The 57,671-nt window shown below is 66.1% G+C and carries 45 protein-coding genes (2 of these 45 cut by a window edge); 17 read left to right on the top strand and 28 right to left on the bottom strand.

Annotated features, from left to right (window positions below):
• From sucC to Mschef_RS14145, 6 genes are all read left to right on the top strand, one after another.
• A protein-coding gene (gene sucC / locus Mschef_RS14170) for an ADP-forming succinate--CoA ligase subunit beta (protein WP_081129662.1) crosses the window boundary here: on the top strand, positions 1-738 show its 3' portion. 423 nt of this gene lie to the left of the window's left edge; only the last 738 of its 1,161 coding nucleotides appear in the window; its start codon lies beyond the left edge, outside the window; the stop codon is at positions 736-738.
• Between the two features lie 11 nt (positions 739-749).
• On the top strand, positions 750-1,625 hold the full coding sequence (sucD, locus tag Mschef_RS14165; protein ID WP_081129659.1) for a succinate--CoA ligase subunit alpha: 876 nt from the start codon (positions 750-752) through the stop codon (positions 1,623-1,625).
• A 492-nt stretch (positions 1,626-2,117) separates the two neighbouring features.
• The gene (locus Mschef_RS14160; protein WP_081129657.1) at positions 2,118-4,331 is read left to right on the top strand and encodes a toll/interleukin-1 receptor domain-containing protein; all 2,214 of its coding nucleotides are present in this window, start codon (positions 2,118-2,120) and stop codon (positions 4,329-4,331) included.
• 84 nt (positions 4,332-4,415) lie between these two features.
• Complete coding sequence (locus tag Mschef_RS14155; protein WP_081129655.1) at positions 4,416-4,814, top strand: hypothetical protein; 399 nt, start codon at positions 4,416-4,418, stop codon at positions 4,812-4,814.
• A 202-nt stretch (positions 4,815-5,016) separates the two neighbouring features.
• On the top strand, positions 5,017-5,187 hold the full coding sequence (locus Mschef_RS17790) for a hypothetical protein (protein ID WP_168708798.1): 171 nt from the start codon (positions 5,017-5,019) through the stop codon (positions 5,185-5,187).
• Positions 5,188-5,322: 135 nt separating this feature from the next.
• Positions 5,323-7,011: a hypothetical protein gene (locus Mschef_RS14145; protein WP_081129649.1), complete on the top strand. Its 1,689-nt coding sequence runs from the start codon at positions 5,323-5,325 to the stop codon at positions 7,009-7,011.
• A 92-nt stretch (positions 7,012-7,103) separates the two neighbouring features.
• Here the strand turns inward: Mschef_RS14145 and Mschef_RS14140 are convergent, their stop codons facing one another.
• From Mschef_RS14140 to kdpF, 7 genes are all read right to left on the bottom strand, one after another.
• The gene (locus Mschef_RS14140; protein WP_081129646.1) at positions 7,104-7,805 is read right to left on the bottom strand and encodes a response regulator; all 702 of its coding nucleotides are present in this window, start codon (positions 7,803-7,805) and stop codon (positions 7,104-7,106) included.
• A complete protein-coding gene (locus Mschef_RS14135) occupies positions 7,798-10,524 on the bottom strand; it encodes a sensor histidine kinase (protein ID WP_081129643.1) in 2,727 nt (908 codons plus the stop codon). Before Mschef_RS14135 ends, Mschef_RS14140 begins: the two co-directional genes overlap by 8 nt.
• Positions 10,525-10,748: 224 nt before the next feature.
• A complete protein-coding gene (kdpC, locus tag Mschef_RS14130) occupies positions 10,749-11,330 on the bottom strand; it encodes a potassium-transporting ATPase subunit KdpC (RefSeq protein ID WP_081129638.1) in 582 nt (193 codons plus the stop codon).
• 12 nt (positions 11,331-11,342) lie between these two features.
• Complete coding sequence (locus Mschef_RS14125; protein ID WP_081129635.1) at positions 11,343-12,200, bottom strand: TorF family putative porin; 858 nt, start codon at positions 12,198-12,200, stop codon at positions 11,343-11,345.
• Between the two features lie 10 nt (positions 12,201-12,210).
• On the bottom strand, positions 12,211-14,277 hold the full coding sequence (gene kdpB / locus Mschef_RS14120; protein WP_081129631.1) for a potassium-transporting ATPase subunit KdpB: 2,067 nt from the start codon (positions 14,275-14,277) through the stop codon (positions 12,211-12,213).
• Position 14,278: 1 nt separating this feature from the next.
• Positions 14,279-16,060 (bottom strand): potassium-transporting ATPase subunit KdpA, encoded by a 1,782-nt coding sequence (kdpA, locus tag Mschef_RS14115; protein WP_081129628.1) that lies wholly within the window; start codon positions 16,058-16,060, stop codon positions 14,279-14,281.
• Positions 16,057-16,149, bottom strand: coding sequence for a K(+)-transporting ATPase subunit F (gene kdpF, locus Mschef_RS17315; protein ID WP_136256202.1), 93 nt, complete (start codon positions 16,147-16,149; stop codon positions 16,057-16,059). The genes kdpA and kdpF overlap by 4 nt, the downstream gene beginning before the upstream one ends.
• A gap of 315 nt (positions 16,150-16,464) precedes the next feature.
• Here kdpF and Mschef_RS14105 point away from each other — a divergent pair, with 315 nt between their 5' ends.
• Positions 16,465-18,108, top strand: a complete 1,644-nt coding sequence (locus tag Mschef_RS14105; protein ID WP_081129623.1) for an NAD+ synthase — start codon at positions 16,465-16,467, stop codon at positions 18,106-18,108.
• Here Mschef_RS14105 and Mschef_RS14100 read toward each other — a convergent pair.
• On the bottom strand, positions 18,086-18,946 hold the full coding sequence (locus Mschef_RS14100; RefSeq protein ID WP_081129621.1) for an outer membrane protein assembly factor BamD: 861 nt from the start codon (positions 18,944-18,946) through the stop codon (positions 18,086-18,088). The two genes, Mschef_RS14105 and Mschef_RS14100, sit on opposite strands and share 23 nt — an antisense overlap.
• A 102-nt stretch (positions 18,947-19,048) precedes the next feature.
• Here Mschef_RS14100 and rluD point away from each other — a divergent pair, with 102 nt between their 5' ends.
• Together rluD and pgeF are read left to right on the top strand one after the other, a co-directional pair.
• Positions 19,049-20,005, top strand: coding sequence for a 23S rRNA pseudouridine(1911/1915/1917) synthase RluD (gene rluD / locus Mschef_RS14095; RefSeq protein ID WP_081129619.1), 957 nt, complete (start codon positions 19,049-19,051; stop codon positions 20,003-20,005).
• 68 nt (positions 20,006-20,073) lie between these two features.
• Positions 20,074-20,859 carry a peptidoglycan editing factor PgeF gene (gene pgeF / locus Mschef_RS14090; RefSeq protein WP_081130056.1) on the top strand — a complete coding sequence of 262 codons (786 nt, stop codon included), beginning with the start codon at positions 20,074-20,076 and terminating at the stop codon, positions 20,857-20,859.
• 52 nt (positions 20,860-20,911) lie between these two features.
• Here the strand turns inward: pgeF and dxs are convergent, their stop codons facing one another.
• The 4 genes from dxs to Mschef_RS14070 all read right to left on the bottom strand — a co-directional run bounded on the left by dxs (position 20,912) and on the right by Mschef_RS14070 (position 25,609).
• Positions 20,912-22,801 (bottom strand): 1-deoxy-D-xylulose-5-phosphate synthase, encoded by a 1,890-nt coding sequence (dxs, locus tag Mschef_RS14085; protein WP_081129616.1) that lies wholly within the window; start codon positions 22,799-22,801, stop codon positions 20,912-20,914.
• Positions 22,802-22,878: 77 nt separating this feature from the next.
• Positions 22,879-24,702, bottom strand: a complete 1,824-nt coding sequence (locus tag Mschef_RS14080) for a chloride channel protein (protein ID WP_242426530.1) — start codon at positions 24,700-24,702, stop codon at positions 22,879-22,881.
• Between the two features lie 101 nt (positions 24,703-24,803).
• A complete protein-coding gene (locus Mschef_RS14075; RefSeq protein ID WP_081129614.1) occupies positions 24,804-25,016 on the bottom strand; it encodes a zf-HC2 domain-containing protein in 213 nt (70 codons plus the stop codon).
• Positions 25,013-25,609: a sigma-70 family RNA polymerase sigma factor gene (locus Mschef_RS14070; RefSeq protein ID WP_197686788.1), complete on the bottom strand. Its 597-nt coding sequence runs from the start codon at positions 25,607-25,609 to the stop codon at positions 25,013-25,015. Before Mschef_RS14070 ends, Mschef_RS14075 begins: the two co-directional genes overlap by 4 nt.
• Positions 25,610-25,926: 317 nt before the next feature.
• Between Mschef_RS14070 and Mschef_RS14065 the strand changes: the two genes are divergently transcribed.
• The 3 genes from Mschef_RS14065 to Mschef_RS14055 all read left to right on the top strand — a co-directional run bounded on the left by Mschef_RS14065 (position 25,927) and on the right by Mschef_RS14055 (position 28,115).
• Positions 25,927-26,319, top strand: a complete 393-nt coding sequence (locus Mschef_RS14065; protein ID WP_081129611.1) for a BufA1 family periplasmic bufferin-type metallophore — start codon at positions 25,927-25,929, stop codon at positions 26,317-26,319.
• Between the two features lie 66 nt (positions 26,320-26,385).
• Positions 26,386-27,300, top strand: coding sequence for an MbnB/TglH/ChrH family RiPP precursor modification enzyme (locus Mschef_RS14060; protein ID WP_081129607.1), 915 nt, complete (start codon positions 26,386-26,388; stop codon positions 27,298-27,300).
• Positions 27,297-28,115, top strand: a complete 819-nt coding sequence (locus Mschef_RS14055) for an HvfC/BufC N-terminal domain-containing protein (RefSeq protein ID WP_168708797.1) — start codon at positions 27,297-27,299, stop codon at positions 28,113-28,115. Before Mschef_RS14060 ends, Mschef_RS14055 begins: the two co-directional genes overlap by 4 nt.
• A 94-nt stretch (positions 28,116-28,209) precedes the next feature.
• Here the strand turns inward: Mschef_RS14055 and Mschef_RS14050 are convergent, their stop codons facing one another.
• Both Mschef_RS14050 and Mschef_RS14045 read right to left on the bottom strand, forming a co-directional pair.
• On the bottom strand, positions 28,210-28,851 hold the full coding sequence (locus Mschef_RS14050; protein WP_081130053.1) for an HNH endonuclease: 642 nt from the start codon (positions 28,849-28,851) through the stop codon (positions 28,210-28,212).
• 133 nt (positions 28,852-28,984) lie between these two features.
• Positions 28,985-29,941, bottom strand: a complete 957-nt coding sequence (locus tag Mschef_RS14045; protein WP_081129600.1) for a hypothetical protein — start codon at positions 29,939-29,941, stop codon at positions 28,985-28,987.
• Between the two features lie 192 nt (positions 29,942-30,133).
• On the opposite strand from Mschef_RS14045, the gene Mschef_RS14040 reads away from it, so the two are divergent.
• Both Mschef_RS14040 and Mschef_RS14035 read left to right on the top strand, forming a co-directional pair.
• Entirely contained in the window at positions 30,134-30,916 is a 783-nt protein-coding gene (locus Mschef_RS14040) for a slipin family protein (protein ID WP_242426529.1), read from the top strand.
• A gap of 107 nt (positions 30,917-31,023) precedes the next feature.
• Positions 31,024-31,272 (top strand): hypothetical protein, encoded by a 249-nt coding sequence (locus Mschef_RS14035; protein ID WP_136256201.1) that lies wholly within the window; start codon positions 31,024-31,026, stop codon positions 31,270-31,272.
• 37 nt (positions 31,273-31,309) lie between these two features.
• Here Mschef_RS14035 and Mschef_RS14030 read toward each other — a convergent pair whose 3' ends face one another.
• Entirely contained in the window at positions 31,310-35,230 is a 3,921-nt protein-coding gene (locus Mschef_RS14030; RefSeq protein WP_081129589.1) for a GH36-type glycosyl hydrolase domain-containing protein, read from the bottom strand.
• Between the two features lie 409 nt (positions 35,231-35,639).
• Here Mschef_RS14030 and Mschef_RS14025 point away from each other — a divergent pair, with 409 nt between their 5' ends.
• Positions 35,640-36,962, top strand: coding sequence for a glucoamylase family protein (locus Mschef_RS14025; RefSeq protein WP_081129584.1), 1,323 nt, complete (start codon positions 35,640-35,642; stop codon positions 36,960-36,962).
• Positions 36,866-38,503, top strand: a complete 1,638-nt coding sequence (locus Mschef_RS14020; protein ID WP_242426528.1) for a mercuric reductase — start codon at positions 36,866-36,868, stop codon at positions 38,501-38,503. Before Mschef_RS14025 ends, Mschef_RS14020 begins: the two co-directional genes overlap by 97 nt.
• A 143-nt stretch (positions 38,504-38,646) precedes the next feature.
• Here Mschef_RS14020 and Mschef_RS14015 read toward each other — a convergent pair whose 3' ends face one another.
• From Mschef_RS14015 to Mschef_RS13975, 8 genes are all read right to left on the bottom strand, one after another.
• Positions 38,647-41,025: a phosphoketolase family protein gene (locus tag Mschef_RS14015; RefSeq protein WP_081129575.1), complete on the bottom strand. Its 2,379-nt coding sequence runs from the start codon at positions 41,023-41,025 to the stop codon at positions 38,647-38,649.
• 224 nt (positions 41,026-41,249) lie between these two features.
• The gene (pgm, locus tag Mschef_RS14010) at positions 41,250-42,899 is read right to left on the bottom strand and encodes a phosphoglucomutase (alpha-D-glucose-1,6-bisphosphate-dependent) (protein WP_081129571.1); all 1,650 of its coding nucleotides are present in this window, start codon (positions 42,897-42,899) and stop codon (positions 41,250-41,252) included.
• A 145-nt stretch (positions 42,900-43,044) separates the two neighbouring features.
• Positions 43,045-43,785, bottom strand: coding sequence for an HAD family hydrolase (locus Mschef_RS14005; RefSeq protein WP_242426527.1), 741 nt, complete (start codon positions 43,783-43,785; stop codon positions 43,045-43,047).
• Complete coding sequence (locus tag Mschef_RS14000) at positions 43,782-43,994, bottom strand: hypothetical protein (RefSeq protein WP_081129567.1); 213 nt, start codon at positions 43,992-43,994, stop codon at positions 43,782-43,784. Before Mschef_RS14000 ends, Mschef_RS14005 begins: the two co-directional genes overlap by 4 nt.
• 128 nt (positions 43,995-44,122) lie before the next feature.
• Complete coding sequence (locus Mschef_RS13995; RefSeq protein ID WP_242426526.1) at positions 44,123-52,738, bottom strand: GH36-type glycosyl hydrolase domain-containing protein; 8,616 nt, start codon at positions 52,736-52,738, stop codon at positions 44,123-44,125.
• A gap of 355 nt (positions 52,739-53,093) precedes the next feature.
• Positions 53,094-53,630 (bottom strand): hypothetical protein, encoded by a 537-nt coding sequence (locus tag Mschef_RS13985; protein WP_136256200.1) that lies wholly within the window; start codon positions 53,628-53,630, stop codon positions 53,094-53,096.
• A 106-nt stretch (positions 53,631-53,736) separates the two neighbouring features.
• A complete protein-coding gene (locus Mschef_RS13980; protein WP_081129555.1) occupies positions 53,737-54,192 on the bottom strand; it encodes a hypothetical protein in 456 nt (151 codons plus the stop codon).
• A 119-nt stretch (positions 54,193-54,311) separates the two neighbouring features.
• Positions 54,312-54,500: a hypothetical protein gene (locus tag Mschef_RS13975; protein WP_081129551.1), complete on the bottom strand. Its 189-nt coding sequence runs from the start codon at positions 54,498-54,500 to the stop codon at positions 54,312-54,314.
• 225 nt (positions 54,501-54,725) lie between these two features.
• Here Mschef_RS13975 and Mschef_RS13970 point away from each other — a divergent pair, with 225 nt between their 5' ends.
• On the top strand, positions 54,726-55,829 hold the full coding sequence (locus Mschef_RS13970; RefSeq protein ID WP_242426525.1) for a Crp/Fnr family transcriptional regulator: 1,104 nt from the start codon (positions 54,726-54,728) through the stop codon (positions 55,827-55,829).
• 78 nt (positions 55,830-55,907) lie between these two features.
• Here the strand turns inward: Mschef_RS13970 and Mschef_RS13965 are convergent, their stop codons facing one another.
• The 5 genes from Mschef_RS13965 to Mschef_RS13945 form a co-directional block, all read right to left on the bottom strand.
• The gene (locus tag Mschef_RS13965; RefSeq protein WP_081129542.1) at positions 55,908-56,063 is read right to left on the bottom strand and encodes a DUF3309 family protein; all 156 of its coding nucleotides are present in this window, start codon (positions 56,061-56,063) and stop codon (positions 55,908-55,910) included.
• Between the two features lie 99 nt (positions 56,064-56,162).
• Positions 56,163-56,315, bottom strand: coding sequence for a DUF3096 domain-containing protein (locus tag Mschef_RS13960; RefSeq protein WP_081129538.1), 153 nt, complete (start codon positions 56,313-56,315; stop codon positions 56,163-56,165).
• 66 nt (positions 56,316-56,381) lie between these two features.
• Positions 56,382-56,591 carry a CsbD family protein gene (locus Mschef_RS13955; protein WP_081129533.1) on the bottom strand — a complete coding sequence of 70 codons (210 nt, stop codon included), beginning with the start codon at positions 56,589-56,591 and terminating at the stop codon, positions 56,382-56,384.
• Positions 56,592-56,699: 108 nt separating this feature from the next.
• The gene (locus Mschef_RS13950) at positions 56,700-56,864 is read right to left on the bottom strand and encodes a DUF1328 domain-containing protein (RefSeq protein ID WP_081129529.1); all 165 of its coding nucleotides are present in this window, start codon (positions 56,862-56,864) and stop codon (positions 56,700-56,702) included.
• Positions 56,865-57,194: 330 nt separating this feature from the next.
• A protein-coding gene (locus Mschef_RS13945) for a GNAT family N-acetyltransferase (protein WP_081129524.1) crosses the window boundary here: on the bottom strand, positions 57,195-57,671 show its 3' portion. 6 nt of this gene lie beyond the right edge of the window; the window shows 477 of its 483 coding nt (coding positions 7-483); its start codon lies beyond the right edge, outside the window — the gene reads right to left on this strand; its stop codon occupies positions 57,195-57,197.

Below are 57,671 nucleotides of genomic sequence, written 5' to 3'. Positions count from 1 at the left end.
GAGGACATCCACGCCATCACGGTTGATTTCATCCAGGGCCTGCAGCCTTACCAGTGCCGCAAGCTGGGTTTTGCCATGGGTCTCAACAGCAAGCAGGTGGGCCAGCTCACCAAGATCATGCTGGGCCTGTACAAGCTGTTCAACGAGCAGGACCTGGCGCTGATCGAGCTCAATCCGCTGGCCATCCTCGCCAATGGCGACCTGATGGCGCTGGACGGCAAGGTCAACTCCGACGACAACGCCGAGTTTCGTCACCCGCGCCTGGCCGCGATGCGCGACAAGACCCAGGAAGACCCGGCCGAGGCCGAGGCCGCCGAGAACAACCTCAACTACGTGACCATGGACGGCAACATCGGCTGCATGGTCAACGGCGCGGGTCTGGCCATGGCCACCATGGACGTGATCAAGCTGGCCGGAGCCGAGCCGGCCAACTTCCTCGACGTCGGCGGCGGCGCCACCAAGGAGCGCGTGACCGAAGCGTTCAAGCTGATCCTGTCCTCGGACAAGGTCAAGGCGATCCTGGTCAACATTTTCGGCGGCATCGTGCGTTGCGACCTGATCGCCGAGGGCATCATCGCCGCGGTGAAGGAGGTCGGCCTGAATATCCCCGTGGTCGTGCGCCTGCAGGGCACCAACGTCGAGAAGGGCCGCGAGCTGCTGGCCCATTCCGGGTTGAAGATCACCTCCGCCGACGACCTCAACGACGCCGCGCGCAAAGCCGTGGCCGCCATCGCCTGAAGGAATCCATCATGTCCGTACTCGTACACAAGAACACCCGGGTGATCTGCCAGGGCTTCACCGGCCAGCAGGGCACCTTCCATTCGCAGCAGGCGCTGGACTACGGCACCAAGCTGGTCGGCGGCATCACCCCCGGCAAGGGCGGCAGCGAGCACCTCGGCCTGCCCGTGTTCAACACCGTGCAGGATGCGGTGGATGCCACGCATGCCGACGCCAGCATGATTTTCGTGCCGCCGCCGTTCGCCGCCGACGCCATTCTCGAAGCCGCCGACGCCGGCATCAAGGTGATCGTGACCATCACCGAGGGCATTCCGGTGCTGGACATGCTGCGCGTGAAGAATGCACTCACCCACAGCTATCCCGGCACCGTGCTGATTGGCCCCAACTGCCCCGGCATCATCACCCCCGGTGAGTGCAAGATCGGCATCATGCCCGGCCACATCCACCAGCCCGGCAAGGTGGGCATCGTGTCGCGTTCCGGCACGCTCACCTACGAAGCCGTGTTCCAGACCACCCAGGTCGGCCTCGGTCAGAGCACCTGCATCGGCATCGGCGGTGATCCGATCAACGGCCTCAACTTCATCGACTGCCTCAGGCTGTTCCAGGACGACGCGCAGACCCAGGGCATCATCATGGTCGGCGAGATCGGCGGCAGCGCCGAAGAAGAAGCCGCCGAGTTCATCAGCGACTACGTGCGCAAGCCGGTGGTGGCGTTCATCGCCGGCGCTTCGGCCCCGGCCGGCAAGCGCATGGGCCATGCCGGCGCCATCATCAGCGGCGGCAAGGGCACCGCCGCCGCCAAGTTCGCCGCACTGGAAAAGGCCGGCGTGACCACGGTGAAATCGCCGGCCGATCTGGGCGTGACGCTGGCCGGACTGATGCGGTAGCCGGCCGTCGCCGGCAGCCCGTGCAACGCAGTAGCGGCGTTGCACGGGCAAACGCAATCCGGCCATGCGCCGGACTGCGCGCGGCAGGTGTCCACACGCTCCGGGCCGGGCGCCGCAAACCATTGCGTTGTAATGCCTGCGTTACAGCCACGTAGACGCGATGCAGCGGCCCGGCGCTCCGATTCGACCATCATTGCCGCCGTGCCGCAGCGCGTGGAGGCGGCGCAAAGTCAATCGCGGCAACGTATCCGTCGCTTGCATTGCCATCACGTGTCGCGCCAAGCGTGGCTGGCCGCGTGCCAGCCTGCGCCAGGCTGGGCATGCACGATGCTTGTTTCGCGAGTAATGTAACGATCATCACGTTTTCATGTCCGTGATTCTCGCAAGGGGGTCGGTCATGGATCATGGTTCACCGGTGCCGGCCCGCCGGCACGATATGTGGAGATGGCCTGGCGAGGACATGCCCGAACGCCTGCTTGGGTGTGGTGAGCCATGACCGCGGACCCCGTCACTGCCGCGCTCCGTTACCGCGCCTTCATCAGCTACAGCCATCGGGACAAGTCCTGGGCGGACTGGCTGCACCGCGCACTGGAAGCCTACGTGGTGCCGCGGCGCCTGGTCGGCCAGAGCACGGCAGCCGGGGTGATCCCGCGGCGCCTCGCACCGATCTTCCGCGATCGCGATGAGCTGGCCAGCGCAACCGATCTCGATCGCAAGGTCAACGAGGCGCTGGCGCAATCGGCTAATCTGATCGTGATCTGCTCACCGCACGCAGCGGCTTCGCGCTGGGTCGATGAAGAGGTGCTTGCCTTCAAACGCCTCGGTCGCGGCGAGCGCATCTTCTGCCTGATCGTCGATGGCGAACCCAATGCGAGTGCGATGCCAGGTCGCGCAGCGGAGGAGTGCTTCGTGCATGCGCTGCGCCATCGACTCGGCGCTGATGGTGCGCTGGGCGAAGAGCGCATCGAGCCGATCGCGGCCGACGCGCGCGCCGGCAAGGACGGCAAGACCAACGCCAAACTCAAGCTGATCGCCGGCATGCTCGACGTCGGCTTCGATGTGTTGAAGCAGCGCGAACTGCAGCGCCGCATGCGGCGCATGACCGCGCTGGCCGCGCTGGCGCTCGTAGTGATGGCGGTGACTACGATCCTCGCGATCACCGCCGTGATCGCGCGCAACGCCGCCGATGTCGCGCGGCAGGCAGCCGAGCGCCGCCAGAAACAAGCCGATGGACTGGTCAATTTCATGCTCGGTGACCTCAACGACAAGCTGGCGCAGGTAGGGCGTCTGGACATCATGCAGGCGGTCGATGACCGCGCCATGAGCTACTTTCAGTCGTTGCCAATCACCGATGTCACCGATGTGGCGCTGGAGCAACGCGCCCGCGCGCTGGAGAAGATCGGCAGCGTACGCATGGACCAGGGCCATCTGCCGCAGGCGATGGCGTCGTATCGGGCGGCTCTGAAGATCGCGGCGAAACTGGCCGACCGCGCGCCCACCGACGTGCCGCGGCAACTGGCCCATGCCCGAATCTGGGCGTTCATCGGCATGACCCACTGGCAACAGGGCAGGCTGGGCGCGGCACAGCAGGATTTTGACTCCGCGCACGCCATCCTGAGGCGCGCGCAGACGCACGCTCCGGATGATCTCAAACTGCTTTTCAATCTGGCGATCATCGGCAACGATCTTGCTCATGTGCTGGAGGCGCGTGGCCAGTTCGACGCCGCCACTGCCCAATATCGCAAGATGCTTGCGCTGTGCGAACGTCTGGTCGCGACCCAGCCCGACAACGCCGAGTGGCTGGAGTATCTGGGTATCGCGCACAACAATCTCGGCAAGCTGGCGCTGCAGCGCGGCGACCTGGCCACCGCTGTCGCGCAGTACGCCGCCGACGACGCAATCGAGACCAGGCTGGCGGCCCGCGATCCCAGGGACAACAACCGACGTCAAAACATGCTGGTTTCACGCGCGATTCTTGGGCGCACACTGGCTTTGACCGGCGCGCTTGATGTGGGCCGGAACGATCTGCAACAGGCGCTCGCGATCGCCGGCCAATTGGTCGAGGTGGATCCACGCAACAGCAGTTTCCAGGACAATGTTGCGCTGTACGGCATGCAGCTGAGTCGTCTGCAGCGCATGGGCGGTGACCTGTCCGCCGCGCATGCACTGATCGAACGGTCATTGCGGATTTTTCATGATCTGACCCGTCAGGATCCGTCCAACAGCGGTTGGCAACGCGCATTCGCCGAGACGCAGGTGGAACAGGCCGAGCAATCGCGCGCTGCAGGCCAGCTCGATGCCGCGCGCGCCCAGGTGCAAGCCGCGTTGCGCATACTCGATCCACTGTTCGTACGGCACCCCGACGACCACGCCACCTTGCTGGCGACCATGGGTGCCCGGCTGTTGCTGGCGGCGGTGACTAGTGATGCGCCTGCTGCGCGGCACCTGCGCGAGGATGCACTGAAGACGCTGCAAGTACAGAAAAATGGCCGCGCCGATCCGCGTCTGCTGGCTTTGCAAGTCGAAGCGCTGCTGGCATTGCAGCGGCAGGCCGAAGCGCAGCCGATCATCCGGCAACTATGGCAGGGCGGTTATCGCGATGCGGCCCTGGTCGACCGGCTGCAGCGTCAACGCATTGCCTATCCAGTCAATGTGGCCTTCCAGCAGAAGCTGCTGGCGGCCGACGGCACCATGCACCTTCGGTAAGGGTCATGCCATGGAACGGGCAAGGTCATGACCGCATCGGCAAGCGCGGCAGCGGATCAATCCTCTCATCCACGGGAGTCCATCATGTCGAACAATCTCCATGTCAACCTCGACCAGAACACCACGCCCTGGTGCGTTGATATCGATCAGAGCGGCAACGCGAACCACGTCAGCCGAAGCCCCGACGCACAGACCATCACCTGGCAGCTGACCGGCAACGCGGCATCGGGATCCTTTGTGGCGCTCACTGATCCCAATCCGGGTTTCGCCTGGGTCGGCGCGGCGCCGCCCTCCGGGATTTTTGGCAGCCCCACGCTGAGCGCGAACGGCAATCAACTGACGCTCGGCGACCTCAACAACAGTGTCGGCACGACGGGAACCTGGACCTACATCCTGCGCATCAACGTCGACGGGGTGGTGTATCAGTCGAAGACGACATCACTGACGGCGACGACCACGAATCCGACGATCAAGAACCAATAAGCGGCCCCCGCAAGCCCATCAACCGGTGTGTCGGGGGAGGTGTGCGATGCAGAGATATGCAAGTGCATTGCGCCGTGGGCAGCAGACCCGACGCAGCAAGTTCGCGAGCAGCAAGCAGCACTGCAGGGATGCCGTCCCTTGGGGACTTCCGTTGGCCGGCATGGCCAATGGCCATTTGTTTCAATCAATCGAGGAGAACGTCATGTCCAGTATCGGCAACGAACGTATAAGCACCACGAGCCCGACCCCGACCCCGCCGCCGCCGGTCGATGCGGAGCAAGGCGGGGACACCAGCGGAGCCCAACCGGAGTCAGATCGGGTTGTCACTCCCGCCACTACCACCAATCCGACGATCAAGAACCAGGTGCGCTGACGCCCATATCGACCCTGCCATCCCCCGGGGCGCATGCATTTCCGTGAGGAGGCGGCCGGCAGCGGCCTCCTCCGGGCCATGCGGTGCGTGGTCATGCCGCACTTATGATGCAACCCTCATCGCCTGGAAACCACCATGATCCCCCTGGTTGTCGGTGTCACCAGTCATCGCAACATCCCCGCTGGCGAGATCGAGTCGATCCGCCGGCGCGTGCGGGAATTCCTTGCGCAGCTCCAGCACGATTTCCCGGCACTGCCACTGGTCGTGCTGTCGGCCCTGGCCGAGGGCGGCGATCAGTTGGTGGCCCAGGAAGCGCTGGCGCTGGGCGCGCGCCTGATCGCGCCATTGCCCCTGCCGCGCGATCTGTATCTCGAGGATTTTGCCGACCCGACCACGCGTGCACGCTTCGAGGCATTGTGTGCGCATGCCGAGGTGTTGCAGTTGCCGCTGCGCGCGGGGCAGACGCGGCACGCGGTGGGACCGCCGGGCACGGCGCGCGACCGCCAGTATGCGCAAGCCGGGGTTTATATCGTCAATCACTGCCATATCCTGCTGGCGATCTGGGATGGCAAGGAATCCACCCGACTCGGCGGCACCGCGCAGGTCGTGCGCTATCACCTCGGTGGCTCGATGCCGGGACTGATCGACCGGCGCCACGATGCGCGCCATGTGCTCGGTGGCGGCGACGAACGTCTGCTATTTCACATCGTGTGTTCGCGCAATGAAGCCGATGGCGCGGTGGCCGTGGGCCTGCAACCGCTGCAGGCGCTGTGGCGCACGGCCGAGACGGCGCAGGCGGCGGAACTTGGCATGCCGCCGGAATTCCGCCAGATGTTCACGCACATGGCCGAGTTCAACGACGAGTGCGACAAGTACGCGGCTGCGATCAGGCTTGCCGTGCAAAGCCATCGTGACGCCAACGCCACGCTGCCGATGGATGATGTTTTTTATGCGGCCGATTGGCTGGCGATCCATTTCCAGAGACGCGTGTTGCTGGCCATGCGCACGACCTACACTCTGGCCGCGCTGATGGGCATCGCTTTCGCGTTGTATGCGCATCTGGCGGAACACAACTATCTGATCTACCTGTTCCTGCTGCTGTTCGCCAGCGGAGCGCTGGTGGTCGGACTGGCGCGTCATCGCGACTGGCACCGCAAGTACCTCGACTACCGCGCGCTGGCGGAATTCCTGCGCGTGCAATCGTACTGGCGGCACGCGGGCATCCCGGCGACCGGAGGACATGAATTCGCGCACGACAACTTCCTGCAGCGGCAGAACACCGAACTTGGCTGGATTCGCAATGTCATGCGTGCCGTTGGCCTGGATGCGCGCGTGGACCCGGCCACGCATGGGCCGGAGGCTTTGACGCGCGTGATCGCGGAATGGGTCGGTGTATCCGGAAAATCGGGGCAGTTGCATTACTACGAACGCAAGACGGTCGAACGTTCGGGGCTGCACCACATCACCGAAATGGTCGGCTCGATCAGTTTGTGGGGCGGTGTCGCGATCAGCATCGTGCTCGTGGTGTTTGCGCACATCTTTGCGCAGGACACCAAGAACACGCTGGTGATGTTCATGGCGACACTGTCGATCATCGCCGCGGTGCGCGAGGCTTACGCTTACCGCAAGGCCGACAAGGAGCTGATCCGGCAGTACCGATTCATGCAGCGGATTTTCACCAGCGCACGCACGGCGCTGGACCGCGCGACCGAGGCCATCGAGCAACGCCAGATCCTGATTTCACTCGGCGAGGCGGCACTGACCGAGCACGCGGAATGGACGCTGATGCAGCGCGAGCGCGAAGTGGAGCAGAGCAAGCTCTGATGGAGTGCCGCGATGCATGATCGGGCAGTGCTCCAACAAGAACCATCCTTGGGCCACGTTCGCGGCCCATCGCATTTCAGCAAGACGCGACGTCAGCCTTCGTCGGCAAAGCGATAGCCGACGCCGATCTCGGTCAGCAGCCAGCGTGGTCGCGCCGGGTCGTCCTCGATCTTGGCGCGCAGCGCGCGCATGTAGATGCGCAGATAGTGCGGCGACTCGACATGCGTCGGTCCCCATACTTCGCGCAGCAATTGGCGGTGCGTCAGCACCTTGCCACGCTGGCTGGCCAGCGCCAGCAACAACTGATATTCGCGTGGGGTCAGGTGGACATCGCTGCCGTTCTTGAACACACGCCGCGCGCCGGCATCGATCAATAGGCCGCCGGCCTCGATGCGCCCGCTGGCATCGCCCGCGTGTTGCCCGGCGAGGTGGCGCAGGGCCACGCGCAGGCGCGCCAGCAGTTCCTCGATGCCAAATGGCTTGCTCAGGTAATCGTCGGCACCGCGATCCAGCGCCGCCACCTTGTCGTGCTCCTGCGTGCGCGCCGACAGCACCAGGATCGGGCGCTGGTACCACTCGCGCAGCCGTTTGATCAGGTCCAGCCCGGACGCGTCGGGCAGGCCGAGATCCAGAATGACCAGATCGGGCTGGCGCATGGTGACCTGACGCAGACCCTCGGCGGCAGTCGCGGCCTCGTGCGGCGCGTAGCCGTGGATTTCCAGCGCCGCCACCAGGAAACGCCGGATCTGCGGGTCGTCCTCGATCAACACGATGCTGGCAAGCGGCTCAGTCATCGCCGGGTTGCTCCGCACGGTGCAATGGCAGGGTGAACGTGAATTCGGCGCCGCCGCCTGCGCGCGGCTGCGCGCTGATCTGGCCGCCATGCGCGAGGACGATGGCGCGGGCGATGCTGAGGCCCAGGCCGAAGCCGGCCTGCGCATCCTCGGCGCGCCCGCGCTGGAATTTCTCGAACAGGCGTTGCGCATCGCCTGCGGGCAGGCCCGGGCCACGGTCGCGCACCGCGACATGCAGCCAATCAGCGTCCGCCTGCGCGGCGATTTCGATGGCGCTGTCAGCGGGCGTGTGCTTGATCGCGTTTTCGATCAGGTTGATCAGCAGTTGCCCGATCAGCGTCTCGTCGCCAGGGAACAGTGGCAGATCCGGCGCCAGATCGACGCGCAGCGGACGCTGGCCGAGCGCGCCGTGCAACTGCGCCAGGGCCGCGCCGATCAGTTCGTCGATGGCCAGCCATTCGCGCTTGAGCCGTGGCCCGCCCGCGTCGAAGCGGCTCAGGTCGAGCAGGTTGCCGCTCAGCCGGTGCAGGCGCTCGGCTTCGGCCAAAAGGCTTTGCAGCAGCGTGCGCCGGTGCGCCTCGTCGATGCCTGCGGGCGTATCCGACAGCAGCGTGGTGGCGGCACCGATGATGGTCGCCAGCGGCGTGCGGAAATCATGCGAGATCGAACTCAGCATGGCATTGCGCAGGCGTTCGGATTCGATCTCGATGCCGGCAGTGCGTGTGGCCACGGCCAGTTCCACGCGCTCGATGGCGATGGCCGCCAGATTGACCATCGCATCCAGCGCGCGCATCTGTTCCGGCACCTGCAATTGGCGCGGTTCGCGCGGGCGCAGGCCGAGCACGCCGATGCAGCGTTGCATCGCTTTCAGTGGCAGGTACAGCGCGTCAGCATTGGCTAGCGTGTCCGTACCGACGCCAGCGCTGCGCTGGTGGTCGTAGGCCCATTGCGCGATGCCCAGATCATTGCCCGGGACCGGAAACCAGGTCTGTCCCGCTGGCGGCGCGTGCCCGCGCGTACAGAAAAAATCCGGGTCCAGAAGGTGACCCTCGCCATCCGCGAACAACACCGCGGTCTGCCCGTTTACCGCGCGGCTGATGTGACGACGCAGCACCTCGACCAGGCGTTCGCGCGAGCGTTCGCGCACCAACTCGCTGCTCAGCGCAAGTAGCGAGCGCATGCGCCGCTCGCGATGCCGCGCCACCGCGGCGCGGCGCCGGCCCAGCGCGGTCAGGTTGCTGATCGTCAGGCCCACCGTGAGCATCACCGCGAAAGTCAGCAGGTACTGCGTATCCGAAACGGCGAACGAGAAATACGGCTGCACGAACAGGAAATCGAACAGCGCGACGCTGGCCACGACGGCCAGTACCGAAGGCCCGCGCCCATAGTGTGTCGCCACCCAGACCACGGCGAGCAGATAGATCATCACCAGATTGGTTGGGCCCAGCACGTCAAACAGCGCCGCGCACAGCGCCGTCGCCAGCGCCACGGCCGCCAGTCCCTTGAGGTAGGCCGGGCGGCGGCTGCGATGTCGCGGCAGGCGTGGCATGGTTGCGATCACGGCGCCCGGTTCGCTGGTCACCACCAGTACGTCGATGTCGCCGCTGCCGCGGATCAGCGCATCGACCAGACTGGAACGCAGACGGTCGCGCCAGCGCGTACGCAGCGGTTTGCCGACGATGATCTTGCTGACATTGCGTTGGCGCGCGAAATCCAGCAGTTCCTCCGCCACGTGCTCGCCGCTGAGGTTGTCGGTCTGCGCGCCCAGGCTCTCGGCCAGCTTGAGCGTGCGCAGCACGCGATCGCGCGCGGACTGCGGCAGGTGCTGCAGTCGTGGCGTTTCGACATAGACCGCCAGCCATTCGACATGCAAGGCATTGGCCAGCCGGCGGGCGCGGCGCACGAGACGTTCCGAGAGCGCATCGGGGCCGATGCACACCAGCACGCGCTCGCCGGCAGCCCAGGTATCGGCGATGGCATGGCGTTCGCGATATTCGCGCATGGCCGCATCGACGCGATCGGCGGTGGCGCGCAGCGCGAGCTGGCGCAGCGCGATCAGGTTGCCTTTGCGGAAGAACGCAGCGGTCGCGTGCCTGGCTTTCTCGGGCAGGTACACCTTGCCTTCGCGCAGGCGCTCGATCAGGTCATCCGGCGGCAGATCGATCAGCTCGACTTCGTCGGCGCTCTCGAACACGCTGTCGGGCACGGTTTCGCGCACGCGCACGCCGGTGATCTGCGCGACCACGTCGTTGAGGCTTTCCACGTGCTGGACGTTGACCGTGGTGTAGACATCGATGCCTGCGTCGAGCAGTTCCACCACGTCCTGCCAGCGCTTGGCATGGCGCGCGCCGGCGTGATTGCTGTGGGCCAGCTCATCGACCAGCAGCAGCGCGGGATGCCGCGCCAGGGCGGCGTCGAGATCGAATTCGCTCAGCGTGATGCCGCGATGCTGCAGCCGTTGTGGTGCCAGGATCTGCAGTCCATCGAGCAGCGCTTCGGTTTCCGCGCGACCGTGCAACTCGACATAGCCGACGACCACATCGATGCTGGCGGCGGCCTGCTTGCGCGCGGCCTCGAGCATGGCGTAGGACTTGCCCACACCCGCCGCGGCGCCAAGAAATATCTTCAGGCGACCGCGCGCGGCGGTTCTGGCTTCGCGTTGCACGCGTTGCAGGAGTGCATCGGGATCGGGGCGCGCGTCGGCGTGCTCGGCGGCCATGAATCAGCTTGTGCAGTTGCGATGGCGCCCATGGTGGACGCGTGCGCGTCGCGGCGCCAGCCAGGCATCACTCAGAGCCTGTGAAAAATTCCGCGTCGTGCGGAATTTTTCATCGGCGCGTCCGGCACAGGTCCGTACGCGCCTGCGCGAATCAGCCACTGGCGTGACCGCTTCGCGTCCGGCCATCCATGGCCGGGCTGAGAGGCTGAAAAATTCACAGCCTCTCAGTGCCGCGACCACAAGCCATCCAGGCGCAGATTCAGTTCCAGCACGTTGACGCGCGGCTCGCCCAGCACACCCCACTGCCGCGCACGCGTGGAGGCCCGGATCATGGCTTGCACGGCCGCCGGCGGAAGATGCCGCGCCTGCGCCACGCGCGCGAGCTGGTACTGCGCCGCTGCCGGGGTGATGTCCGGGTCGAGCCCGCTGGCCGAGGACGTGACTAGATCCACCGGGATCGAGCCGTGCTGGGCCGGATCGGCGGCTTGCAGCGCGGCAATGCGTCGCTCGATCGCGTTGCGCAGGGCCGGATTGGTCGGCCCGAGATTGGAACCCGAGGACGCATCGGCAGCGTACGCATAGGGCGTGGTGGCCGAGGGCCGGCTCCAGAAATAAGCCGGTCCGCTGAAACTCTGGCCGATCAGGCGCGAGCCCAGGACCTGCCCGTCGCGCACGATCAGGCTGCCGTCGGCCTGGCGCGGGAAAATCAGTTGCGCCAGCCCGGTACAGGCCAGTGGATACAGCACGCCGGTGAGCAGGGTCAGCAGCAGCAGCAGGGAAAGCGATTGGCGCAACAGCATACGCATGGGCAACTCCGGTCAGAACGAGCCTTGCAACGTCACGATGCCGCGCGTGCCGCCGACATCAAGCATGTTGCTGGCGTCGAGGTAGCTGGCGGTGGCGCGGTAATAGGCCGCGTTGGTGGCATGGATGAGGCTGGCGCCCAGCGACCAATGGGCATCGAGCTGGCGCAGCACGGTGATGCCGTAATCGCTGTAGCTTGGATTGCGCGCGCCGTCGGACAGGGGCGCGGCCAGCGTGGTGGTGTAGTGCGTGTGGCCGACGTGCAGCGCCAGTGTCCACGCGGGGCCAAGCGCGAAGCGGGCGTCCAGTTGCAGGTAGCTCGTGCCACGGCTGGCGCCCTGGAAGCCGGCGGCGCGGCCGGCACCGAAGTAGTCGGTGAGCGCGCGGTTGTATTGCAGAGTGAACCAGCGCCAGCCCAGCGCGGCGTTGACCTCGGCCGTATCCAGCGATTGCGCAGGCAAGCCGGCATGGTCGAGGTTGGCACCTGGATACAGGTAGCCATACAGGCCGGCACGCCAGTTGAAGCCGTCGCCGAAGTCGCGGCCGTAGCTGGCGTAGAGGTCGAGCTCGTCACCGCCTCCCGGGTAGCTGCGCGCATTGACACTCGAACCCCAGAAACCGGCGTCGAAGCCGTCGGCGTGGATACCGGCGCCACCCTGCAAGGCCGGCTGGCCCCAGGTCTGGGTCAGGCCGCGGAACACGTAGTCGGACACCATCGCGACATTGCCGTTGAGCGCGGCATCAGCGCGGACAGGGTGCGTGGCGAGAAGTCCCACGCAACCGGCCAAGACCAGCAGTAGCGGTCGCAGCGCATGGCGGTGACGGCACGACACGCAGTGCGCTACCGGGAAGTCGGGGCGGGTGAGTGCCATGATTGCTTCCTCAGGCGAAGTGCAGAGCAACCAGCAGCATGTTGATCAGTTTGATGCCGATGAACGGCACCACCAGGCCGCCGAGTCCGTAGATCAGCAGGTTGCGGCGCAGCAGCGCGGCGGCACCCAGCGCGCGCGCGCGCACGCCGCGCAGCGCCAGCGGGATCAACACGATGATGATCAGCGCGTTGAAGATCACCGCGGACAGGATCGCGCTCCGCGGTGTGGCCAGATGCATGATGTTGAGCACGCCCAGCGCAGGGTAGGTCGAGGCGAACGCGGCCGGAATGATGGCGAAGTATTTGGCCACGTCATTGGCGATGGAAAACGTCGTCAAGGCGCCACGCGTGATCAGCATCTGTTTGCCGATCTCGACCACCTCGATCAGTTTGGTCGGGTTGGAATCCAAGTCGACCATGTTGCCGGCTTCCTTGGCCGCCTGGGTGCCGGTGTTCATGGCCACCGCGACGTCGGCTTGCGCCAGCGCGGGGGCGTCGTTGGTGCCGTCGCCGCACATCGCCACCAGACGGCCCTCGGCCTGGATGTCGCGGATCAGCCTGAGCTTGGCCTCGGGCGTGGCTTCGGCGAGGAAATCATCGACCCCGGCCTCGGCGGCGATCGCTGCCGCGGTCAGCGGGTTGTCGCCGGTGATCATGATGGTGCGGATGCCCATGCGGCGAAGTTCGGCGAAGCGCTCGCGGATGCCGCCCTTGACGATGTCCTTGAGCTCGATGATGCCGAGCGCACGTGCGCCATCGGCCACCGCCAGTGGCGTGGCGCCGCGGCGCGCGATGTCCTCGGCCACGCGGCGCACCGCGGCGGGCAGGCTGGCACCGGCTGCGCTCAGGTATTTCTCGATGGCGTCGACCGCGCCCTTGCGGACGCAGCGCGTGCTCGCGTCGACGCCGCTCATGCGCGTTTGCGCGGTGAATGGTACGAAGCGCATGCCGTCGAGTGCGCGCTCACGCAGGCCGTGCGCCTCCTTGGCCAACACCACGATGCTGCGCCCTTCCGGCGTCTCGTCGGCCAGCGAGGCAAGTTGCGCCGCATCCGCCAGTGTCGGCTGATCGACGCCCGGCGCGGCGTGGAAAGCCACGGCCTGGCGGTTGCCCAGGGTGATCGTGCCGGTCTTGTCCAGCAGCAGCACGTCGACATCGCCCGCCGCCTCGACCGCGCGTCCCGAAGTGGCGATCACGTTGGCCTGGATCATGCGGTCCATGCCGGCGATGCCGATCGCGGACAGCAGCCCGCCGATGGTGGTGGGGATCAGGCACACCAGCAGCGCGATCAGCACCGTGAGGGTGATCGGCTCGCCACGCCCGGCCGCGTGCACGCTGTACAGCGAATACGGCAGCAAGGTGGTGCAGGCGAGCAGGAAGATCAGGCTGAACTTGGCCAGCAGGATGGTCAGTGCGATCTCGTTGGGCGTCTTGCGCCGCGAGGCGCCCTCGACCATGGCGATCATGCGGTCCAGAAAACTCTCGCCGGGATTGCTGGCGATGCGCACCACCAGCCAGTCGGACAGCACGCGCGTGCCGCCAGTGACCGAGTTGCGATCGCCGCCGGATTCGCGGATCACCGGTGCGGACTCGCCGGTGATAGCGCTCTCGTCCACGGTCGCTGCGCCCTCGACCACTTCGCCGTCGCCGGGCACCAGATCGCCGGTCTCGACCAGCACCAGATAGCCGGCGCGCAGATCGGCGGCCGGGACGAACTCGACGTTGCCGCGATCGTGCGCGTCGCGCATGCGCTTGGCCAGCACGTCGCGCCGCGCGCTGCGCAGAGCCTGCGCCTGGGCTTTGCCGCGGCCTTCGGCGATGGCCTCGGCGAAATTGGCGAACAACAGCGTGAACCACAACCACGCGGCCACGCCAAAAATGAATCCGGTCGGCGCCTCGCCATGCCCCGCCAGCGCCTGCAGCCACAGTCCCGTGGTCAGAATGCTGCACACGAAGACGACGAACATCACCGGATTGCGAAACTGGGCGCGCGGCGCCAGCTTGCGCAACGAATCCGCCAGCGCGCGTGCGAGGATGGCGCGATCAAAACCGCGCGCGTTGTGGGTAGTGGCGCTCATGTCAGTGTCCCGTAGCCATCAGGGATTCGGCGATCGGGCCCAGGGCCAGCGCCGGCAGAAAGGTCAGCGCGCCGACCACGATCACGGTGACGGCCAGCAGCACCACGAACAGCGGGGTATGCGTGGGCAGCGTGCCGGCCGAGGCCGGCACGTGTTTCTTCGCGGCCAGCGAGCCGGCGATGGCGAGCATGCCGATGGCCAGCGGATAGCGCGCGATGTACATGCAGATGCCGAGCAGGGTGTTGTAGAACGCCGTGTTCGCGGCCAGTCCGGCGAAGGCGCTGCCGTTGTTGTTGGAGGCCGACGACAAGGCGTACAGCACCTCGGTGAAGCCATGCGCGCCGGGGTTGGCCATGCCGGCGAGGCCCGCCGGCGCGAGCACTGCGATCGCGGTGCCGATGGTCACCAGCGCGCACGGGATCAGCACCACCAGGCTGGCCATCTTCATCTCGTAGGCTTCGATCTTCTTGCCGAGATATTCCGGTGTGCGTCCGACCATCAGGCCGGCGATGAACACGGCCACCACGGCGAAGGCGAGCATGCCGTACAGGCCCGAGCCGACGCCGCCGTAAATCACCTCGCCCAGCTGCATCAGCCACAGCGGGATCAGCCCCCCCAGCGGCGTGTAGGAATCGAGCATGGAGTTGACCGATCCGTTCGATGCCGCGGTCGTCGCCGTCGACCAGATCGCCGAGTCGACGATGCCGAAACGCACTTCCTTGCCCTCCATGTTGCCGCCGGCCTGTAGCGCCGATGCGTGCTGATCGACGTGCAATCCATGCAGCGCCGGATTGCCGGCTTGTTCGGCGGCGACGCAGCCGATCATCAACGGCACGAAGATCACCGTCATCACCGCCAACAGCGCCCAGCCCTGGCGGCGATCGCCCACCATTTCGCCGAAGGTGTAGCAGAGCGCGGCGGGAATCAGCAGGATCGCCAGCATCTCCAGAAAGTTGCTCAGCGGCGTCGGGTTCTCGAACGGGTGCGCCGAGTTGACGTTGAAAAATCCGCCGCCGTTGGTGCCCAGTTGCTTGATGGCGATCTGCGAGGCCGCCGGGCCCATCGGCAACAGTTGCGTCGTCACGGGGATCAGCCGGCTGCTGCTGTGGCCATCGGCGCGCTGCGTGGCGACCGTTTGCGTGGTGGCCTGCAGCAGATGCGCGTCGACGTAAGGCCGCAGATTCTGGATCACGCCCTGCGAGCTCAGCGCCAGTGCCAGCAGCAGCGACAGCGGCAGCAGCACGTACAGCGTCGAGCGCGTCAGATCGACCCAGAAATTGCCGACCGTAGCGGCATTGCGCCGGATGAAACCGCGGATCACCGCCAGCAACACCGCGATGCCGGTTGCCGCGGAGAGAAAATTCTGCACCGTCAGGCCGAGCATGTCGGTGAGATAACTCATCGTGGTTTCACCGGCATAACCTTGCCAGTTGGTATTGCTGGCGAAACTGATCGCGGTATTCATGGCCGAGCCTGGCGCCACTGCGCCGAGGTGCTGCGTGTTCAGCGGCAGCCACTGCTGCACGCGCTGCAGCAGATACAGGGCCAGCAAGCCGAGCAGATTGAACAGCAGCATGGCCAGGGCGTAGCGCTTCCAGCTCATTTCCTCGTCGGCACGAATGCCACCGAGGCGGTAGAGCAAGCGTTCGATCGGTGCGCCGAAGCAGGTCACGCGGTTTGGCGTCTCGGCGAACACCAGCGCCATGTAGGCGCCGACGGGCTTGACCAGCGCCAGCAGCACGACCATATACAGCGCCATCTGCAGGTAATCGTTGGTGCTCATTCGAACCACTCCGGTTTCAGCAGCGCCACGATCAGGTACACGGCCAGCGCGATGGCGACCAGCAGCGCGATGCCATAGGTGATGTTCATGGGCGGCGCCCCCGCAGGCGTTCGCACAGAAGCAGAAAACCAAGCGTGGACCCGGCCAGCACCAGCAGCAGGAGGAGGTAGACGATATCCATGGATGAACTCCCGGAGAGACCACCGCACTGTCCCGCGCAGCGCATAAGTACGGGATACAAATCGCCGCCGCTCGCATAAAAAAGCCGTAAGTGCCGGAGGCCGGTGGCGCGGGGCTGCTGCGGTTGCCGGGTGCCGACGCACTACAATGCAGGTCCGGGCGCGCGCCACCACAAGCCGGAGATTGCCGCCGCGGCGCACACCCCCATCACGGATCGGACCTCCATGGCGACATTGCGCTTGGCGCTGGCCCAGCATGATTTTCCCGTCGGCGCCGTCGCGGCCAATGCGGTGCAGGTGCGCGAGCTGATGCGCGAGGCACGCGCAGGTGGCGCCGACCTTCTGGTCTGTCCCGAGCTGACCCTGAGCGGTTATCCACCGGAAGACCTGTTGCTGCGCCCGAGTTTCCTCGCCGCCTGCCAGCAGGAGCTGGACTCCCTGGCGGCCGCGACCGATGGCCTGGCAGTCCTGGTCGGCTTCCCGCACAGCGAGGGCGAGGTGTACAACGCCGCCGCCCTGCTGCGCGAGGGCCATGTCGTGCAGATCGCGCACAAACAGACGCTGCCTAACTACGGTGTGTTCGACGACCGGCGCTATTTCCGTCCGGGCAGTGCCAGCAGCATTGCCGTGATCGGCGGTGTGCGCGTCGCCATGCTGATCTGCGAGGACGTGTGGCAGGCTGAGCCGGCCGCAGCGGCGGCGCGCGCCGGCGCCGAGCTGATCGTGGTGATCAACGCCTCGCCGTGGGACGCGGCCAAGGCGGCCGAGCGCGAGATGATGCTGGTGGCGCGCGCGCGCGAAACCGGTTGCGCCATCGCCTACCTCAACCTGGTCGGCGGGCAGGACGAGGTGGTCTACGACGGCGGTTCGCTGCTGGTGCACGGCGATGGCACGGTGGCTGCGCGTGCGCCGGCCTTCCTCGACGCGTTGCTGTGGGCCGAGTTCGAGTCCGCGACGCGCACCCTGCGGGCACAGGGTTGGCCCGCCGTGGCCGATGTCTCTGCCGAGGCCGTGCTGTATGCAGGTCTGGTGCGTGGCATCCGCGATTACGTGCGCAAGAATGGTTTCTCCGACGTGCTGCTGGGGCTGTCCGGCGGCATCGATTCGGCGCTCACGCTCGTGCTGGCGGTGGACGCGCTGGGCGCCGAGCATGTCCGTGCTTACCGGTTGCCCTCGCGCTTCACCTCCGATCTGTCGGCGCGCGAAGCCGATGCGCAGGCGCGCAAGCTGGGCGTGCGCTGCGCCGAGCTGCCGATCGAGCCCGCCTTCGCGGCGCTGTTGCATACGCTGGCGCCGGAGTTCGCCGGTCGCGCGCCGGATGTGACCGAGGAAAACCTGCAATCGCGCATCCGCGGCGTGCTGCTGATGGCATTGTCCAACAAGTTCGGTGCGCTGCTGCTGTCCACCGGCAACAAGAGCGAGCTGGCGGTGGGTTATGCGACCCTGTATGGCGACATGTGCGGGGCGTACGCGCCGCTCAAGGACGTGTACAAGACCACCGTGTATGCGCTGGCGCGCTGGCGCAACCAGAAGGAACCCGGGACCCGCGACTCGGCAGCGGGCGAAGTGATTCCGCATGCCGTGATCGAGCGCGCGCCATCGGCGGAACTGCGCGCCGGGCAGACCGACCAGGATTTACTGCCGCCGTATGACCTGCTCGATGCGATCCTCGAGCGCTTCGTCGAGGGCGAGCAATCGCAGGCCGAAATCGTCGCCGCCGGTTTCGATGCCGAAACCGTGCGCCGCGTGGCGCGCATGGTGCTGGTCAACGAGTTCAAGCGCCGCCAGGCGGCACCGGGGCCGAAGGTGACCACGCGGGCCTTCGGACGCGAACGGCGCTACCCGATCACTTCTGGCTGGCGGCCGTGACCCCGGAATCAGTCACGCCGAAGCCGCCCTTGAATGGAATCAGCCGCCACAGATCCGAGCTGTAGTGCGGCCAGCTGTTGGGGTGCTTGAAGTACGGGTGATGCGGGTAATTGAGCTTGAGCACGGCCAGCGCCTGATCGGCCAGCTTGGGGTCGTCGAGGTGCTTGTAGCTCTGCACCATCAGCGCCAGCGCATCGCCGGTTTGCGGCGCCTGCTGATAGTGTTCGAGCACGTATTTGGCGCGGTTCAGCGAGGCAATGTAGGCCTGGCGCTCGTAGTAATAGAACGCGATGTTCATCTCGAACTGCGCCAGTCCGTTGCGCAGCCAGATCATGCGCTGACGCGCGTCCTGTGCGTAGGGACTGGTCGGATAGCGTTGCAGCAATTGGCTGAAGTCATCGAACGACTGCACCGCGTAACCCTGATCGCGCTTGCTGCGGTTGACCGGGAAGATGCGCGAAAGCATGCCGCCGGAGCGATTGAAGTTGATCAGTCCGCGCAGGTAATAGGCGTAGGCGATGTCGTTCGCGGCCGGGTAGGTCTTGATGTAACGGTTGGCCGTGGCGTAGGCATCGTCGGGCTGGTCGTTCTTGAATTGCGCGTAGGCGAGGTTGATCTGCGCGCGCTCGGTGTAAGGTCCGTAGGGGAAACGCGCGATCAGCTTGTTGTAAAGCTGCTCGGCACCGCCATAGTTGCTGTTCTTCAGCGCGGTCGTGGCGTGGTCGTACAGCGCCTCGACCGTCATCGTGTCGAGATTGTCGCGCTTGCCGTGAAACAATGAGCACGCCGGCAGAGCCAGCACCAATGCAAGCAGCACAAACAGCCGGATGGAGCGCATGAAGACAATCCGCAAGCGTGGCAAAGCGCCAAGTGTAACGGAAAGCCACCGGGGCCTTGCGTTAAGCGCGCGTGACCCGGGCAACCCGGCAGGTGCGCGCGCATGAGCGCGGTGCTGGTTGCGCACGTGCCCGCGGCGGCGGCGGGGCGGCGCCTCGACCAGACCCTGGCCGAGTTGTTTCCGGATTATTCACGCGCGCGTCTGAGCGGCTGGATACGTACTGGCCGTGTGCGTGTCGATGGCGGCGATTGCAGCCCCAGCCAGCGCTTGCATGGCGGCGAGCGCATCGCGCTCGAACCCGAGCTGGAGCAGGCCGTGCCGGCCGCGCCGGAGGCCATTGCTCTGGAGCTGCTGCATGTCGACGACGATCTGCTGGTGCTGAACAAGCCCGCCGGGCTGGTCGTGCATCCCGGTGCCGGGGTGTCCTCCGGCACGCTGCAGAACGCGCTGCTGCACTTCGACGCCAGCCTCGGCACGTTGCCGCGCGCCGGCATCGTGCACCGGCTGGACAAGGACACCTCGGGGCTGATGCTGGTGGCGCGCTCGCTGCGCGCACACACCGCGCTGACGCAGATGATCGCGGCGCGCGCGGTGCAGCGGCAGTACCTCGCGCTGGTGCGCGGCGAGGTGATCGCCGGCGGCACCGTGGATGCGCCGCTGGGCCGGCATCCGGTGGATCGCCTGCGCCAGGCCGTGCGCGACGATGGACGTCCGGCGCGCACCCATTACCGCGTGCGCGAGCGCCTGCGGGGCCACACCTTGCTGCACTGCACGCTGGAAAGCGGGCGCACCCACCAGATCCGCGTGCATATGGCGCATAGCGGTCATCCGCTGATCGGCGATCCGCTGTACGGCGGCGGCTTGCGCCTGCCACCAGCCGCGACGCCGCAACTCATCGCTGCCCTGCGCGCATTCCAGCGCCAGGCGCTGCATGCCGAGCGGCTGGCGTTCGTGCATCCCTTCAGCGCAGCGGCGCTGGAATTCAGCGCGCCGTTGCCGGCTGATTTCATTGCGCTGCTGGATGTGTTACGTCGCGAATCGGTCATCTCGCGAGTGTGAGCGGCATGACCGATCGACCCGAGGATAGCGAGCATCCGTGCATCGGTGGCAACGTGCGCATACAGGCCATGTGCGCCGACCTGCTCGCCAGCAGCAGCCTGATCCCGGACTGGCCGACGCCGCCCGGCGTGCGTGCGCTGACCACGTTGCGCGGGCCGCTGGGTGGATCGCAGGGCGCCTATGCACGGTTCAACATAGGCACGCGTGCCGGCGACGATCCGGCGATCGTGCATGGCAATCGCTGCGATCTGGCCGCGGGCGCTTGCTTGCGTTCCTGGCCGCATTGGCTGCATCAGGTCCATGGCACGCGCGTATGGCAAGCCGACGCGCTGCTGCCTTGGCCGCAGCGCTGGGACACGCCCCACGCCGAACCCGACGCCGATGCCGCTATCACGCGCACCCCGGGCGTAGTGCTGGCCATCCTCAGTGCCGATTGCCTGCCGGTGCTGATTGCCACGCGTGATGGCAGCGTGGTGGCTGCCGCGCACGCCGGCTGGCGCGGACTCGCCGAAGGCGTTCTCGAGGCCGCGATCGCCGCGCTGCGCGTCGTGCCAGCCGGGTTGCTCGCGTGGATCGGGCCTGGCATCGGCGCTGCGTCCTATGAGGTGGATGCGCGCGTGCGCGCCGCATTCGTCGATGCTGATGCCGACGCCGCACAGGCTTTTCATGCCACGCGCCCGGGCCACTGGCAGTGCGATCTGGCCGCACTGGCGCGACTGCGCCTGCGGCGCTGCGGTGTCGCGGATGTGTACGGCGGCGATTTCGATACGTTCAGCGATGCGCGCTTTTATTCCTACCGCCGCGACGGTGCGGACAGCGGACGCATGGCTACGCTGATCTGGCGCGAAGGGTGAGCCGGCAGCCGGGGGTTTTCTGCGCGGCTCATGGTTTTCATCTGCGTCCCGCTCAGCCCGTCTGCTGCGTGCGTGGACGCTGCAGCAGCGTGGCGTAGCGCCGGCGGATGGCGGCCTCGATGCCGGCGGCATCCAGTCCGGCCTCGGCCAGCAGTTGCTCGCGGCTGGCGTGTTCCTGGAAGTGATCCGGCAGGCCCAGTTGCAGCAGCGGCAGCGTCAGGCCCTGCGTGGCCAGCCATTCACCGACGCCGCTGCCGGCGCCGCCGGCGATCACGTTGTCCTCGATGCTGACGAAACCGGCATGGTCACGTGCCAACTCGGTCAACAGTGCGGTATCCAGCGGTTTGATGAAGCGCATGTTGACCAGGGTCAGGTCCAGCGCTTCGGCCACGCGTGCGGCCGCGGCCAGTGGCGCGCCGAACACCAGCAGTGCCAGCGTGTGGCCATGACGGCGCAGCTCGGCCTTGCCGACTGGTACCGTGGCCAGATCGCTGCCCGCGGCCACGCCCGTGCCGACGCCGCGCGGATAGCGCACCACGGCCGGGCCAGCGTGGTGGAATCCGGTGCTCAGCAGCAGCCGGCATTCGCGCTCGTCGCCGGGCGCCATGATCAGCAGACCCGGCACACAGCGCAGAAAGCTCAAGTCGAGATTGCCGGCGTGCGTGGGCCCATCCGGCCCAACCACGCCGGCGCGGTCCACGGCGAACAGCACCGGCAGCTTTTGCAGCGCCACGTCGTGCACCAGCTGGTCGTAGGCACGCTGCAGAAAGCTGGAATAGATCGCCACCACCGGCTTGGCGCCCGCGCAGGCCATGCCCGCGGCCAGCGTCACCGCGTGCTGCTCGGCGATGCCGACATCGAAGTAACGCTGCGGATAGTCCCTGGAGAAACGCACCAGTCCCGAGCCCTCGCGCATCGCCGGAGTGATGCCGAGCAGGCGCGCATCGGCGGCTGCCATGTCGCACAGCCAGTCGCTGAACACATCGGTGTAGGTGGCCTTGCCCGGCGGCTTGGGCTGCACCCCGCGCGCCGGATCGAACGGGCCGACCGCGTGGTATTCGATCTGCGCGCGTTCCGCAGGGGCGTAGCCCTTGCCTTTGGTGGTGATCACGTGCAGCAGCTGGGGTCCGCGCAGCTCCTTGACCGTGCGCAGCGAGTGCAGCAGTTGCGGCAGGTCGTGGCCGTCGATCGGGCCGGTGTAGTGGAAGCCCAGTTCCTCGAACAGCGTCGAAGGCACGAACATGCCCTTGGCGTGCTCCTCCCAGCGCTTGACGAAGCGCGCCATCAGGCTGCGCCTGGGCATGGCGCGCTTGGCGCGCTCGCGCAGCGCGTTGAGGCGCCGGCTGACCAGCAGCCGCGACAGCATCTTGGTCAGCGCGCCGACGTTCTCGCTGATCGACATGCCGTTGTCATTGAGTACCACCAGCAGGTCGGGCTCGATATCGCCGCCGTGATTGAGCGCCTCGTAGGCCATGCCCGCGGTCAGCGCACCGTCACCGATCACCGCCACCACGCGCCGCGCCTCGCCCTGATGCTGCGCGGCCAACGCCATGCCCAGGGCAGCCGAGATCGAGGTGGACGAGTGGCCCACCCCGAAGGCGTCGTAGGGACTCTCGGCGCGTTTGGGAAACGGCGCCAGTCCATCCTTCTGCTTGATGCTGGTGATGCGTTCGGCGCGGCCGGTGAGGATCTTGTGCGGATAGCCTTGGTGGCCCACGTCCCAGATCAGCCGGTCCTCCGGCGTGGCGTATAGGTAATGCAGCGCCACGGTCAGCTCGACCACGCCGAGGTTGGCGCCGAAATGGCCGCCTGAACTCGCCACCGAGGCGATCAGGAACTGGCGTAGTTCCTCGGCGACGGCTGGCAGTTCGGTTTCGGGGAACTGGCGCAGGTCGGCGGGCGACGCGATGCGCGCCAGACGCGGGTAGGTGGCAGCATCCATAGGGTGGCTATTGTTGTGCCACACGGCGACAGCGGCAAGTGAACGAGCCGGCACTGCATCCGCGGCGGGCTGGCATCTCAGCGCTGCCCGCGTAGATCGATATGGCGTGTCCGCTGCTGCGCGGCGCGAATCTGTCGGGCGTGCGCGGCCAGCACATCGCCGCGCGTGAGCATGCCGAGCACGCGCCGCGGGTCGTCTGCAGCCACCACCACCAGGCGCCCGACATCGGCTACAGCCATGTGGTCGGCGGCCTCGCGCAGGCTGTGATCCTCGCCGACCAGCAGCGGTACGCGGCAGATCAGGGTGTCCAGCGTGGCCCGGTCAGGCACGCGCGCCTCCAGCAGATCGCGGCGCGTGAGCACGCCCAGCAGGCGCGCTTCGGCATCCAGCACGGGATAGCCCTCATGCGCCGCCGCCGCGTCACCCGTTTGCAGCCAGGCACGCACTTCGGCCACGGTCTGCGTGCCGCGCAGGCTGACGACATCGTGGCTGCACACGCTGCCGACGTTGATCTGCTCCAGGACGTCGGCGCGATAGTCGGAAGGCACGCGCAGGCCGCGCCGGGCGAGTTTCTCGGTCATGATCGTGGTGCGCATCAGCAAACCGGAGACCAGGAATGCACTGACGCAGCCGGCCAGCAGCGGCAGCAGCACGTGCGGTTGCTGCGTGGTCTCGAAGGCGAACACCACCGAGGTCAGCAGCGCACGCGAGGAGCCGGCGAACAGTGCGGCCATGCCCACCACCGCGGCCACTCGCGGGTCCAGGTGCAGCCATGGCAACCCGTGCGCGGCGGCCAGCCCGAGCAGCCCGCCCAGCGCGCCGCCGATGGTGAACAGCGGCGCCAGCGTGCCGCCCGAGGTGCCGCTGCCCAGGGCGATCGACCACGAGACGAACTTGAGTACGCACAGGCTCGCCAGGGTGGCCACACCCAGCGAGCCGGCGACGATCGCCGCGATGTTGCCGTAGCCCACGCCCATGGTCAGCGGCGCGTACCAACCAATCACGCCGACAGCGACGCCGCCCAGCGCCGGCCACCACATCCAGTGCAGCGGCAGTTTCTCGAACAGGTCCTCGACCACATACGTGGCGCGGGTCACGCCGATGCTCACCAGCCCCACGATCACGCCCAGCATGGCGCAGGCCGTCAGTGCCGACAGACCCTGCACGGCAATGCCGGGCATGGGAAACATCGCCGCGCTGCCTTCGAGCACGAAGCGCAGGCCGGTGGCGCTGATGCAGGCCAGCACCACCGGGATCAGCGAACGCGCGCGGCGCTCGAACAGCAGCAGCTCGATGGCCATGAACACCGCGGCGAACGGCGCCGCGAACACCGCCGCCATGCCGCCCGCCGCGCCCGCCGCCAGCAGCGTCTTGCGCTCGTCAGCGCTGACGTGCAGCAGTTGTCCGACGAGCGACCCCAGCGCACCGCCGGTGGCGATGATCGGGCCTTCCGCGCCGAACGGTCCGCCGGTGCCGATGGCGATGGCTGAGGACACCGGCTTCAACCAGGTCACCCGTGGCGCGATGCGGCTGTCGTTGATCAGGATCTGCTCCATCGCCTCGGGGATGCCGTGTCCGCGGATCGCGTGCGATCCGTAACGCGCCATCACGCCCACGATCAGCCCGCCGATGACCGGCACGACGATTACCCAAAGCCCGAGGTGATTGCCCGCCGGACTAACGAAACTCGTGTCCACGCGCCCGTAGAAGGCGAGATTGGTGATCAGCCCGATCAGCATGGTCAGCGCGCGTGCGACCACGGCCGCGGCCAGCCCCAGCACGATCGCCAGCGCGCTGATCCACAGCACGCGTGGCGCAAGCGGCGCACTGGGGCGCGGCATTTGCACCGCCAACGAATCGCGTGCGGGCGGGGACGGCGCGGCGCTGGGGTCGCTGCTCATGCGCGCAGGTTCTCGTCAAGAAAGCGCGCGAGGCTACGCGGATGTGGCCCGCGTAGCTGGCTGGAAAATGAACAGGGTTGCGACACTGCACCAGCGTCGCCTCAACGCGGCGGTTCGTGATCGTCGTGATCCTGATGCTCGCGCCAGGCGCGCAGCGCACCGCGCAGGGTCAGTGTCTGTTTCTCGAAGCGCTGGCAGGCGCGGCAGGTAAGGATGTGCACACGCACGGCCAGGCGTTCGCCGAAGGACAGCGAGCGGTCCTCGCGGGCCAGCAGCAAGCCACTGATGTCGCGACAGCTGTTGGGAATTTTCATCGCGGCGGCGCTCCAAACCAGTTGGATTGCAGGCACTCGCGCAGCCGCAGGCGCGCGCGATGCAGCTGGACCCACAGATTGGTCGGTGCGATGCCCAGTTCCTGACAGATCACGCGGCTGTCGATTTCCAGCCACTCGCGCATCAGAAACACGCGGCCTTGCCGGTTGGGCAGGTGCTCCAGGCAAGCCTCGAGCACAGCGAAGAACTGATCGCGCTGCAGCTCGCTGCAGGGATCGGCCCAGTGCTCCGGCATGTCGCGGAAGTGGCCGTCGCTCCGGTACAGCAGCGCGTCCAGATCCTCCTCCTCGCCGGCGTCGTTGGCGCCCGCTGCGACCGGCTCGCGCATGTGCTGGCGCAACTGGTCGAGCACCTTGTGCTTGAGGATGCCGACGATCCAGGTCTTCAGTTGCGAGGCGCCGTTGAAACGCTGCGCGCCCTGCAGCACGGCGAGCACGGTTTCCGACACGGCGTCCTCGGCCCACGCCGGGTTGCGCAACTGCAGTTGCGCCAGACGCAGCAGGGTCGGGCGCAGCGCATCGATGCGGCGCGCCAGTTCCTGCATGTCGATGTGGGTCTGCGGCGCGGTATTCATCATGTGGCTGCGGCGATGGTGCGCGGCGTGTGCATGGGCAGTGTAAGGAATCCAGTGCGTGCAACGACCAAGATCCAGCGATGAACTGTTTTACCACGCGCGCTGCTTGAGCTACTGCCACATGTGAGGATGTTGCATTGCGACGTGCATATGCACGCGCATTGCACTAATAGCGACATGGCTGGGCGGCACCCATGTGCTTGCAAACCTCTCCACAGCGACTGCTTTTGCAATTGGATCGGGTGCCGGGCCAGCAGCGGCCACATGACCGCTTCAACTCATCAGGCTTTCATCATTTTTGATCGAGGGCATTTATCATGAATAAGTATCAGATCCTCAGTGTCGCCGCGGCATCCCTGATCGCCGCAGGCGCCATGGCTGCGGCACCCGCGGCACACGCCGCCAGCATGACTAAGTGTTTCGGTGTCGCCACCGCCGGCCACAACGACTGCGCCGGCATGTCCGGCCTGCATTCCTGCAAGGGTCAGGCCACGGCCTATTACATCCCGGGCGATTTCCGCGTGGTGCCCGCTGGCACCTGCGAAAAAATGGGCGGGATGGACAGGGCGCAGGCCAGGGCGGTCATGACCAACGACTCCAAGGTCATTGCCTTCGAAGCCAATATCCAGGAAAAGGCCAGAGGCTGGCATCGGTCGCTCTTGACAGCGCGCTCCAATCCAGACGTGGCGGCCAGCAAGACCATGGAGTGAGTGAGCAGTGTTGTCACGCTGCGGGGCCGGAGTGTTCCGGCTCCGTGGCCATGCGAGAAAGTCCGCATGCCGAGCGAATCCACATCGGTTGTGCGCGCCGGCATCGGCCTGCGCCAGCCGCATTACGTCGAGTTCCGCGCGCGCCGGCCCGCGTCCGGTTTCGTCGAGGTGCACTCCGAGAACTTCTTCAACCCGCACGATGCCGCGGCGCAGGTGCTGGCCGCGGTACGCGCCGACTATGCCGTGAGTCTGCACGGCGTCTGCCTGGCGCTGGGTTCGGCCTGCGGGCTGGATGACGAGCATCTGCAGCGCCTCGCCGCGCTGGTCGCGCGCATCGAACCGGTGCGCGTGTCCGATCACGCCTGCTTCGCCCGCGCGCCCTGGGCCGGGCGCGGCAGCGTGCACGCCAATGACTTGCTGCCGATCGCCTTCACGCAGGGCGCGCTGACAGTATTCGTCGCCAACGTGCAACGCGTGCAGGAGCGTTTGCGCCGCCCGATCTTGGTGGAAAACCTGAGCACCTATCTGGATTTCGCCGAGCATGACTTCAGCGAGCCGGAATTTTTCGCCGAACTGTCCAGGCGCAGCGGTTGCGGCCTGCTGCTGGACGTCAACAATCTGATGGTCAACGCGCTCAACGCCGGCGTCGATGATGCGCTGGCCGCCGTGTGCGCGTGGCTGGACGAGTTGGCGCGGTGCGCGCCGCCGGATCTGGTCGGCGAGATCCACCTCGCCGGGCACAGCCGCCAGCACGAGCTGATCATCGACGATCACTCCTGCGTGGTCTCGGCACCGGTGTGGCGCGCCTATGTGCATGCGTTGCGCCGCTTCGGTCCGCAGCCTACGTTGATCGAATGGGATACCAGCCTGCCGTCACTCGAAGTGCTGCTCGGCGAGGCCGCAAAAGCGCAGCACCTGCTCGATGTCGAAGCCGGCGCACGACATGCGCGCGGGCGGGTCGCCGTGGAGCATGCGGCATGAACCGCGTGGCTGCCGCCACGGCCCGCGAGGCGACGCGTCAGCAGGCATTGCTGCAAGCGCTGTTCGCCGCGCAGCCGACGCTCGTGCCGGCGCCCGAGCTGGGCGTGTGTCAGCGCGCCCAGCGCTGGGCGGCGGGCATGGCGGCGTATCGCGGCAATGGGCTGGAACACGCCGTCGCCGCGCTGCGCGCGCAGTTCCCCACGCTGCTGGCGATGCTGGGCGAGGCGCCGTTCGCGGTGCTGTGCGCGCGCTACTGGTACGCCTATCCGCCGCGTCAAGGCGATCTGGCGCGCATCGGCGCCGAGCTTGCCGATTGCATCGCCGCGCTGGACGACCTGCGCGCGTGGCCGTGGCTGGCCGACAGCGCGCGGCTGGACTGGGCGCGTTGGGCGGTCGTGTTCGATGCGCCCGCGCAACTGGCAGCGGCGGATTTGCAGCGTCTGGCCGAGTGCGATCCGGCACGTCTGCAATTGCGACTGGCCCCGGGTACGCGCCTGCTGCATACACATTGGCCGGTGTTGGCATTGTGGCGCGCGCACCAGTTGCCGGATATCGATGCCCATGTCTTGCATGCAGCTTTGCAGACGCCCGCCGCGCCGCTATGGGTCTGGCGCGAAGACATGCAGGCGCAGTGCCGCGAACTATCCACCGCAGAAGCGGACTGGCTGCAGGCATTGCGCGCCGGCGGGCGTCTGGATCAGGCGCTGGAGGCCGCCGCCGAAGACTTCGATGTGGGCGCGTGGCTGCAAGCCGCCGTGCAACACGGCTGGATCGATGGCATCGAAATACGAGCCGAGGCCAGCACGTCCGCTTGAGCGGGATGCGCACCCCAAGAGCTGTGCACGATCCTGTGCTTTCCGCCAGTCAGGGTGAACTCCTGCGGCGATGTTCCGGCGTCCGCACCTACGCTCAACTCTTGCGTCGTTTCTTCGGCAGGTGTCCCACCAGAAACTCCATCTGGTCGGCGAGGATGTTGCGGTTGGACAGGATCAGATGCTCGACCCAGCTCGGCCGGTAGGGCACGGCCAGCAGTGGCATCGATGCCTGCTGCGGCGTGCGACTGCCTTTGCGCAGATTGCAGGCCACGCAGGCGGTGACGACGTTTTCCCAGGCGTCGCGCCCGCCGCGCGAGGTGGGGATGACGTGATCGCGGGTCAGTTCACCGCGCTGGCCATGGCTGCCACAGTACAGACAGATGTAGCGGTCGCGCGCGAACAGCGCGGCGTTGGTCAGCGCCGGCGATGGATCGAGCGCGTGGCTGCGGCAGTGGCCGGTGCTGGCGACGATGGGGTGCAGCTCGATGATGCTCTGCCGCCCCGAGACGCGGTTGATGCCGCCATGCACGCTGAGGCAGGGCGTGCCCAGTGTCCACGCCACGGCGTCGCGTACGTACAGGCATACCGCATCCTGCCAGCTGATCCAGTCGAGGATGCGGCCACCTGCATCCAGCGCCAGTACGCGCGTGCTTGCCGACGGGCTGGGAAAACCGCCCGCAACATTCCCCGGAACATCGCCCGGGACATCGGCGCGCAGGTCGATGACCTCGTGCATGCCTTCCTCCGTCGCTTGGACCACAGGGGGCGACGCGCAGGCGCACGTCGCATCTGCGGCAGGATAAGCCAAGCACGTGACAAACGGGTAATGCGTGTACGGGAAGGCTCTGGCCGGCGCGAGGCCGTGCGCCTCAGCGCGAGCCAGCCAGACGGCGCTCGGCACGCGCGGCGATCAGCAGCAGAAACACGATGGCATAGATGCTGGCCGTGCCCAGCACGTCGCCCTTGTTGCCGGTGAAGCCGGCGCCGTAGGGTCCACCCATGCCCTCGGCGGTGCTCCATAGTGCCAGGCTGTACAGCACGCCCAGTGGCATCGCCAGGTCGATCAGCACGCCCGTGATCAATGAGAGTGCCAGGGCGCTTTCGGCCAGCGCCGCGAAGATCGCGAAGCGCTCCACGCCGACCTGCTCGATGATGTGCAACACGAAGCCGATATAGGCCGCGACCCAGTGCGGTTGCCCGGCCATCGAGCCAGCGAGGTAGCTGCCGGCGCCATGCAGGAACGCCGGCTGCCACTTCCAGTACGTGTCGAAGGCCCACAGCAGCCCGAACAGCACACGCGCCACGATGAACTTCCATTCTGCCGGCACGGCCACCGGCCCGTGGCGAAACGCGCTCAGCGGCCGCCAGCCATGACAGAGCAGGATCAGCGCGAAGGCCAGCGCATAGACGATGGCCGTACCCGGATCGGTGGCGCCCGAGGTATAGGGTCCGCCCAGCCCGCCGACCGTGCTCCACAACCACAGGTTGTAGAACACCCCCACCCATGCGAGACGATGCAACTGCCAGCCGCTGAGCAGGGAAAACGCCAGCAGCGCCTCCAACGCCACCATCACGCCGACCACGATGCCGACGCCGAGATTGGTCACCAACGCGGCCATGGCGTGGCCGTACGCCATCAGCCACGCGGGCTGCCCCGGCGCCCAATCGGCCGCGATCATGGCCACGAAGTGCTCGCGATAAGCCGGGTCGAGATGCAGCACGAGATTGACCAGGCACACCGCGCCGAACAGCAGGCGCGCCAGCCCCAGCGCCCATTCGATACGGGTGCGGTTATCCAGCAGATATGGCAGATGGAGGGTGCGCATCAGTGTTCAGACCCGTAAGCGGCGCCAGCGTTCAATTACCGATTGGTAAGAACCGCGTCAGCGTCTCGCGCGCGGTCCAACGCGTGCTGCTCATTGAGCGCAGAATGGGTCACGAGGAGCCGCCCGGACGCCATTGACGCACGCGTTTGCCGACTCCCGGACATGCCACTCGCAAGCTGACGGAGAACCCCGATGCCCAGTCCACTCATGCTTCCCGAGATTTATCTGGTGCTGTTGTTGCTTGCGTTGTTCTTGCTCATGTCGCTGAAAATCGTCTTCGAGTATCAGCGCGCCGTGGTTTTCAGGCTCGGACGATTCCAGAAGGTCAAGGGACCTGGGTTGATCATCGTGGTGCCCATCCTGCAGCAGATGAAGCGCCTGGACTTGCGCACCATCGTGCATGAGGTGACGCCGCAGGACGTGATCTCGCGTGACAACGTCTCGGTCAAGGTCGACGCGGTACTGTACTTCCGCATCGTCGATCCGGAGAAAGCCTTCATCCAGGTCGCGGACTTCTTCGGTGCCACCAGCAAGCTCGCGCAAACCACCCTGCGCGCGGTGCTGGGCAAGCACGACCTCGATGAAATGCTCTCCGAGCGGCCCAAGATCAACGCCGACATCCAGACGATCCTCGATGCACAGACCGAGGTCTGGGGGATCAAGGTCAGCGTCGTCGAGATCCGCAACATCGAACTCACCGATGACATGGTCCAGGCCATCGCCAAGCAGGCTATCGCCGAGCGCGATCGCCGTTCCAAAGTCATCCATGCGGAAGCAGAATTCCAGGCGTCGCAGACCCTGGTCAATGCCGCCACCATCCTCGCCTCCGCGCCCGGCGGCATGCAATTGCGTTACCTGCAGACCCTGTCTGAAATCGCCACGGAAAACAATTCCACGGTGATCTTCCCGATGCCGATCGACCTGATCAAACCGATTCTGCAGATCATGGAGAAGGTGGCGAACAAGGACCAGTAGAACCCGCGGAGGTAGGCGAGCTGCATGCGTGAGACACAACTGCGGCATGCATGCGCCGCGGTGCTTTTTCTTTTCGCCTTGAACGGCATTGCTTCTCGGATGAACTGATGAAGCCTTGGGACGCCGACCATCCGCTGGCGCCAGTGGTGTTCTGCATCGGCGACATGGGTGCGGGCAAGGCGTTCTACATCCGCGCCGACATCTGGTTCGGCGGCACCAACCAGGTGCTCGAACGGGGTCGTGTGCCCTATCAACTGAAGATGCGCTGTCGGGATCTGTTTTTCATCAACCATGGCCGCGTGCCCGATGCCGGCCTGCAGCTGGCGCAGTTTTCCGTCGAGAGTCTGTCCTTCTGAGGTTGGTAAACGGCTGCCGCAAGCGCCGGCGCGCGAACTATCCGAGCACGACGCGGACGTGGTGCGTGCGCGCATCGTCGCGCAACGGAATCCACGCGGCGGCGTCCGCGCTTGCGGCTTGCTCGACACCGTCGAGATCCACACGAACGATGCCGCGCTGTACGCCGGCTGGATTCTCCACGGCGATGTCGTAGCGGGTCAGGATGCCTTGCTTGTCGCGGTGCTGATAGACGATGTCGTAGCGTGGCCAGGCTTTGGGAATGCAGGGGCTGAGTCGCAGATGGCCGCCCTGCCGCTGGAAGCCGAGGATGGCCTCCAGTCCGGCGCGATACAGCCAGCCCGCCGAGCCGGTGTACCAGGTCCAGCCACCACGTCCGATATACGGCGCCAGCGCATAGACGTCGGCGCAGGCCACATAAGGCTCGACCTGGTAGCACGTCATCGCTTCGGCTGTGTTGCTGTGGTTGATGGGATTGAGTATGGAAAACAGCTCGCCGGCACGATCCCCCTGCCCGAGCAGAGCGCAGGCAAAAATCGACCACGTCGCACCATGCGTGTACTGGCCACCGTTTTCACGGATGCCGGGCGGATAGGCCTTGATGTAGCCGGGGTCCATGAGTGTGCAATCGAACGGCGGCGCGAACAGCAGCGCGATCCTGTCAGCGTGGCGAACGAGGTGCTTTTCCACCGCCGCCATGGCCTGCGTGGCATGGCCGGGATCGGCCGCGCCGGAGATCAGGCTCCATGATTGCGCGATGACGTCGATTTTGCATTCCTCGCTCAGATGCGAGCCAAGCGGCGTGCCGTCGTCGTAATAGCCGCGCCGATACCATTCGCCATCCCAGCCCGCCGCGCTTTCGAGGACGCCGCGCAACGCCGCTGCATGCGCGCGCCAGCAGGCGGCGCGCGCCGGTTCGCCGCGCGCATCGGCCCATGGCGCGCAGGCCTTGATCGTGGCCAGCAGCAACCAGGCCAGCCAGACGCTCTCGCCGCGGCCCTGTGCGCCGACGTTGTTCATGCCGTCGTTCCAGTCGCCGGTACCGATCAAGGGCAGCCCGTGCGCACCGCGGGTCAGGCTGCAATCGATCGCGCGCGCAGCGTGCTCGTAGAGACTGCCGTGCTCGCCGGCGATCGTCGGCTGGTAGAAGGCGTCGGCGGCGCCTGCCTTGAGCGCTGCGCCATCGAGAAAGGGCAGGTTCTCGTCCAGCACGGCGGCATCGGCGGTCACGGCGACATAATGGGCAGCAGCATAGGCCAGCCACAGGCGGTCGTCGCTGATGCGCGTGCGCACGCCCTGCCCGGATGGCGGCAGCCACCAGTGCTGCACATCACCCTGGATGAATTGACGCGCCGCTGCCCGCAGCAGGTGTTCGCGCGCGACATCGGGACGCGTGACGCACAGCGCCATCACATCCTGCAATTGATCGCGGAAGCCGTAGGCGCCGCTGGCCTGGTAATACGCCGTGCGCGCCCACAGCCGGCAGCCGAGTGTCTGGTAGGGCAGCCAGTCGTTGAGAAGAATGTCCAGCGCGCGATCCGGCGTGCGCACCTGCACGGTGTCGAGCACCTTGTCCCATTGCGCGCGCACTTCGTGCAGCACGGCGTCGAGATCGGCCGTACGGTACTTCCCGATCAGCGCCTGTGCCTGCCCGCTGGACGCGGCATCGCCGAGCATGAACACGATTTCGATCTGCTCGCCGGGAGCCAGTTCGACGGCAGTTTGCAACGCACCGCATGGGTCAAGGCCGGCGCCAACGCGCCCCGACAACGGGATGTCGCCGGTCAGCGCCGCCGGACGATCGATGGTGCCATGGCGGCCAAGAAACTCCAGCCGATCGCCGCAGCATGTGCGCTGCCGGCCGCCAAGATCGATGAAAGCCACGCGCTCGCCGAATTTGGCGCGCCATGCATTGCGCGCGAACAGCGCGCCGGTCACCACGTCGCACGAAGTGCTCATGAATGGCGCCGGCAGCGTGCCATTCGCACCCAGCGCCCATTCGACATAGCCGGTGATCGACAAGTGCCGCGTGCGCGTGGAACGGTTGCGCAGGCGGAGCCGCGACAGCTTGACCGAATCAGCCAGCGGCACGAACTGCAGCAAGTCCACTTCGATGCCGTGCGCGTCGTGGGCGAAGCGGCTCCAGCCCTTGCCGTGTTCGATGGCGTAAGTTGCCGTCGCCACGCGTATCGGCAGCGCCGTGGCGCTCCACAGTTCGTCGCTGTCCTCGTCGTGCAGATACAGGACTTCATGCGGCGTGTCGCTGACCGGATCATTGGGCCACGGCGTCAGCGGGTTCTGCTGGCTGTTGAGTGACCATGCGTAACCGCCGCCTTCAGCCGAAACCAGGAACCCGAAGTCGGCGTTGGCGATCACGTTGACCCAAGGCATCGGCGTGCAGCGATCGCCGTCGAGGGTGATGGCATAGACGCGACCGCGGTCGACGAAGCCCCCCATGCCGTTGTCGAACTCGCGCAGCGCCTGCGGCCGTGGTGACGCGGACGCTGCCGCCGCGGCCCACGGCGCCGCGGGTGACCGGACGGCGGCCATCGGGACCGAACCGGCGCGATCGTCATCGCGGATTCCGGCGGCGCGATCGGGCAACGCTCGCGCAGCATCCAACACGATGCGCGCGACCGTGAGCAGGCCGGCGCGCAACACATCGGACAGGCTGCTGTCACTGAGTGCGAATGCTGCGGCGGGAGCCGCATCGCGATCACCCTGCAAGCCGTTGTTCTGCGCCTGGACCCGTTGTTCGAGCAGCACCTGCAGTCCGTTGTCGCTGCTGGCGGTATTGAGCAACACGACATCGACCCCCAGCCGTTTGGATTGCCAGTAGCGCTGGGCCAGCAGCAACTCGTGCACACGCGCCAGCCCGGACTCGGCGGCAAGGCGCAGCAGCACGACGGGACGGTCGCCGGAGATGCCGCAGCTCCAGAGCACGGGGGCTCCACCCGAGCCGCGTTCCAGCCATTCGGGTGGTGCCCGCAGGCTCGGGTCGGCATACAGCAGCGCACCGGCCAGCGCGCCGAAACGTTCGGCCTGTGCGCCATCGATGCCCAGACGTGTTTGCTCTGCGCGCGCGTGGGCCACGGACTCCGCCAGCACCTGCGCGCCGGTTGCGTCCGCGCGCATGGGCTGCAGCAGGGCGAGCACGGCGGCACGCGAACCGCCCAGCGCGGTCCAGAACGCCACGCGCACGCTGGCGCCGGGCGCGACCTGCGCCCGGCGGCGCAGACTGAAGACTGGATCAAGCACGCAGCCGCTGCTGTTCGACAGGGTCGCTCCCGGGCGCATCGCCTGCGCACAGCGCAACGTGCGGCCACGGCCGAGAAAGCGCATGCGATCGGTCTCGAATTCGCAGGCGCCAGCATCACCCGTCTTGACCGCCGCCAGATGCGCGGCCCACACCTCGGGTTCGTCGGGTGTGCGCCGTCGCCGTGTCGCCAGCAGGGTCTTGTCCGCTTCCGCCCATTCGGTCTGCACGAACATCTTGGAGAAAGCCGGATGCGCCGCATCGGCCGCGGCGGGGCCGAGCACCAGCTCCGCATACGAAGTCAGCGTGATGTCGCGCGGATATGCGCCGTGGTTGGTCAGCGTGACGCGGCGCAATTCGACATCGCGATCAATCACAAGCGCCACATCGAGCACGGTGGCCAGTGTGCCGTGGCGTCGCGCGATGCTGACGCAACCGTCGGACAAGGTGGCCGTACAGGCGTCCGTTTCGTCGGTGCAGGGTTGCCGTCCGGCCGACCAGACGTCGCCGCTTTCCTCATCGCGCAACAATAGATAACTGCCCCAGCCATCGCCGACGGGATCCTCGCGCCAGCGCGTGACGGCGATGCCGTGCCAGCTGCTGAAGCCGGAACCGGCATCGTCCACCATCACCGCCAGGCGGCCGTTCGACAGCAATTGCACACGCGGCGTGGCGCGGGTGGGCGAAGGTGGGCGAGTCGACATGGGATTGGGGCTTCCTGCGTGCGGTCCGCGCCGGTCATCTGTGCGGTGCCGAGATCTGAGCTTACGACTGCGCCGGCGACTGCGCCGGTGCTAAGTCGCGTTAATCCGAACCCTGTTCAGGGAGACGGAGTAGCATGAATGAGTTGCCGCGCGCCCTGCAGATGTCTCCATGATCTGCATCACGCGTACCTGTTGTGGCATTGACACTCTGGGTTGCAGCTTCAACATGTCCCGCCGCAACTGGACCTCACCGTGCATGATGTCGCGGCGCCAAGCCGTGCAACGTGCATGCGATGACGGATACGCTGTCGATCGGCTGTGCAGCGCTTCAGCGCGCAACGCATCGCGGTCGTCTTGCCTTGCACGAGCGAGGCCCATCGACTCGTCATGCCTACCCGGAACCGATTCAATGACTCAGATACATCCGCTCACGGACGAGGCGCTGCTTGACCAGTTGCAGCGCGCTGCATTCGGTTACTTTCCGCAGACCGTGAATCCGCGCAACGGGCTGGTGGCCGATACCTCGCGCGACAACTCGCCGGTGAGCATCGCGGTGGTCGGCTTCGCGCTGACGTCGTACCCGGTGGCGGTGGAGCGCGGCTGGATGGAGCGTGCCGATGCAGTCCAACGCACGCTCGCGGCACTGCGTTTCTTTCGTGACAGTGATCAGAGCGGCCGCCCCGGAGCAACCGGCTACAAGGGCTTCTACTATCATTTTCTCGACATCCATACCGGCGCGCGCGTCTGGCAATCGGAGCTGTCGATGATCGATACCGCCCTGCTGATCGCCGGAGCGTTGACCGCATCGATGCATTTCACCGGGGATAGTGCCGACGAGATCGAACTGCGCGAGCTGGTCGATTTCCTGTATCGGCGCATCGACTGGCGCTGGGCACAGGCTGACGGCGACACGATCCGGCAGGGCTGGAAACCCGAATGCGGATTTCTGCACTACGGCTGGGAGGGTTACAGCGAGGCGATCCTGCTGTATGTGCTGGCCATGGGATCGCCCACGCACCCGATCGTGGGCGATTGCTACCAGGCCTGGACTGCAACCTACCAGTGGGAAAATCTGTACGACCACGACTATCTCTACGCCGGGCCGCTGTTCGTGCATCATTTCTCGCACGCCTGGATCGATTTTCGCGGCATCCGCGACAGCTTCATGCGCGAGAAGCGCTCGGATTACTTCGAAAACAGCCTGCGCGCGACCCTCATCCAGCGCGAATACACGCAGCGCAACCCGCATGAGTTCGCCGGGTACGATGCAAACGGCTGGGGCCTGACGGCCTGCGATGGCCCCGGCGGCGCGCCGGCGGGATTGTCCGACCATGCCGCGCGCAGGATGTTCGGCTATGCCGCGCGTGGCGTGCCATACGGGCCTGACGATGGCACCCTGTCCGCCCCTTCCGTGCTGGCGTCATTGCCGTTCGCGCCGCAGCTCGCGCTGGCGGCCGTGCGCAATCTGATGCAGCGCTATCCGGAAATGCTCGATGACGGACGCCTCGCCAGCAGTTTCAATCCGTCATTGCGGGATGCCGATGGCAAGGTCTGGGTCTCCGCCGGCCATTTCGGGCTCGACCAAGGCATCGTGATGCTGATGATCGAGAACCATCGCAGCGGGCGCATCTGGCAATGGATGCGCGACTGCGCGCCGATCCGTCTTGGCTTGCAGCGCGCAGGTTTTCGCGGCGGATGGTTGCAGCAGGACGGTTCCGGGGGCGGCGGCTGATGGCGGCGCATGCAGTTCCGCCGGCGGTCCCGCTGGATGTCTATGAGCACTCGCGTCTGGCTCATGTGCATCCTGAGTCGTGGTGCAATCCGATCCCGGCGGACTGTTACCAGCTGGTGATTGTCGGCGCCGGCCCGGCCGGGGTGGCCGCGGCGGAAGCCGCCGCCGCGCTGGGCGCCCGCGTGGCGTTGATTGAACGTCATCTGCTGGGCGGCACCTGTCTGAATACCGGGTGCCTGCCATCCAATACGCTGATTCGCACCTCGCGTCTGTACGCCGAAATGCGCGATGCCCGCCATTATGGTGCGTGCGGCCCGCGATCTGTCCAGGTCGACTTCGCCGCCGCGATGGAGCGCATGCGGCGTATTCGCAGTCATCTCAGCGGCGAGGATTCGGTACGGCGCCTGACGGCGATGGGCGTCGATGTGTTCTTCGGCCCTGCGCGCTTCAGCGGCACCGACACGTTGACGGTCAGCGAGGACACGCTGCGCTTTCGCAAAGCGATTATCGCGACCGGCGCACGACCGCATGTGCCATCGATCCCGGGCCTCAACGAGGCGGGCTGCCTGACCAACGCCAATGTCTTCAACCTGACCGAACTGCCGCGCCGCCTGCTGGTGATCGGCGGCGGTCCGATCGGTTGCGAACTGGCCCAGGCGTTCTGTCGATTGGGGTCCCGCACCACCATCGTCCAGGATTTGCCGCTGTTTCTCGCCAAGGAAGAGCGCGATGCCGCACAGATTCTTTCCGACGCATTCGCGCGCGACGGCATCGAGGTGCGGCTGAATACCACGGCTGTCGCGGTGCGCATGGAGAATGGGCAGAAATGCGTCGACCTGGTCAGCGACGATTATCACAACACCGTCGCCGTCGACACGATCCTGACCGGTGTAGGCCGCCTGCCGAACGTCGAAGGATTGAATCTGGAGGCGGCCGGCGTTGACTATGCGGCAGGCAGTGGCATCCGCATCGACGATTTCCTGCGCACCAGCAACCCGCGCATCTATGCCGCAGGCGATGTTTGCCTGGAGCACAAATATACGGACAGTGCCGCCGCTTCAGCGCGCATCGCGGTGCAGAACGCATTGTTGCGCGGCCGCAGGCGGCTGAGCGAGATGGTGATTCCATGGTGCACCTTCACCGATCCGGAGATCGCCCATGTCGGCCTGTACGTGCGCGAAGCCAATCGGCAGGGCATTCCGGTGAAGACCTTCACCATCCCGATGCACGAGATCGATCGCGGCGTGACCGATGGCGAGGATGCCGGCTTCGTGAAGATTCATGTCAGGGAGCGCACCGACCAGATTCTTGGCGCCACCATCGTGGCTCGACATGCCGGCGACATGATCAACGAGATCACCCTGGCGATGGTGGCGGGCATCGGCCTGCGCACGCTCGCCCGGGTGATCCACGCCTATCCCACGCAGGCCGAAGCAATCCGTCAAGCCGCCGATGCCTATAACCGCACGCGGCTGACTCCGAGGATCCATGCGCGGATCAGACGCTGGCTGTCTTCGACTGGCTCCCACATGTCGGGTTGAAGAGTGACTGTCCGGGGCACGCATTCATTCGGTCATTCTTTGAGCTGCCGGCGGATGGATTCCGGTTCACGGCGGCGTTTTCCGATGATCATGGGATACGCCATGCCGAGTTCATTGAACGCCCGTGGACACCACCGGCGCGTTCATTGCGGATGGGTCCATGTCCAGTTGCGGATTTCGGGCATGTCCTGGCCATGCTGGTCGATGTAGCGTTTGTGCTCGATCAGCTTGTCCGCGAGTTGCTGCTTCAGGTACACGCCTTGGTCGCCGGTCTGCGGCAGGCGCTCGATCACGTCCATCACCAGATGGAAACGGTCCAGATCGTTCAGCACCGTCATGTCGAATGGCGTGGTGATGGTGCCTTCTTCCTTGTAGCCACGGACGTGGATGTTGTGGTGGTTGGTGCGGCGATAGGTCAGCCGGTGAATCAGCCACGGGTAGGCGTGGAAGGCGAAGATGACCGGCTTGTCCGCGGTGAACAGCGCGTCGAAATCGATGTCGCTCAAACCATGCGGGTGCTCGCTTTGCGGTTGCAGGCGCATCAGGTCGACCACGTTGACCACGCGGATCTTCAGCGCGGGCAGGTGCTCGCGCAGGATCGATACGGCGGCCAGGGTTTCCTGCGTGGGCACATCGCCGCAGCAGGCCATCACCACGTCCGGCGCGGCCCCCTGCTGATCGTTGCTGGCCCATTGCCAGATGCCGATACCCTCGGCGCAATGCTTGACCGCGGCGTCCATGTCCAGCCACTGCGGCGCCGGGTGCTTGCCCGCGACGATCACGTTGACGTAGTGGCGGCTGCGCAGGCAGTGATCCATCACCGACAGCAGGCAGTTGGCGTCCGGCGGGAAGTAAACGCGCACGACGCCGGCTTTCTTGTTCATCACCACATCGATGAAACCTGGATCCTGGTGCGTGAAGCCGTTGTGGTCCTGCTGCCAGACATGCGAGGCCAGCAGGTAATTGAGCGAGGCGATCTTGCGTCGCCAGGGCAGGCGCGAGGTGACTTGCAGCCACTTGGCGTGCTGGTTGAACATCGAATCGACGATGTGGATGAACGCCTCGTAGCAATTGAACAGGCCGTGGCGGCCGGTCAGCAGGTAACCCTCCAGCCAACCCTCGCACTGGTGTTCGCTGAGCATCGAGTCAAGCACGCGTCCACTGGAGGCCAGCCATTGATCGTTCGGCACGGTGATGGCATCCCACTGGCGCGTGGTGACCTCGAACAGAGACTCCAGCCCGTTGGACAGGGTTTCGTCCGGGCCGAATACGCGGAAATTGCGCTGCGCGCCATTGCGCAGCGCCACGTCGCGCAGGAAAGGGCCGAGCACGTGGGTATCGCCGATGCCGGGTACGCCGGGCTGCGCTACGGCGCAGGCGTAGTCGCGGAAATCGGGCATGCGCAGGTCACGCAGCAGCATGCCGCCGTTGGCATGCGGATTGGCGCCCATGCGTCGCGTGCCCTCGGGCGCCAGTTCGGCCAGCTCCGGGCGCAACCGGCCGTGCGCGTCGAACAGTTCCTCGGGGCGATAGCTGCGCAGCCAAGCTTCGAGCTGCTGCAGGTGTTCGGGCGGCGTCGTGGCCGATATCGCGATCGGTACCTGGTGCGCGCGGAAGGTGCCTTCCACCGGCAGGCCATCGACCATCTTCGGTCCGGTCCAGCCCTTGGGTGACCTGAGCACGATCATTGGCCAGCGCGCGCGCATGAAATTGCCGTCCTCGCGGGCGTCGCGCTGGATCGCCCTGATCTGCCCCAGCGCCGTGTCCAGCGCGGTCGCCATCGCCTCGTGCATCAGCGCCGGCTCGTCACCCTCGACAAAGATCGGCGTCCAGCCGTAGCCGCGCAGCAACTGCTCCAGTTCCTCGTGGCTGATGCGCGCGAGCACGGTCGGGTTGGAAATCTTGTAGCCGTTCAGATGCAGGATCGGCAACACCGCGCCATCGGTCGCCGCATCGAGAAACTTGTTGGAGTGCCACGCCGTGGCCAGCGGTCCGGTTTCGGCCTCGCCATCGCCAATGACGCAGGCGACGATCAGGCCGGGGTTGTCGAACACCGCGCCGAACGAGTGGCTGAGCGAGTAGCCCAGTTCGCCGCCTTCGTGGATCGAGCCGGGGCACTCCGGCGAGGCGTGGCTGGGTATGCCACCTGGAAACGAAAACTGCTTGAACAGCTTTTGCAGCCCGGCTTCGTCCTGGCTGATGTCGGGATAGATCTCGCTGTAGGTGCCTTCCAGATAGGTGTTGCCGACCACCGCCGGGCCGCCGTGGCCGGGGCCGGAGACGTAGATCATGTCGAGGTCGTACTGCTTGATGAGCCGGTTCAGATGCACGTAGATGAAGTTCTGTCCCGGCGTCGTGCCCCAGTGGCCGAGCAGCATGTGCTTCACGTCCGCCAGCGCCAGCGGCCGCTTCAGCAGCGGGTTGTCGCACAGGAAAATCTGGCCGACCGCGAGGTAATTGGCGGCACGCCAGTAGGCGTCCATGCGCTGCAGCAAATCGGTCGAGAGTGTGGGTGTTTGCATGGATCGGATTCCCGGCAACTGAAATGGATGGCATGGGCGACACGCGGCGTGAGCGACGGTTGGCGTCACTGCGGGTGTCGGTCGTCGATACGTACCCGGCATTGAATGCGCTCGGCCACATGGACATGCCGCGAATTCCATGCGCCACGCAACACGGCACAGTTAGAACCGCGAATGGCAAGCGCAGCCTGCATTGTGCCGAGAAACGCCGCGTCGTCTGTGCGCTAGCGTGCGCTCAGCGCGGCGTCGACGATGGTTTGCGCTTCCTGCAGGATCGCCTGCAGGTGCGCCTGGTCCCTGAAACTCTCGGCGTAGATCTTGTAGATGTCTTCGGTGCCGGATGGGCGCGCGGCGAACCAGCCGCTGGCGGTGGATACCTTGATGCCGCCGATCGCGGCGTTGTTGCCCGGTGCATGATCGAGCACGTCGATGACCTTCTCGCCGGCCAACCGGGTGCTCTGCACTTGCTTTGGCGACAGCTTCGCCAGCCGTGACTTCTGCTGCGCGCTCGCCGGTGCCTCGACGCGGTCGGCCAGCGGTTCGCCCAGCTCGCCGACGAGGGTGCGATACAGCTCGGCGGGATCGCGGCCGCTGCGCGCGGTGATCTCCGCCGACAGCAGTGCCGGGACGATGCCGTCCTTGTCGGTGGTCCACACCGTTCCGTCCCGGCGCAGGAACGAGGCGCCGGCGCTTTCCTCGCCACCGAAACCGAGGCTGCCGTCGAACAGGCCGTCGACGAACCATTTGAAGCCGACCGGCACCTCGTAGAGGTTGCGCCCCAGCCGCTGCGCCACGCGGTCGATCAGCGCCGTGCTGACCACGGTCTTGCCGATCGCGGCGGTGCTGCTCCACTGCGGCCGCTGCCGGAACAGATAGTCGATCAGCACCGCGAAGTAATGGTTCGGTGCCAGCAAGCCGGCACGGGTCACGATGCCGTGACGATCGTGGTCGGTGTCGCAGGCGAAGGCCACGTCGTAGTGATCCTTCAGGCCGATCAGCCGCTGCATCGCATACGACGACGACGGATCCATGCGGATCTTGCCATCCCAGTCCAGCGTCATGAAACGGAAGGTCGGATCGACCTCCGTGCTGACCACGGTGAGGTCGAGTTGGTAACGCTGCGCGATCGGTGCCCAGTAGTGCACGCCGGCGCCACCCAGCGGATCGACGCCCATGTGGATGCCGGCGCCGCGGATCGCGTCGAAGTCGATCATGTGCCCGAGATCGCTCACGTAGGCACCGAGAAAATCGTGCTCGCGCGTCGTGTCGGCGCGCCGCGCCTGCGCGAATGGCATGCGGCGCACCGTCTTGAGTCCGTCCCTGAGCAACGCATTGGCGCGGTCCTGGATGACGCCGGTGATGACGGTATCAGCCGGGCCGCCGTTGGGCGGGTTGTACTTGAAACCGCCGTTGTCAGGTGGATTGTGCGAGGGCGTGATGACGATGCCATCGGCCAGCCCCGCGCTGCGGCCGCGGTTATAGGCCAGGATCGCATGCGAGATCACCGGCGTCGGGGTGAATTCGCCGCCCCTGGCGATCAGCGTCGCCACGCCGTTGGCGGCCAGCACCTCGAGCGCGCTCTCGAACGCCGGCTGCGACAGCGCATGCGTATCCAATCCGATGTACAGCGGGCCATCGATACCCTGGTTCTTGCGGTAGTCGCAGATCGCCTGGCTGATCGCCAGCACATGCCACTCATTGAAGCTGCGCGCGAACGAGTTACCGCGGTGTCCGGACGTGCCGAAGGCGACGCGCTGCGCCGGCAGCGCGGGATCGGGACGCAGATCGGCATAGGCGGCGAGCAGCTTCGGCACATCGACCAGCAGCGACTGCGGCGCGGGCTTGCCCGCCAGCGGACTGATCATCGTGCTCATGCGCGAGTCTCCTGCAGTGGGCGATCGCGCCGGATCAGCGCATGAGTGCAGCAATGGCGACGCAGGCAGCCGCTGCCGCGCACCATGCAGGTGCCATTGCGCAGCCAGGAACGCTGGCCGATTTCGTGCGGTGTCCGGTTCGGATTCATGTGGGCTCCGCTGACGATCCCCGCGTCGTCGCCGCTAGCGCCGCAGCCGCCACCGCTCTCTTCCGGAGGCCATGCAAGTCGCGCAACGCGAGTTCACACAGATCACCGATGCGTTCGATGATCACATCGGGCGCAGGGTCGATCACGGCACGCTGCAAAGCATCGGCGTAGTGGCCTTGGCGCACGAAAAGGGTGGTCAGGCGATCGCCCAGGACGCGTTTCGCCGCAGCCAGCAACTGCGGTTTATCGTCGACCATTACGTAGTGCGCAGCGGGGAAACGCTGCTGGATCGCCTCGAGCATGCGTTCCTTGTGCACATACACCAGCACCCGGCCAGCGACCGCGTCCCACAGCCCGGAGCGCTGAATCTTGCGCGGCTGGAACACGATGTCGCCATCCGAAAGAATCACCGCCGTGCCCAGCGTGCGCAGATGTTCGATCGCCGCCAATGCGCGCGGATACAGGCGCTCGCGGAAGGGGTAGTCCAGCAGGAAAGCCGAGATCTGCAGCAGCGCCGGCTCGTCAGCGCTGGTGGCGCGGAAATCCTGCAAGGCGCCCAGATAATCGGCATAGCCATGCTGCTCGCGCAGGCCGGCATAGATCGACCAGTAGCGTTCGCGCCCGGCCTTGCCGAAGTCATGCTCGAGCCGCGCCGTGAGTTCGGCGGCGAAGCGATCGTTGTCGAGCAGGGTGTTGTCGACATCGAGCAGAACCACGACGGGGTCGGTTGCGTTCATGCCCGGGCCCGCTCCGGCATCGGGTTGTGCCAGCCGCCGCGCCGGTAGAGAACAGCGCGGGGATGGGTCGCGAGTACGGGACCGACCACCGTCCAGGCGGCGTCGACCGCGTCCTCACGGGTGAACAGCGCGCCGTCGCCCACCATGGCATCGCCGGAACGCCGCTTGCAGGGCGAATCTTCATCCGCTTGTGCGTGGATCATGGTCATGATGTTGCGCTCCTGCGTTGCCGAAAAGTGCGTGTTTCATCTCGATGCCGAACGTGAGGCTGATCAGCAAGGACGGCACCCTGACCGCGCGCGGATATCCCGGCTGGATAGACGTCATGGACCGGATCCTAAATTGCGCGTCGTTGACGGATCTCGACCCGATGTTCCAGGCCATCGTCATGCAGCACAATGCTCGATGATTCCTGAATCACGCCATCCAGGCGCAACTCGTCGCTGTCGCCAGCGCCCGCCTGCAATACGGTGATGTGGTAGCGGGTGCCGCGATAACGGTAATCCAGCTCGAAGAAATGCCAGTCGGCGGGCATGACCGGGACGATGCGCAGGCGCGCACCCTCGCGGCGCAGACCCAGCAGTGATTCCACGATCAGGCGGTACATCCAGCCGGCCGAGCCGGTGTACCAGCTCCAGCCGCCGCGCCCGACATGAGCTGGAGCGGCGTACACGTCAGCGGTCATGACATAGGGCTCGACCTTGTAGCGCTCGATGTCGGCAGCGCTGCGAGCGTGCTGGACCGGGTTGAGCATGCCCAGCAGTTCCCAGGCGCGCGCGGCGTCGCCGAGTTCCGCGAAGGCCATGGCCGCCCAGACCGCGGCATGCGTGTACTGGCCGCCGTTCTCGCGCACGCCGGGCACATAGCCCTTGATGTAGCCGGGGTCGAGCGGGGTGTTTTCGAACGGCGGGTCGAGCAATTGCACCAGCCCGGCATCGCGGCGCACCAGACGCTGGTCGAGCGCGTCCATCGCCTGCCGCTGGCGGTCTGCGTCGGCGGCGCCGGACAGCACGGCCCAGCTCTGCGCGATGGCGTCGATCTGGCATTCCGCGCCGCCCGCCGTGCCCAGCGGCGTGCCGTCATCGAAGTAGGCGCGGCGGTACCAGGCGCCATCCCAGCCATGCTGGTCGAGGTTGCTGCGCAGCGCGGCAGCCGTGGCCGTGCAGCGCGCGGCGAACGCGGCGTCGCCCCGCGCCTGCGCCAGTGGCACGAAGCGCAGCAATACGTCGTGCAGGAAAAAACCGAGCCAGACGCTTTCGCCACGGCCCTGCTCGCCGACGCGGTTCATGCCGTCGTTCCAGTCGCCCGTGCCCATCAGCGGCAGACCATGCGCGCCGCGCGGCATGCTGTGCTCGATGGCGCGCACGCAATGCTGGTACAGCGACTCACGTCGCTCCGAACGCGTGGGGCGGTCGTAATAGGCTTCTTCGTCGAGGTTGACGGCACGGCCTTCCAGATAAGGCGCGATCTCGTCGAGCACGCCGTGGTCGCCGGTGATCTGCACGTAGCGGCTGACGCATAGCGGCAGCCACAGGTAATCGTCGGAGCAGCGCGTGCGCACGCCGCGGTCCAGCGGCGGATGCCACCAGTGCTGCACGTCGCCTTGGCTGAACTGGTGCGCCGCGCACAGCAGCAGATGCTGGCGCACCGCATCGGGCTGGGCGTGGATCATCGCCATGGCGTCTTGCAACTGGTCGCGGAAGCCGATGGCGCCGCCCGACTGGTAGTAGCCGCTGCGCGCGAGAAAGCGGCAGGCGATCACCTGGTACAGCAGCCAGCCGTTGACCAGCACGTCGAGCGCCGGGTCGGGCGTGCGCACCTGCACCGCGCCCAGCGTGCTGCGCCAGTGCTCGCGTACGGCGTCGAGCGTGGTGGCCGCCGTGCCCAGTCCGCGACAGCGCTGCACCAGCGCGCTGGCGGCCTTGGGGCTCTCGGCCACGCCCAAGCGGAAGATGATTTCACGCGTGTCGCCCGCGCCCAGATCGAAGGGAATCTGGATGGCCGCGCATGGGTCCAGCGCCGCGCCGACTTGCCCGGATAACCGCGCGTTGCGCAGCGCCGCCGGGTCGCGCAGGGCGCCATTGCGGCCGATGAATTCACTGCGGTCGCCGGTCACGCTGCGCGCCGGGTTGTCGACATCGAAAAACGCCACACGACCGGCGAATTCGGTGTTGTAGGCATTGCGCGCGAACAAGGCACCGGTCACCGGGTCGGACTCGGTGACCACATGCATGGCGGTTTTCTCGCGCAGATCTCCGAGCACCCATTCGACATAGCCGGTCGCCGACAGGCGGCGCGCGCGTCCGGAGACATTGCGCACCTTCAGCACCGAGAACTTCACCGCCGCGTCCAGCGCCACATACACCCACAACTCGGTGCGGATGCCGTCTTCGCTGTGCTCGAACACGCTGTAGCCGAAGCCGTGGCGGGTGCGATATGCGCCTTCGCCACGCCGGGGCAGCGGCGTGGGCGACCAGGAATGGCCACTCTCTTCGTCGCGCACATACAGGGCTTCGCCGCTGGCGTCGGTCACCGGGTCGTTGTGCCATGGCGTGAGGCGGAATTCGTGCGCGTTCTCGCCCCAGGTGTAGGCGCCGCCGCTCTCCGAGATCACCGTGCCGAACTGCGCATTGGCCAGCACGTTGGCCCACGGCGCGGGGGTGTTCTGTCCCGCCGCCAGGTCGATCACATATTCGCGGCCATCGACGCTGAAGCCGCCGCAGGGATTGTCCAGCAACAGCGCATCGGCAGGTGCGGCCGCGGTGACCGGTGTGTCGCCCGGGTGATTGGATTCCAGCGGTCGCGTGCGTGCCGGCAGCAAGGTCTCGGGCTGCTTTTGCAGGCGCCGGCGCCCGACCTGTTCGGCCAGCGTGCCGCGGCTGTCGCTCAGCACCACGCGCGCAGCGGACTGCACCAGGATGCGGTCTTCGTTGGAAATCTGCTGCGCCGGGCGCACGAAAATGCCACCGGGACGGTCGACCAGGCTGGCTTCCACACCGGAAGAAATCAGCCCCATGATCTGGTCCTGCAATTGCTGCCGGTAGCCGGCGTGGTCCTCGTTCCAGATCACCAGATCCACCGCCAGGCCTTTGAGCCGCCAGTAGGCATGCGCCTGCACCAGTTGCCGCACCAGTTCGATATTCGCCGGGTCGGCGATGTGCAGCAGCACGATGGGCAGGTCGCCGGAAATGGCCTGCCCCCACAAACCCGACTGACCGCGCCGATTGGCGCGCAGGATGCCGGCCTCGGCGCGCAGTGACGCGTTGGCATACAGCAGGCCGGCGGCCATTTCTTCGTACAACTGTGCATCCACCTGGCTGGTGTTGAGCTGGCGCAGCATCACCTGGCTATGCGTCCAGGCCAGATCGAACACGCGGTCGGCCAGATGCCGGTCGCGGTATTTTTCGATCAGGTGCAGACAGGCGTCGCGGCTATCACCCACACCGGTGACCAGATCGACCAGCGCCGATTGCTCGGGTTCGAGGGTGATGCGGCAGCGGATGGCGACGATCGGGTCGAGCACCGACCCTGCGCTGTTGGATAGCGCGCGCGCAGGCTGGTTCGCGCTGTCCATCGCCAGCGGATCGGCCGCGCTGCGGCCTCGGCCGATGAAGCGGGCGCGGTCGGTCTCGTACGAAATTTCGTCGATGTGGGCATCGTGCACGGCCAGCAGATGACACATCCACGGCACTCGTTCGCTGCTGGAGCGCGGGCGCCGGGTGCAGACGATGGCCTGCAGCGCTCGCACCAATTCGGTCTGCACGAACAGCTTGCTGAAGGCCGGGTGCATGGCATCGGCCAGCGCCGGCGCCAGCACCACCTCGGCATAGCTGGTGATCTCGATGCTGCGTCGGGTGCGGCTGCGGTTGGTCACGCGCAAGCGTCGCAGCTCGATATCGTCCTCGGGTGAGACGACGATTTCGGTGTGCGTATCGAAATCCTGCGTGCGCGTGCGGAACTCGGCGCGGGCGTCGGAAAAGATCGCCTCGTAGGATTTGAGTGCCGCGCGCGCAGGCTGATGCGCACTGGACCAGAACACACCGCTGCTGGCATCGCGCAAATAGCAAAACGCGCCGGCGTCGTCGCGGCTGATGTCTTCGCGCCAGCGCGTCACCGCCATGTCGCGATGGCGGCTGTAGCCTCCACCCGCGCTGCTGACCATCACGTGATAACGCCCGTTCGACAGCAGTTGCACGGCGGGCCGTGCGCGGTCCGGGTCGGTGAATACGCGCAGGCTGGTTTCCGCTGTGCGCGCCAGCACCTGCGGCGCCAGTGCAGCGGAGGTATGACGGTACTCTGCGGCGGTTTTGGGCACGCGTTCCTGCAGCAGCAGCAAGGTGGCGCGCAGGCTGGGGTCGGACTCGAAGCGGCGCTGCATCGGACGCTGCTGCAGCAGATGATCGAGCGCCAGCAAACTCATGCCTTGGTGATGCGCCATGAACGAGCGCACGATCGCCGCGCCTTGCCCGCGCGGCAGGCGCGCCGGGGTGTAGTCCACCGCCTCGTACAGGCCATAGCGGCCTTCCACGCCCGCGTCAGCCAGACGTTGCAGGTTGGCGCAGGCGGCGGCGGGCGCCACCATCAACGCCAGCGCCGAGGCATAGGGCGCCACCACCAGCTCCTCGCTCAGGCCGCGTTTCAGGCCCAGTCCGGGTACGCCGAAGGCGCGGTACTGATAGTTGAACTGCGTGTCTTGAGTGTTGTAACCGGACTCGGAAACGCCCCACGGCAGGCCCAACTGCTGGCCGTATTCGATCTGCCGCGCCACCGCCGCGCGACAGGTCTGGTCGAGCAGGGTGCCGGCGTAGTTCGGCATCACCAGCAGGGGCATCAGATACTCGAACATCGAGCCGGACCACGACAACAGCACCGGCTCGCCACTGCTGCTGGTGAGCAGACGGCCAAGCGCGAACCAGCTGTCCTGCGGCAACTGTTCCTGCGCGATGGCGACGAAGTTGGTGAGCCGGGCCTCCGAGGCCAGCAGGTCGTAGAACCCTGCGTCGAGCCGACGCTCATCGACGTTGTAGCCAATCGACAGCAGGTCGCGCTGGCTGTCGTAGAGAAAGCCGTAGTCCATCAGTGCCAGTGCGCCGGCCTGTTGCGCCAGTCGCTCGATGGTCTGCAGCAGGTCTGCAGCGTGTTGTTGCATGGCGTGCTGCGTGTCGCCGTGTCGGGCCGCGCTGCCGTCGTGCGTCAACTGGCGCAGGGTAGGCATGGCCTGCTGTTCGCCGTGTTCAACGGATGGCGTCCATGCCGCGAACGGCTGCAGCGTGGCGCTGGCATCGCGGCATTGCGCGCGCAGCGCCTGCAGCCAGAAGGCGACATCGCCGAGGGTGGTGGCGTCGGCGGCTTCCGACGCATCGGGCGTGGCCGGTTCGGTGTCGAGCGCGAGCGCATCCGCGTCGGCCAGCAAGCCTTGCAGGCAAGCCGCGGCAGCCGCCAGCGTGAGCGGCGGGTTGGCCTGCGCCGCAGCGAGTGCCTGGCGCAAGATCGCCAGGGCGGCGGTGCTGTCATCGCGGGCCTGCAAGGCTTCGTGCAGCAACTCCATGGTGTCGGCCAGGCCTTGCAGCAGGCGCGCATCGAACAGCGGATCATCCGCCAGCGCCAGCAGGCCTGGGCGCAAGGTCAGCAGGTGTCCGGCCAGATTGCCGCTGTCCACCGCCGAGATATAGCGCGGCGCCAGCGGCTGCAGGGTGAGGGTGTCGTACCAGTTGTAGAAATGCCCGCGATAGCGCGGCAGCCCCTGCATGGTCTGCAGGGTTTGCGCCGTGCGCTGCAACAGCCGACCGATGCCGAGGTAGCCGAGGTCGTAGGCCGCCAGATTCGCCAGCAGCGCCAGTCCCATGTTGGTGGGCGAGGTGCGGTGCGCGATCACCGGCGTGGGTTGTTCCTGAAAATTGTCGGGCGGCAGGCCATGGTCCTGCGCACCGACATGGGCCTCGAAAAACGCCCAGGTCTTGCGCGCCAGGCGGCGCAGAAAGTGCAGCGCTACGGGCGTCGGCACGAACTCCTGCAGCGTCACCGGTTGGCTGATGCGCCAGGCAATGGCCGGCGCGGCCAGCCACAGCAGCAGCAAGGGCGCGGCCACCAGCAGCGCGCCCGGCCGCAACAGCAACAACGCAAGGGCCGTCAGCAGCGCCAGCGCCGGGCCGACTGCCAACGATCTGAACGAATCGGCCAGCGTGTCGCCAGCGCCGCGCTCGACTGCCTGGGACGGGTTCCACTGCAGCAAGCGGCGCCGTGTCACGGCCATGCGCCACAGCGTGCGCAGCGTGGCGTCGAGGCTGTAGAGCGCCTCGTGTGGCAACCACGTCAGGGTCAGCAGCAAGCGGCTGGCCTGCTCGCCACTGCTGCGCAGGGCCGCGCGCAGGTGCTGGCCGAGCAGTACATCGTGCGGTTTTTGAAACAAGTCGAGCTGCACGGCCAGCAGCGGCGGCACGAAGATCACGGCGAGCACGGCCACTGTCCACATCGCCACGTGCTTCATGGCAAACCAGCCGAGCAGCAACAGGACCAGCAGCGCGGCGGGCACCAGACTGCGGCGCAGATTGTCCAGAATCTTCCAGCGTGACAGCGCCGACAGGGGGTTGCGCACGCGCTGGCCATCCGGCGTGCGTACCCAGGGCAGCAGCCACGGCAGCAACTGCCAGTCGCCGCGAATCCAGCGATGGCGGCGGTTCACGTCGTTGGTGTAGCGCGATGGATAGTCTTCGTACAACTGCACGTCGCTGATCAGGCCCGAGCGTGCGAAGCAACCCTCCACCAGATCGTGGCTGAGGATGCTGTTCTCGGCGAAGCGGCCCGCGAGTACCTGCTCGAAGGCATCGACGTCGTAGATGCCCTTGCCGATGAATGAGCCTTCGCCGAACAGATCCTGATAAAGGTCCGACACCGCGCGCGTGTAGGGATCGATGCCGGCATCACTGCCGAACAATCGCGCATAAGCCGAGCGCGCCGAACTAGGCAGGCTGATGCCCACACGCGGCTGCAGAATGGCGTGACCCGCGATGACGCGTCGCGTGGCAGCGTCGATCACCGGGCGATTGAGCGGGTGCGCCATGGCGCCGACGAACTGGCGCGCGGCGTCGCGCGGCAACTGCGTGTCGGTGTCCAGGGTGATGACGTATTTGACCTCGGTCAGCACCTCGGTGCGGCCGACGATCAGCAAGAAACTTGCATGGCCGGCATCACGCAGCAGGCCGTTGAGCTCGGCCAGCTTGCCGCGCTTGCGTTCGTATCCCATCCACACCTGGTCGCGCGCGTTCCAACGCCGCGGCCGGTGCAGCAGGAAAAACCGGTCGCCCTGGGCATCGGGGTAGCGGGAGTTGAGTGCGTCGATGCGTTGCCTGGCCTGCCGCAGCAGCTCCGCATCCAGCGCCAGCACCTCGCTCTGGGCATCGGCAAAATCGCTGAGCAAGGCGAAATGCAGATACGGGTCACGGTTAGCCAGAAAGCGCACTTCCAGCGCATCACTCAATTCATCCACGTCCTGCACGCAGGTGAGCATGGCCGGGATCACCACCAGCGTGCGCACCGCGGGTGGCAGGCCCCTGGAAAAATCCATGCGTGGCAGCATGCGCGGCAACACCACGATGGACATCAGCCAGTTCACCAGACTGATGGCCAACTGGCTGCTGATCAGCACTACCGGCACCGCGATGGCGGCCCATGCCCATCCTTCGATGCCATGGCGCAGCACGGCGCGCAACAGCGGTTGTGCCAATAAGGCCAGCAGCAGCACGATCGAACCCAGGTACAGGGTCAGGGGCGCGCGCCGTGCTAGGTCGCGCAGGATTTTGAGCGCCGGTCCACGCGTGCCGACGCGCTGTTCCAGCGCCGCCAGCCCGCGGTCGACGAGGTAGTAACCGACGTGCCCTTGCGCCGCAGTCTGCGCACGACCGCCGGCCAACTCGATGGCGGCTCGCGCCACTTCGCGTTCGCTGCGTGTGCTGTGCTTCGCCAGGCTTTCGACCACATGGCGGTAGTGGTCGCGGGTGGTGAAATCCATTGCGGCATAAACCCCTGCCGGATCCTGGCGCAGCACCTGCTCGACGTGGCTCATGGACTCGACGAACGTGCGCCAGTCCATGCTCGAGAGCATGCGCAAACTGCCGATGCTGTTGCCGATGGATACCTGGTCGGCGGCCTGCTGCTGTGCTTCAAGTTGCACCAGGCGCTCGATGCCGAGCCCGGATTCGGACAGCGCCTGCTCGATCCAGGTCAGCGCCAGCGCCAGTGCCGGCCCCTGGCCTTGCAGTCGGCGCGTGAGCTCGGCAACAAAGGAACTGGCCATGGGCGGGTCCGAGCGCGCCATGTCGGCCACCGCGAGCACCACGCTCTTGGGATCGCTCTCGGCGATCGCGGTCATGCGGTCGGCCCACTGGCCGGCAAGATTACGGTCGTTCCAGTCCGCCATGACGCGCACGGCCACGCGGCGCAGGTTTTCGATCAGGCCCAGTCGCAGCATGATCGGAATTGCCCACAACTCACCCAGCTTGAGCGGCGTCACCGTCTGGTACGACGCCACGAAACGGCTCAGGCTCTCGCGGTCCACGCGGCCGTCGCCGTGGGCGATGGTTTCCAGCGCGATGTCATAGACCCGCGGCAACTTGGCCGATGGCCCGTTGAGCAGGCGCGGCAGCTCGCGGCTGTAGCCCTTGGGCAGGTCGCGTTGCGCGGTGCGGATCTGTTCCTCGATCAGGTAGCCGTTGTCGAGCAGCCACTCCGCCGCCGGCGTGATGCGCAACCCTTTGCTTACCGCGCGCGTGAGCATGACGCTGGCGTGCGCCAGCGTGATTTCGTTGTCCGCCAGCCGCGCAAGCAGGGAATTGGTCAGCGTCCGCGCGGACGCGCGATGCCGGTTGGCCAGCACCACGCCGTACAGTTCCATCTGGTCGGCGCTGAGCAGTTCGGCGCGCAGCGCGGGTTCGTGCTGGAGATTGCGACGCAGCATGGATCTGTGTCGAACGATCGCCCTGAGACGTTGCATGCCGAAGCGGGCGGGCCGTTTGCTGATTTCCAAAATCCCGGATTCCTCGATGATCGGGTGAGCCTTGGCCGATGCCGGGCGGCATCGGGCGAAGGCCTGCGTTGTATTCCGCTAGCGTACGCTCAATACCCGGTCAGGCGCTTCGACGTGGCCTCTGGCGCCACGCTGCCGGCGTGCGCCGCGCGCATCGCGCGAGCTGGGTCGTGACCCACCGGGAACACGCAGCCAACCGTTCGGATGACGCGTGCGACGCCGGGCCCGGGAATATTCACCGCCAGCGACAACCGGGCCTCCTGCGGCACGCGGTCGCCGCAGCCCATCAGCCTGGCTGCTGCATGACCCGGTCAAGTTGCGCGACCGCTGCATTCACGGCCTGATCGTGGATCGCCTGGGCGTCCTGCTCGCATGCGGTCTGCATATCGGCAGGCTGCATCGCGCACCTTTCCTGCGCGACCTTGAGGTTGCCCTCGATGCGTGCCATGGCGACGTTGTAATCGGCCTTGGCTTGCGCCTTGGCCTGGCTCACGGCCGCCTTGTTGACCGATTGGTCGGCAGCGGCAGTCGCGTTCGCGACTTTGATATTGGCATCCTGTTGCGCCGTGACCAGATTGCGGTTGGCGGCATCGACGGCAGGCTGCGCGGCCTGGCTCGCCTTGGCCACATCCGTCGCGCGATTGCGCGCGGCCTGATTCACATCACTTTGCGTCGACTTGCCACAGGCCGAAAGAGCGAACGCCAAGCCGACCACGAGTGCCCTGGTTGTGTTGTTCATGAGCGATACCCTCTGAGTAGGAGATTTCCTGCTGCCACATCGTGTGAAGCGGGCGCCGTATCGCAGCGAACCCTTGCCGCGCAATGTCGCACCGGTGCTGGTTGCATGCGGAACGCGAGACCGGGATTCGGTGTCGCGTCCGCTGCATCGCGCAAACCGATGGCGCGCGTCGCTGGGCTGCCAGGCGGCTCTATCTGGCTCTGCTGATGGTGAACTTGCCCACGCTGACGCCAAGGTCGATACCTTGGCCCGAACCCGCCAGCGCCAGCGAGACCGTGCCCTTGGTCAGGACTTGTGCGGAGCCTGATTTCACCAGGCCGGCATTGGCTTCGCCCTGTGCGTACGCGCCCAGCACGTCGTCGATGGTGTGCACATCGGTGAAGGTGCCCACGCCATTGTCGATACGTGATTTGCCGGCGGTGAGGCCGACGCCCTGTGCGGTGATCTTCACGTGCATCGATGCACCATTGGCGCATGTCACCAAGCCGGTGCCCTCCACGTGCTTGTAGATGACCGACCAACTGCTGGTCTGGAAGTGCATTTTGCAATCGAGGTTGGCTTCGGCGGCCGACGCGTATTGCGGAATCATCGTGCTGGCGGCGAATACCGTCAGCACGCCGAGCAAGGGTAGATAACGTTTGGTCATGATCTGATCTCCATGGAAGGGGGTTTTTCGCTTCGGTGTTGCGCAAGACCCGAACGAGTTCGGATCTTGCGCAGGCATGCGGGGCTTGGCGGGCTTGGCCGACAGGTTCCCGGGCCGAATTAGCGGCCCGCGGGTGGCGCCGTTTTCTCGAAGGCCTTGTGGCCATCGTGTTGCTTGCCGGCGCCGGACCTTTCGTGTTGCCCGGACTCATGCTTGTCGCGATTGCCGGGCAGCGTGGGCGCGACTTCGTGCTTCTGGTCGTGGCCCGGTTTGGACTTGCTGGGTGCGTCGCGGTTTGGATTGCTCATTGTGTCGACTCCTTCGGTGTGCCCTCCTTGCGAGGGTGGACATAGCGCACTGACCACGGCACAGCATTGGCGCTTGCGTGCGATCACCGCTCCATGGATTGAATTGGGGGCGGAGCATTGGATTGGAGATGTCGGAGCCAGCCCATCCCGGGCTCGCTCCGACGCGCCAAATCCGGCGCACTTCCCGCGTCGCTCCTGCTGTGCGGGAAGTCCGGCTGCGCATCCATGCACAGCCGCTTGGGGCTGTTGCCCCGGCTCGACAGGCTTGAACCAGCTCGTGTCCTGATTCCTTTGCTGACTCGGCCAGTGCCTTTCGCCATCACGGTGCAGAGTGCGCTTGCCTTGCAGACGCGTCTGTGCGGTGACGCACCCGGTACGCCGGGTGCGATGCGGTCCCTGGGGCCGGTCAACGGACGCGCGCCGATGACGCTTGCCATGCAGTCAAGGCCGGCCGGCGTGTTGTCGGGACACCCGGCGCGTTGTATCGGAAAGGATGGCAAGCGCGCGCTTGGCCGGCGCTGGCGGAGCACGCAGCGCTTAGCGAGATGGCTGGTGCACGCACGGGCGATTTCGCTAAAATATTCGCCGATTCAAACCAGGGAGGCGCCGATGCCAACGATATCCGAGCTGATGCAGAATCAGCTGCTCGCGGTTTTGCCTGAGCAGGAATTGGCGCGCTGGCTGACTAATATGGAGCGGGTCGAGATGGAGCTGGGTCAGGTGCTCTACGAGCCTGGCAGCAATGTCACCCATGTATATTTCCCGACGACGTCGATCGTTTCACTGCTGTATGTCATGGAAAACGGTTCATCGGCGGAGATCGCAGTGGTGGGCAACGAAGGCATCGTCGGCATCTCGTTGTTCATGGGCGGCGAGTCGACCACCAGCCGCGCTGTTGTGCAAAGCGCCGGCGTGGGGTTCCGGATCAATGCCCGCTTGCTGATGATGGAATTTACCCGCGGCGGCTCGGTGCTGCATCTGCTGTTGCGTTACACGCAGGCGCTGATCACGCAGATGGGACAGACCGCGGTGTGCAATCGCCATCATTCACTGGATCAGCAATTGTGTCGTTGGCTGCTGCTGAGTCTGGATCGCCTGCAATCCAGCGATCTGGTGATGACCCAGGAATTGATCGCCAACATGCTCGGCGTGCGTCGCGAGGGTGTCACCGAAGCCGCGGGAAAATTGCAGGAGGCCGGGCTGATCAAGTACCAGCGCGGTCACATCACAGTGCTGGATCGGGCCGGCCTGGAGCGGCGCGTATGCGAGTGCTACGCGGTGGTCAAGCATGAGTACGACCGACTCCTGCCGAAGCGGCCTGCGACCTGAGCGTGGGCACCCTTGGAAACCGCCGCGCTGAATCCCTGTGGCCACGGACAGCGCAGCGGCGGCTCAGGCAGCGGCGACTCAGATCCGGCCCATGAGCAGCAGGACGATGACGATGATCAGAACGATGCCCAAGCCGCTGCTGGGCCCATAGCCCCAGCTTCTGCTGTGCGGCCAACTCGGAATCGCACCGAGCAAAAGTACGATCAGAACGATCAGCAAGATGATGCCGAGCATGTGGTTTCTCCATGTGCAACGGGCGACGCCGTGATTACAGTGCCGCCAGGCGCGAATCGAGTGGCGAGTGCACGGCGGGATCTCCGCCGCGGGTGCAAATCAGAGGTGCAGGGCGCCGGTGCCGAAGAGTCCGATCAGTCCGATGATGATCAGATAAATCGCGACGATGTAATTCAGCAGCCGCGGCATGATCAAGATCAGCACGCCGGCGATCAGCGAGACCAGTGGCCCGATACTCAGATGCAGGTTCATGATGTTGTTGTCCTTTGTTCACGGGAAGCGGGATGCCGCCAATGCGCGGGCCGGTTGGGGCTTGCCTCAATGGGTTCGGCGCAGCGTGCGCTCGAATTCCGCGACCTGCGCGGCGGCCGCATCCTTGGCGATGCCATAGCGCTCCTGCACTTTGCCGACCAGATATTCGCGATGGCCGTCCATCTGTCCCAGATCGTCGTCGGTGAGCTTGCTCCACTGCGTCTTGAGTTGGCCGTGCAACTGCGACCACTTGCCTTTGATGATGTCGTTATTCATGCGTCTTTACCTTGAACGTGGTGGACAGGGTGCAGCGATGCCTTGCGCGCAGGCGCTGCATGAGGAAATCTGAAGAATGGGAATGGGCGAGGCGGCAACACATCGGCTTCAATGCCGGCCGCGGCGGCTGTAAACGAACGAAACCAGGAACAACACCAGAAACACGATGAACAGGATCTTGGCAATGCCGACCGCGGCGCCGGCGACACCGGTGAAGCCAAGAATCCCCGCAGCCAGCGCGATGATCAGAAATACCACTGCGTAATACAGCATGGTGATGCTCCTCGACTGTGATCACATGGTCGTCATGTGCCGGAGTTGGGCGAGACAAATCCAAGCAGCCATGCAGGCTCAAGGAAGATCGAGTCAACATGCGCAAGACAGGCGCGCAGCGGATGGGTGGTTGCGCAGTCTGTATCGGTCGACTCGCCGGACAAGCAAGACGGAACGACCTTGAATACGACTGTAAACGTCAGGCAACGGGCAGTCGGTGCGGTGACGCACACGACCTCCGCGTCTGCGCCGACGCAGATCCGCCGTGGCGTCCAGGAAAGGACGGTGAGATCCAGAGGGGCGCGCCAGTCAAAGACGCAGGTCACACCCTCAGCGCAACGGACGTACCAGTTTGAGCAGGTCGGTCTGGAAGTCGTTGCGCGTGTACAGAGCCTGTGCCCGGGTATTGCCTGGGAATACGTTGAGGGTCAGCGCGGCGGCGCCATGTTCGCGCGCCCAGTCCTCGGCCCAGGCCAGCAGGGCGCGGCCGATGCCCTGGCCTTCGCGTGCGGCGGGCACGGCGAGGTCGGAAATATGCACGGTAGGCTTGCCGCTGAGCAGGTCGCTGCTTTTTTGCAGATGCAGCAGGGCCACGGGTTCGCCATCGTTGTCTTCGGCGATGAACATGTAGCTGCCCGGGGGCTCGTCCAGCAGGTGCCGGCGCAGGTCGCCGCGCAGATGAGCCAGGGCTTCCTTGTGTTTGCGCCAAGTCGGCAGATCAAAAGACAGCAGGCGCTCGGCCAGACTCAGGATAAACGCCTCGTCGCCGGCTTCGGCGAGGCGGAAGTGCAGCTCCGGGGCGGTGTC

It is taken from the genome of Metallibacterium scheffleri (genome assembly GCF_002077135.1).
Classification (GTDB): Bacteria; Pseudomonadota; Gammaproteobacteria; order Xanthomonadales; family Rhodanobacteraceae; genus Metallibacterium; species Metallibacterium scheffleri.
Note: the sequence above shows the minus strand (reverse complement) of the source record. Positions and strands in the feature narration are given on the sequence as shown.

Bases quoted from the DNA above. Each gene is read 5' to 3' on its own strand.
- Mschef_RS13975 (WP_081129551.1), bottom strand. From the start codon at position 54,500: ATGAGCAATCCAAACCGCGACGCACCCAGCAAGTCCAAACCGGGCCAC.
- Mschef_RS14080 (WP_242426530.1), bottom strand. From the start codon at position 24,702: ATGAGCAGCGACCCCAGCGCCGCGCCGTCCCCGCCCGCACGCGATTCG.
- Mschef_RS14055 (WP_168708797.1), top strand. From the start codon at position 27,297: ATGAACCGCGTGGCTGCCGCCACGGCCCGCGAGGCGACGCGTCAGCAG.
- Mschef_RS14070 (WP_197686788.1), bottom strand. From the start codon at position 25,609: ATGAATACCGCGCCGCAGACCCACATCGACATGCAGGAACTGGCGCGC.
- Mschef_RS14020 (WP_242426528.1), top strand. From the start codon at position 36,866: ATGGATGCGCGACTGCGCGCCGATCCGTCTTGGCTTGCAGCGCGCAGG.
- dxs (WP_081129616.1), bottom strand. From the start codon at position 22,801: ATGGATGCTGCCACCTACCCGCGTCTGGCGCGCATCGCGTCGCCCGCC.
- Mschef_RS14140 (WP_081129646.1), bottom strand. From the start codon at position 7,805: ATGACTGAGCCGCTTGCCAGCATCGTGTTGATCGAGGACGACCCGCAG.
- Mschef_RS14145 (WP_081129649.1), top strand. From the start codon at position 5,323: ATGATCCCCCTGGTTGTCGGTGTCACCAGTCATCGCAACATCCCCGCT.
- Mschef_RS14040 (WP_242426529.1), top strand. From the start codon at position 30,134: ATGCCCAGTCCACTCATGCTTCCCGAGATTTATCTGGTGCTGTTGTTG.
- Mschef_RS14015 (WP_081129575.1), bottom strand. From the start codon at position 41,025: ATGCAAACACCCACACTCTCGACCGATTTGCTGCAGCGCATGGACGCC.
- Mschef_RS14000 (WP_081129567.1), bottom strand. From the start codon at position 43,994: ATGACCATGATCCACGCACAAGCGGATGAAGATTCGCCCTGCAAGCGG.
- Mschef_RS14030 (WP_081129589.1), bottom strand. From the start codon at position 35,230: ATGTCGACTCGCCCACCTTCGCCCACCCGCGCCACGCCGCGTGTGCAA.
- Mschef_RS14035 (WP_136256201.1), top strand. From the start codon at position 31,024: ATGAAGCCTTGGGACGCCGACCATCCGCTGGCGCCAGTGGTGTTCTGC.
- sucD (WP_081129659.1), top strand. From the start codon at position 750: ATGTCCGTACTCGTACACAAGAACACCCGGGTGATCTGCCAGGGCTTC.
- Mschef_RS14050 (WP_081130053.1), bottom strand. From the start codon at position 28,851: ATGCACGAGGTCATCGACCTGCGCGCCGATGTCCCGGGCGATGTTCCG.
- Mschef_RS14045 (WP_081129600.1), bottom strand. From the start codon at position 29,941: ATGCGCACCCTCCATCTGCCATATCTGCTGGATAACCGCACCCGTATC.
- Mschef_RS13955 (WP_081129533.1), bottom strand. From the start codon at position 56,591: ATGAATAACGACATCATCAAAGGCAAGTGGTCGCAGTTGCACGGCCAA.
- Mschef_RS14060 (WP_081129607.1), top strand. From the start codon at position 26,386: ATGCCGAGCGAATCCACATCGGTTGTGCGCGCCGGCATCGGCCTGCGC.
- Mschef_RS17790 (WP_168708798.1), top strand. From the start codon at position 5,017: ATGTCCAGTATCGGCAACGAACGTATAAGCACCACGAGCCCGACCCCG.
- rluD (WP_081129619.1), top strand. From the start codon at position 19,049: ATGAGCGCGGTGCTGGTTGCGCACGTGCCCGCGGCGGCGGCGGGGCGG.
- Mschef_RS13960 (WP_081129538.1), bottom strand. From the start codon at position 56,315: ATGAACCTGCATCTGAGTATCGGGCCACTGGTCTCGCTGATCGCCGGC.
- Mschef_RS14005 (WP_242426527.1), bottom strand. From the start codon at position 43,785: ATGAACGCAACCGACCCCGTCGTGGTTCTGCTCGATGTCGACAACACC.
- Mschef_RS14160 (WP_081129657.1), top strand. From the start codon at position 2,118: ATGACCGCGGACCCCGTCACTGCCGCGCTCCGTTACCGCGCCTTCATC.
- Mschef_RS13995 (WP_242426526.1), bottom strand. From the start codon at position 52,738: ATGCTGCGTCGCAATCTCCAGCACGAACCCGCGCTGCGCGCCGAACTG.
- Mschef_RS14125 (WP_081129635.1), bottom strand. From the start codon at position 12,200: ATGGCACTCACCCGCCCCGACTTCCCGGTAGCGCACTGCGTGTCGTGC.
- Mschef_RS13965 (WP_081129542.1), bottom strand. From the start codon at position 56,063: ATGCTCGGCATCATCTTGCTGATCGTTCTGATCGTACTTTTGCTCGGT.
- Mschef_RS13950 (WP_081129529.1), bottom strand. From the start codon at position 56,864: ATGCTGTATTACGCAGTGGTATTTCTGATCATCGCGCTGGCTGCGGGG.
- kdpC (WP_081129638.1), bottom strand. From the start codon at position 11,330: ATGCGTATGCTGTTGCGCCAATCGCTTTCCCTGCTGCTGCTGCTGACC.
- Mschef_RS14075 (WP_081129614.1), bottom strand. From the start codon at position 25,016: ATGAAAATTCCCAACAGCTGTCGCGACATCAGTGGCTTGCTGCTGGCC.
- Mschef_RS14100 (WP_081129621.1), bottom strand. From the start codon at position 18,946: ATGCGCTCCATCCGGCTGTTTGTGCTGCTTGCATTGGTGCTGGCTCTG.
- Mschef_RS14105 (WP_081129623.1), top strand. From the start codon at position 16,465: ATGGCGACATTGCGCTTGGCGCTGGCCCAGCATGATTTTCCCGTCGGC.
- Mschef_RS14065 (WP_081129611.1), top strand. From the start codon at position 25,927: ATGAATAAGTATCAGATCCTCAGTGTCGCCGCGGCATCCCTGATCGCC.
- pgm (WP_081129571.1), bottom strand. From the start codon at position 42,899: ATGAGCACGATGATCAGTCCGCTGGCGGGCAAGCCCGCGCCGCAGTCG.
- Mschef_RS14135 (WP_081129643.1), bottom strand. From the start codon at position 10,524: ATGGCCGCCGAGCACGCCGACGCGCGCCCCGATCCCGATGCACTCCTG.
- Mschef_RS14155 (WP_081129655.1), top strand. From the start codon at position 4,416: ATGTCGAACAATCTCCATGTCAACCTCGACCAGAACACCACGCCCTGG.
- Mschef_RS14025 (WP_081129584.1), top strand. From the start codon at position 35,640: ATGACTCAGATACATCCGCTCACGGACGAGGCGCTGCTTGACCAGTTG.
- Mschef_RS13980 (WP_081129555.1), bottom strand. From the start codon at position 54,192: ATGACCAAACGTTATCTACCCTTGCTCGGCGTGCTGACGGTATTCGCC.
- Mschef_RS13970 (WP_242426525.1), top strand. From the start codon at position 54,726: ATGCACAGCCGCTTGGGGCTGTTGCCCCGGCTCGACAGGCTTGAACCA.
- kdpF (WP_136256202.1), bottom strand. From the start codon at position 16,149: ATGAACATCACCTATGGCATCGCGCTGCTGGTCGCCATCGCGCTGGCC.
- pgeF (WP_081130056.1), top strand. From the start codon at position 20,074: ATGTGCGCCGACCTGCTCGCCAGCAGCAGCCTGATCCCGGACTGGCCG.
- kdpA (WP_081129628.1), bottom strand. From the start codon at position 16,060: ATGAGCACCAACGATTACCTGCAGATGGCGCTGTATATGGTCGTGCTG.
- kdpB (WP_081129631.1), bottom strand. From the start codon at position 14,277: ATGAGCGCCACTACCCACAACGCGCGCGGTTTTGATCGCGCCATCCTC.